Genomic DNA, 56445 nt, shown 5'->3' with positions numbered 1-56445 from the left:
TTACCGCCCCCGACACCGACCTTGCCGCCACCGCCGACGTGGCGCTCACCGTCGACATTCCGGAATTCCCCGATCCGCTGAAGCCCACCGCTTCGCGCTATGCATTCCTCGCCATTATCGACCTCGTTTCGAGCGCGGTCGGCACCAGGCTCGACCCCGATGCTCGGGAGACGCTGCGCCGGATCAAGTACACCGTGCTGAACCATCGCAAGGGCCGGGTGCTGGAGCCATTGGGCGACTGAGTTTTCTGCTGGTGTTTTTCTGGCGGCGGCCCGCCCGTCGCCCATGGTTGGGGTCTATTTCATGCACGATACTGCACCCGTGGCAGCGGCGACGGCCTGGCTCGCCATGTTCAGCGAAACACTGGCGGAGGGCGACGTCGCCGCGACGCTCGAGCTGTTCGCCGAGGATTGCTACTGGCGCGACATCGTGGCGTTCACCTGGAACGTCAAAACCATGGAGGGCAAACCCGCCATCGCGGCCATGCTCGAGGCGACACTCGGAGGCACCAGCCCATCGGCGTGGCAGGTCACCAGTGCCTCGGGCGGGCGGGCGGAGCCGCTCGAGGCGTGGTTCAGCTTCAAGACCAGCGTAGGGCAGGGGCAGGGCATCTTCACGCTCGAAGCCGGCAAATGCCGCACCATCCTCACCACGCTGCAAGCGCTCGACGGACATGAGGAGGCGATCGGCTTCACCCGCCCCATGGGCGTGCGCCATGGCGCCGACCGCAATCGGGAGACGTGGTCGGAAGCGCGGGCGCGTGAGGAAGCCGCGTTCGGCGCCGGCGCCGACCCTTATTGCCTGATCATCGGCGGTGGGCAGGGCGGGATCATGCTGGGGGCGCGGCTGAAGCAGCTCGGCGTTCCCACTGTCATCGTCGAAAAGAACATGAGAGCCGGCGACTCCTGGCGCAACCGCTACCGCTCGCTCGTCCTGCACGATCCGGTCTGGTACGACCACCTGCCCTATATTCCGTTCCCGGCGCACTGGCCCGTCTTCACCCCCAAGGACAAGATGGGCGACTGGCTCGAAATGTACGTCAAGGTGATGGAGCTCAGCTACTGGGGCGGCACCGAGTGTATCTCGGCGCGCTTCGACGCAGCCGAGCAACGCTGGACGGTCGAGCTCAAGCGCGACGGCAAGCCGATCACGCTCCGCCCCACGCAACTGGTATTCGCCACCGGCGCCTACGGGCCGCCGAAGTTCCTGAACCTCGCGGGTGCGGGCGAGTTCAAGGGCGAGATTCTCCACTCCAGCCAGTACGCGGACGGGGCGAAGTACAAGGGCAAGAAGGTGGTGGTGATCGGCGCCGCCAGCTCCGGGCACGATGTTTCAGTCGACCTCTGGGAGGCTGGCGCCGACGTCACCATGGTGCAGCGCTCGCCGACCACGGTGGTGCGCTCCGAGACGCTGATGGAGCTCGCCTTCGACACCTATTCCGAGGCGGCGGTGGCTGCCGGAATCGACGTCGACACGGCCGACATGCTGGGGGCCGCGACACCCTTTGCGCTGCAGCCGGCAAAGCAGAAGGCGCTTTACGACAAGATCCGGGTCCGCGACGCGGCATTCTACGACAAGCTCAGCGCCACCGGGTTCCTGCTCGATTTCGGTCCTGACGAAACCGGGCTGATGATGAAGGCCTACCGAACCGGCTCGGGCTACTATGTCGATGTCGGCGCGTCGCAGCTGATCATCGACGGTGAGATCAGGATCAAGGCAGGGGTGGAGATCGAGACGCTCACCCCCACAGGCATCCGCTTTGCCGATGGCACCGAGATCGCCGCCGACGTCATCATCCAGTCGACCGGCTTCCAGTCGATGCACGAGGTGGTGGCCAAGCTCGTGTCGCGCGAAGTGGCCGACGAGATCGGTACCTGCTGGGGGCTGGGCTCCGGTACGCGCAACGATCCGGGCCCGTGGCACGGGGAGTTGCGCAACATGTACAAGCCGGTGGCCCAGCAGAACCTGTGGTTCCAGGGCGGCAACCTGGCACTCAGCCGCTTCTTTTCGAAGTTCGTCGCCCTACAGATCAAGGCCCGGATGGAGGGTCTTGCTACCAAACAGTACGGCACTCCATTGTAATTGAGCTATTGCCGACTCCCGTCGGTCGCGAGATTGTTAACTGCGCCCGGTACTTAATCGGCTGCATCGACGTTGCCAGAGCATTTCGTGTAATGCTGTAAGTCTTAGATTGGTCGCGCTTTCGAACAGGAAGAGTCTGCACCTTTTTCCTGAAAGCGCTCTAGGTGGACGACATGGAGGTTGGAATGAAACGCCTTCTCCCCGTAGTGGCCGCGACTGTGACACTGCTCCTCGCCGGTCCCGCCCTCGCCCAGCCGCTCGAGATCATCGTGCGCGGCGGCACGCCGACTTACCTGCCGACGCCGCTGCCCGATGGCGGCGACTATGTCTACGGCAACCCCGGCAATCCGAACTTTCCGAACTTCGACCCGGCGGCCGCAGCGATCAACGCCGAGCTCGCCATCCATCCGCGTTCGCGGCTCCGGCCGAACAACCTGTGGCTGGTCAGTTCGCTGGGCAACCGCTCCGGCTCGTGGACCGAGCATATGGAAGCCTGTCAGGCGGCGTTCTCGAGTTACGACCCGGTCAGCGACACCATTATCGCGGGTGGCCTGCCGCGCCGCTGCCCGCTCTGAGCGAGCGCAGCTCGATCTTGCGCTGGGGGTTGGTCACTCGAGAGCACCGGGGTGGTTATGCACAGCCGCGTGCCGCACGGCCGCCACTATTATCTGCCCGATCGGCAGCCGCGGCCCCCGCGCCATCAATGACTTAGCCGCGGTGACATCGTACCGTCATCGAGGTGTCACGGCTCGTTCATCGGGCTGAAATCCAACCGTCAAGGTCTCCGACTAGGAGTGCGCCGCTCGAGAAATCGACCGACATTCCCTGTTCCTTGGAGACTCAACATGAAATCCAATTGGCTGCTCAGCGCAGCTCTGGCGGCGACCGCCCTGACTTTTGTGGCTTCGCCGGCTGCCGCTGCGACCAAGTTCGAGTTCTGGTACGGCCTTTCCGGCGACCTGAGCGAGCGCATCCAGGACATGTGCAAGACCTTCAACGAGTCGCAGAGCGACTACGAGATCGTCTGTGTCAGCCAGGATAATTACGACAACAACCTGCAGAACACGATCGCCGCGTTCCGCGCCAACAAGCAGCCGACCGTCACCCAGATCTTCGACGCCGGCACGCTCGACCTGATGCTGTCGGACGCCTTCGTCCCGGTGCGTCAGCTGATGGAAGAGAACGGCTACAAGATCGACTGGGCGAACTATTTCGCCGGCGTCGGCTCGTACTACTCGACCTCGACCGGCGAGCTGCTGTCGATGCCGTTCAACTCCTCGACCGCGCAGATCTATTACAACACCGACGCGCTGGCCAAGGTTGGCTTCGAAGGCATTCCGGAAACCTGGAGTCAGGTCGAAGACGTTGCCCGCAAGATGAAGGCCGCCGGCTATGATTGCCCGGTGGCGTTCGATCCGGCCGGCGCCTGGCAATGGTTCGAGCAGTTCGAAGCCATCCACAACCAGCCGATCGCGACGCTCGGCAACGGTTTCGGCGGCCTCAACGCCGAGATGGTGGTGTCCAAGGGCAAGTTCGTCGACCAGCTGACCTGGATCAAGAAGATGTATGACGAAGGTCTCTTCGTTCATAAGTCCAAGGATGCCGGCGAGACCGCCAACGACGCCTTCGTCAACGGCAAGTGCCAGATCACCTCGTCGTCGGTGGCCGACCACGGCACCTTCGGCAAGCAGGCCAAGGAAGGCGTGCACTGGACCAACGCCATGCTGCCGATGCTCGACGGCTTCGAGCGCCACAACTCGTTCGTGGGCGGCGCTTCGCTGTGGACACTGAAGGGCAAGTCGGCTGAAGAGTACAAGGGCGCCGCGGCGTTCTACAACTTTCTCGCCACGCCCGAGCAGACCCAGTGGTGGTCGACGGTCACCGGCTACATCCCGGTCACCAATTCCGGCTTCGAAGCCATGAAGGCCGCCGGCTTCTATGACGCCGCTCCCTACAAGGGTCGCGAGCTGGCCATCAAGTCGCTGACCATGCCGGCCGGCGAGAACACCCGCGGCATTCGCCTCGGCGGCTATGCCTCGATCCGCGCCGAGATGGTCAAGACCATCCAGTCGGTGCTGTTCAACAACGTTCCGGTGCCGCAGGCGCTGGCCGATTTCGACGCCAAGGGTAACGAAATCCTCCGCCGCTTCGAAGCGACCTACGCCGGCAAGAGCCTGCTCTAAGCTTTCGAAACTGATCGTGGCACGGACGGCGAGAAGCCGCCCGTGCTCACCTATTTCTGGGGCGGACCGAGATGGAACGACGCGCTTACTACAAGAACCCGGTGCTGCCGTGGCTGCTGATCGCGCCGCAGCTGTTACTGGTGGCAATCTTCTTTTACTGGCCGACCTCGCAGGCGCTCTACTGGGCGTTCACGCTCGAGCAGCCCTGGGGCGGCGGCAACAGCTGGGTCTGGTTCGACAACTTCCTCGCCATCTTCCGTGACCGCGACTACTGGAGCACGGTGCTGCGCTCGGGCGTCTACGCGCTGATCACCACGGGCCTGTCGATGAGCGTGGCGCTGACACTGGCCGCCTTCGTCGACCGTTCGCTCAAGGGCACCAAGCTCTTCCAGTCGATCTATGTGTGGCCCTATGCCATCGCGGCGCCCGCCGCCGGCGTCGCCTTCCGCTTCATCTTCGCACCGGAATCCGGCCTCGTCGGCTCGATCAACGACATCTGGCCGGGCATCTGGGACCCTTCGACCAATGGCGTCCAGGCGCTGGTCATGGTGATGATCTGCCATGCCTGGCTCGGCATCGGCTACAACTTCATCTTCTTCCTCGCCGCGCTGCAGATGATCCCGCGCTCGATCTCGGAAGCCGGGGCGATGGATGGGGCGCGGCCGTTCCGCCGCATGCTCGACCTGCAGCTGCCGCTGATCGCGCCGACCGCGTTCTTCCTGTTCATCATGAACATCATCTCGAGCTTCACCGACAGCTTCGGGCTCATCGACACCATGACCGAGGGCGGCCCGATCGGGCAGACCGAGGTGATGGTCTACAAGATCTATTTCGATGGCTTCAAAGGCCTCGACTATTCGGGCGCCGCCGCCCAGTCGATCGTTTTGATGCTGCTCGTCATCGGCCTCACGTTCATCCAGTTCAAATGGGTCGAACGTCGCGTCCACTACCACTGAGGCACGCCATGATCGAACGCTCACCGTTCTTCGATTTCTTCACCTATGTGGCGATGGCCATCGGGGCCGTTCTCGTCATCATTCCATTCTGGATCACCTTCGTTGCCGGCAGCCAGTCGCTGCAGGAAGTGAGCCAGGTGCCGATCAGCCTATTGCCCTCCAACCACCTGTGGGAGAACCTCCAGGCAGCCTGGGCGCGCGGCGATCTCGGCCCCAAGATGCTCAACAGCCTGATCGTCGCGGTCGGCGTCACTGTCGGCAAGATCACCCTGGCCTCGCTCTCAGCCTTCGCCATCGTGTTCTTCAACTTCCGCGGCCGGATGATCTGCTTCTGGCTGATCTTCATCACGCTGATGCTGCCGCTCGAGGTGCGCATCGTGCCGACCTACGCCATTGCGGCCAATGCGCTGCTGCCGTTCCAGGTCATCCTCGATACGCTCGGCATCAGCTGGCTGGTGCAAGCTGCCAGCGGCATCCAGGTGTCGCTGAACTGGAACCTGCTCAACTCCTATACCGGCCTGATCCTGCCGCTGGTCGCCACGGCGACCGGTACCTTCCTCTACCGGCAGTTCTTCATGACCATCCCGGACGAGCTGGTCGAGGCCAGCAAGATGGATGGGGCGCATCCGATCGAGTTCTTCTTCGATGTGCTGCTGCCGCTGAGCCGCACCAATATGCTGGCGCTCGCCACCATCATGTTCGTGGGCAGCTGGAACCAGTACCTGTGGCCGCTGCTGATCACCACCGACCGGGCCAATTTCGGCACCGTGGTGATGCAGTTGAAGGCCCTGATCCCCGCACAGAACGGCACGCCAGACTGGAACGTCACCATGGCCGGCGCGCTCATCATCATGCTTCCGCCACTGCTCATCGTTGCGTTCATGCAGCGCTGGTTCGTGCGTGGCCTCATTTCCCGCGACAAGTGACCGGAGATTAGTTCGATGTCCCAGATTTCCATCAAGGGCGTGAAGAAGGTCTACCAGAAGACCGAAGTGATCCACGGCGTCGACGTCGCCATCGAGGCGGGCGAGTTCGTCGTCATCCTCGGGCCGTCCGGCTGCGGCAAGTCCACGCTGCTGCGCATGATCGCCGGGCTCGAAGAGATTTCCGCCGGCGAGATTTCGATCGGCGGCAAGGTGGTCAACCAGCTCGAGCCGCGTGAGCGCGGCTGCGCCATGGTGTTCCAGAACTATGCGCTCTACCCGCATATGACGGTGCGTCAGAACATCGGCTACTCGCTGAAGGTGGCGAAGCTGCCGAAAGCCGAGCGCGATGCGCGGGTGATGAAGGTGGCTCAGTCGGTGTCGCTCGATCCCTATCTCGATCGCCGCCCAGGTGAGCTTTCCGGCGGCCAGCGGCAGCGCGTCGCCATGGCCCGCGCCATGGTACGCGAGCCCAAGGTGTTCCTGTTCGACGAACCCTTCTCCAACCTCGACGCCAAGCTCCGCGTTGCGATGCGCGCTGAAGTCCGCCGCCTGCACCGCGATCTCGGCGTCACCTCGGTATTCGTCACGCACGACCAGACCGAGGCGATGACGCTGGCCGACAAGCTGATCATCATGAATGCCGGCAACGTGGAGCAGATCGGCAAGCCGACCGAGGTCTACAACAACCCGGCCAGCCGGTTCGTCGCCGACTTCATCGGTTCGCCCGCCATGAACCTGTTCGAAGGTGAGTTCGATGCCGAGGGCCATTTCGTCCACGGCGCCGGCGGCAGGATGAATGTCAGCCAGCTCAACGGCGTGCGCGTCCCCGGCCGCAAGGTAGTGCTGGGGGTTCGTCCCGAGGGCGTGCGCCGTACCGGCGCCGATGCCTATGGCGCCATCCCCGCCGTCGTTGACTATGTCGAGGAGCTGGGCGCCTCGCGGCTGATCCACGCCGACGCCAATGGCAGCCGCATCGTCGCGCTGGACAACGACACCAGCGAGATCAAATCCGGCACGCCGGTGCATCTCAGCCTCGCCGACAGCGCGCTGCACCTGTTCTCGCTCGAAGACGGGCGCCGCATCTCGCACTGACGGCGGCAGCCAGGCGCATCTAGTTCCACCCCTGGAGACATTTCATGAGCAACATCATTGCGACCGGCTTCAATGTCGGCTCGGACAACGGCGAGTTCGCCACCCTGGAAGACGATATGCGCGCGCTCAGCGAGATGGGCGTCGACACCGTCGAGATCGGCGTCACCAGTCTCGACCTGGTCGCTGGCGGCCGGATCATCAAGGAGCGTCACGAGGCGCTGCTGGCGCTGACCCGCCAGTTCGATTTCCGCTACACCGTGCATGGCCTCGTTTCATCCAACTTCATGGATCCGGTGACGCAGCGCTACCAGATCGACGCCGCCAAGGCGCTGGTCGAGGTGTCCAACTCGATCGGTGCCGGTATCCTGGTGCAGCATGGCGGGAACCTTCGCGCGGAAGCGATCGCCGATTGGGCCGGCGCCGATGTGCGCGAGCGCGAAGCGCTCACCGAACTCGCCGATTTCGCCCGCCCGCATGGCGTGCGTATCGCGCTCGAGAACATCTTCACCACCGAACTCGGCCAGTATCGCCAGACCCCGACCGAGGTGGCCGAGACCGTCAAGGCGGTGAACCATCCAAACGTCGTGGCGCTGATCGACTTCAGCCACGCCTATATCGAATCCACCTTCAAGGGCCTCGATTTCCGGGCCGAGATCCGCGCCATGGCGCCGGTCGCGGGGCACCTGCACCTGCACGATTCTTTCGGCCGCCCGCAGGGCTTCTACAAGCCGTTCCATCCGGCGGAAAACACCGCGATGGGCATCGGCGACCTGCACATGCCGCTCGGCTGGGGCGATATCGCCTGGGACGACATCTTCGCCGAACTCAGCTTCCTGCCCGACACCGTCGCCATGATGGAAATCGGTCGCCGCTACCGCCGCGAGCAGCCCGAGAGCCTAGCGCGGGCCAAGTCGCTGGCTGGCCTTGCCGACGCTCCCGCGGCAGTCGCCGCGGAGTAACCCACGCAGCCGGCGTCCGACCCGGGCGCCGGCAACTTGCTTCGCTCCCGCTCGTTCGTGCACCATGACCGGCAACGAGAGGGAGCGACACGATGGGTTTCGGGATTTCGGGCGTTTACTGCGCCGCGGTGACGCCGCTCAATGTCGATCTCAGCCCGGATCTCAAACGGCTCGGCGCACACTGCCAAAGCCTGCTCGCCGAAGGCTGCCACGGCATCGCGCTGTTGGGCACCACGGGCGAAGCCAACTCGTTCTCAGTGGCTGAGCGCCAGGCCATCCTCGAGGGCGCGCTCAACGCCGGGATTACCCCGGAGCAGCTGGCGCCGGGCGTCGGCGTCGCCGCGATCCCCGATACGGTGGAACTCACCCGCCACGCGCTGAGCCTCGGTATCACCCGCGTGGTGATGCTGCCGCCGTTCTACTACAAGGGGGTGAGCGACGATGGCATCTTCGCCGCCTATGCACGGATCATCGAGTCGGTGGCCGATCCGCGGCTGAAGCTCATCCTATACCACATCCCGCAGACCTCGGCCGTGCCGCTCAGCCGGCCGCTGGTGACGCGGCTGATTGCGGCGTTTCCCGACACCGTCGTCGGGCTCAAGGATTCGTCGGGCGACTATGGCAACATGCAGGGCCTGGTGCAGGACAATCCCGGTTTTGCGGTGATGGTCGGCGCCGACCCGCTGTTGTTGCCGTTCCTCAAGATCGGCGGCGCCGGTTGCATCACCGCGACGTCGAACCTCGCGGCACGCGCGTTGCGCACCATCTACGACCACCATGCCGACCCCGATCGTGCGACCGAGGTCGATGCCGCGCAGGGGCGGATCGAGGCGGCGCGGGCGATGCTCAACAGCTATGGGCAGATCCCGACCATCAAGGCCGTGCTGGCGGAGCGTGATGGCGACGACGGCTGGAGCCGGGTGCGGCCGCCGCTCATGCCGTTCGCAGCCGAGAAGCTCGGTGAGCTGCGTGAGCGGGTGACGGCGCTGCCGGAGGCTCAAGGGCGGGGCTAGTTTCTCCGAACGCGCATCCAGCACGATTGTCATCCCTGCAAAAGCAGGGACCCATCTCACCCCTTGCGCCGCCTGATGGATGGGTCCCCAGCTTTTCGCTGGGATGACAGCCGGTGGGTGGGCGAGATCTGACCCAGCCACAATGCCGGTGCGACCCAATTACTGACGGTTCAAGTCATCTCGCGCGGCTGCTCGGCATCGCGCGGGGCCTGCTGGCGCAGTACCAGCACCAGCCCGACCAGCGCGACGGTGCCGCCGGCCGCCATGCGGAGGTCAAAACCTTCGCCAAGCAGCAGGATGCCCATCAGCACGGTCATCAGCGGGGTCATCAAGCCGAGCGGCGCGACGATCGAAGCCGGATAGCGCTGCAGGATGCCGAGATAGAGGGTGGTGGCCAGCAAGGTAACCGCCAGCACCGAGAAGCCGAGACCCGCGAGGAACGGCCAGCCGGCGCCAAAACTTGCCGTCACCGGGGTGGTCTCGGCGAGGAGCGAGTAGGCGAGCATCGGCGGGGCTGAGACGAAGGCGGTCCAGGCCTGCATGGTCAGCGGTTTTATGGCGCCATAGCGCTTCAGCAGCACCTGGCCGAGCGAGATGGCGATGGCCGAGACGAAGGCGAAGATCAGCCCCAGGCTGACGCTGGCGCCATCGCCGTCCCACATCACCAGGATCACTCCGCCCAGCGCCAGAGCGATGCCCACTCCGCGCGCCAGCCCGACCCGCTCGCCGAGCAGCAGCACCGAGAGCAGGGCAGTGATCGGGATCGCCGTCTGCAGGACGATCGAGACGCTCGACGAGGTGGCGAGCGAAAGGCCGATGAACATCAGGCCGAAATGGCAGGCGCCCATCAGGAAGCCGATGCAAAGGATCGGCAGCAGCGGCCGGGGCAACGGCCTGAGCAGCGGCGACAGGATGGCGGCGACGATCAGGAAGCGCGCCGCCGCGTAAAAGATCGGAGCGACCCCGAATTCGGAAAACAGCACTCGGCTGACGATCAGGTTCAAAGCCCAGATCAGGCAGACGGCAGCATAGAGCAGGAGGTCGAGGGGGCGCATGGAAGCTCGGAGGGATGACGCGGACGCGCCGGAATCGGGCATGGCACACAGGCACCGATCTGCCAATGGGCCTTTCGTTTGCCGGTCGAACTGGTAGGCCGGTGTGCTTGACGCCCTCACCCTAACCCTCTCCCCAAAGGGGCGAGGGGACGCGAGTTGAACCGGCGGTGCCACACCGCCCCGTCGCCCCTCCTAGGGGAGCGCAACAGCGCCCCCGAGGGGAGAAAGCCGGGGTGAGGGGCAGCCAAGCGCAAATCTCGTTCCCACGAGCCGCCGTTGCGCGAGCAGCGCACTCGCCCTACCTCTGGGGCGATAACAGGATTGCTGCCGATGGATGCTGAAACCTTCGCCCCGCCCAGTGCACCTCCCGCCGGCGTGGCGATCAAGACCGAGATCGTGGTCATCGGCGCCGGACAGGCGGGGCTGTCCTCGGCCTATCACCTCAGGCAGCGCGGGCTCGAGGCGGGGCGCGGCTTCGTCGTGCTCGACCAGTCGCCGAAGGCGGGTGGGGCCTGGCAGTTCCGCTGGCCGTCGCTGACGCTCAGCACGGTCAACCGAGTGCACGACCTGCCGGGGATGGCGTTCTCCGAGGCGGTCGATACCAGCAACGACGCAGTCGAGGCGGCGGTCGCCGTGCCGCGCTACTTCGCGGCCTACGAGGAGAAGTTCGGGCTCAACGTCTACCGGCCGGTCAAGGTGAAGGTGGTCTGCCAGCGCGGCGAACGGTTCCGGGTCGAGACCGATCGCCAGACGTTTTCGGCTCGCGGCATCATCAGCGCCACCGGCACCTGGGAAACCCCATACATCCCTGAATATCCTGGGCGGGATCTGTTCCGGGGGCGGCAGCTCCACACCCGCGACTATCGCACGGCGGCCGAATTCGCCGGCCAGCATGTGGTGATCGTCGGCGGCGGCATCTCGGCGATCCAGCTGCTCAACGAGATATCCGAGGTGACCAGCACCACCTGGGTGACGCGACGACCGCTGCAGTTCCGCGAAGGGCCGTTCGACCAGGAAGCGGGGCGGGCCGCGGTGAAGCTGGTCGAGGACCGCGTCCGTCAAGGCCTGCCGCCGAACTCGGTGGTTTCCGTTACCGGCTTGCCCCGCTCGCCGCTGATCGAGGCGATGGAGGCGCGCGGCGTGCTGAAGCGGCTGCCGATGTTCACCGAGATCACCGAGACCGGGGTGCGCTGGGAGGATGGCACGACGCAGCGCGCCGACGTGATCCTCTGGTGCACCGGGTTCCGCTCATCGCTCGACCATCTGGCGCCACTGCTGCTGCGCGAGCCATCGGGCGGCATCCTGATGGGCGGCCGGCTGGCGACAGAGGTGGTGAAGGACCCCCGTATTCACCTCGTCGGCTACGGCCCGTCGGCCTCGACCATTGGCGCCAACCGGGCCGGCGCGGTGGCGGCGAGCGAGGTTATGGCGACGTTGGGGATTAGTTGACGCGCCGGACATCCAATGATCGCCCTAACGCAAACGAAAGGGCGCGCCGAAGCGCGCCCCAGTTGGTCCGCCGACTTTTTCGGCTCCGGCCTTACTTGGCGCAGATACCGGGGTCCTCGAGGGTGCAGAGGTCGAGGCCGGTGAACTTCGGATCCTCGACGGTTTCGCCCTTGATCAGGCTGATCAGGATATCGGGCGCCTCGTTGCCCATCTGGTACGGCCGCTGGCCGATCTGGAAGTGGCTGCGGCCCTCACGGAACGCCTGGGTCTGCGGCGGCAGCGTATCGCCGGCGATGATCACCAGATCCTTGGACTTCAGCCGATCCATGACCTGGTCGGTGTTCTGGGCGTAAGCCTGCGGGCCGAACTGGGCCCAGCCGCCGACGAGAACGAAGGCATCGAGGTCAGGCTGCGCGGTGAAGACGTCGGCCATCTGCTGGTTGGCAGTGGGGATGTCGTCATTGGTATAGGTCGGGCAGCCATCGGCTTCGGTCCAGCCGTTGGTGTTGTTGAGCTTTTCGGTGCCCTTGGCGCCGGCAATGGTGTCGCGGAAACCCGCGGCGCGCTCATTGATGTTGGCCGCGGCGACGTTGCCGAGCTGCAGGCAGACGGTGCCGCCTTCCGGCTTGAGCTTCTTCAGCTCGGTCGCCATGCCGACACCCATGTCGTAGTTATTGGTGCCGAAATAGGTCTTGCGCAGCGCCTTGTCCTCGGGGAGCAGGTCTGCGTCGACGGTGATGATCGGCATGGTCGGCGCGGCGGCCTTCAGCATGTTGGCCATGGCCGGGGCATTGGACGGCGAAATGGCGATGCCGGCGACGCCCTTGCTGATCAGATCCTGCACGATCTGCACTTCGCCGGCTTCGTCCGAGCTCAATGCCGGGCCGGTGTAAAGGCAGGTATATTCGCTGTCGGCGTGTGCCGTGTTCCAGTCGGCACAGCCCTGGCCCATCACCGTGAAGAACGGATTGTCGAGGCCTTTGACGACGACGGCGAGGATTTTCTTGTCCTGCGCCATGGCGCTGCCCGCGAGCGCGACGGCAATGGCCGCGCCGGCAAGCACAAACGTAGTCTTACGCATAGTCTTCCTCCCTCGGGTTCAGTCTCGGCCTGCTTGGCGCAGGCCCTCGGTCGATCCCGACTAACGTACCTCAACGGCGAGAGGTCCCTAGCCGCCCGCTGATACGTTTGCCGTCTCGATGAGCTCCTCAATCGTTGCGCGAGCCTTCTCACAAGCCGTTGCCGGCCGCGGTGCTCCGCGTGTCGTTGCGGATACTGAGACGGCTCGTGACAATAGTCAATCGGGCTGATGCACGTGCACATTCAAGCGCATCAAGTTGTCAGATACGTAGACAAAGACGTTGGAAAGACTGGATAAACAGCAACCTTCCTGACGTTTTTTGCGAGTGCGCGATGGATGCTCGAAGTCGATTGACGCTTGACGCGGCATCCCGCATAGATTTGCCCGCGACATCTAGCGGAGGGCGAAGCCTTCCAGCCTTGGGAGGGGCAACGATGGCGGTTCTCGAGCTGGCGAACATCGCCAAGCACTACGGTGCTATCACCGCGCTGACCGATATTTCATTGACACTGAATGCAGGTGAAGTGGTCGGTCTGGTGGGCGACAACGGCGCCGGCAAGACGACGCTGGTGAAGATCATTGCTGGCAACTTCCACCCGTCCGAAGGCAGCATCAGCCTCGACGGACACGTGGTGCAGTTGCATGGCCCCAAGGACGCGCGTTCCAAGGGGATCGAGATCGTCTACCAGGACCTGGCGCTGGCCGATAACCTCACGGCGGCTGCCAACATCTTCCTTGGCCGCGAGCTCACCACCATTGCGCGCACCCCGCAGGAAGCCGAGTTGCCGTTCAGCAAGCGGCGCCGTGGCTGGCGGTTGTTCATGCCCGAAATCCTCGATTACGGCGCGATGTACAAGAAGGCAGGCGAGCTGTTCGCCGAGCTCAAGTCCGAGACGCGGCCGCGCGACCTGGTGCGGCGCATGTCGGGCGGCCAGCGCCAGGCGGTGGCGATTGCGCGGACGCGGCTGTCCAACCCCAAGATCGTGCTGATGGACGAGCCGACCGCGGCGATCAGCGTGCGGCAGGTGGCCGAGGTGCTGAACCTGATCCGCCGGCTCAAGGAGCAGGGCATCGCGGTGGTGCTGATCAGCCACCGTATCCCTGATGTGTTCGCCGTGTGCGACCGGCTGGTGGTGCTGCGGCGTGGCCGCAAGGTCGCCGACAAGCGGGTCGCCGATTCCTCGCCCGAGGAAGTGACCGGGCTGATCACCGGCGCGTTGCAGAGCGCTTGAGGAGCTTGCCGAAATGACCACCGACACCTCGCTCAAGGACGCCATCGACCAGCAGACGCATCGCGGCTTCCTGGCGTGGCTGATCAGCCGGCAGATCTTCTGGATCCTGTTGGCCGTGATCATCGCCATCGTCGCGATGATGCTCTTGACCAAGACCTTCGCGACGCCGCAGAACCTGTTCAACGTCACCCGCAACTTCGCCTTCGTCGGCATTGTCGGGCTGGGGATGACGGCGGTGATCATCACCGGCGGCATCGACCTGTCGGTCGGCGCCACGGTGCTGATCTCGGCGATGACCACCACCATCATAATGCATGCGGGCCTGCCGATCACGCTGGCGATTCCGGCCTCGATCGCCGCGTCGCTGCTGGTCGGCCTGATCAATGGCGTGTTGATCGCCATTGTCGGCATGCCGGCGTTCGTCGTGACACTCGGCATGATGTCGATCGCCCGCTCGATCGGCATGGTGATGTCGAACAACGCGCTGATCTACGAGTTCGGGCCGGACCAGGCGATCCTGTTCAGCATCGGCGGCGGCTCGGTGGTGGTCGGGGGCCTGCCGATCCCCAACCCACTGATCGTCATGGTGGTGCTGGCGCTGATCACCGGCTTTGCGCTGCGCTGGACCCGCTGGGGCCGGCATCTCTACGCCATTGGCGGCAATGAGAAGGCGGCGATCCTGACCGGTGTGCCGGTGAAGGCAGTGAAGATCTCTGTCTATATGTTCGTAGCGTTCTGCGCCGGCCTTACCGGGTTCCTGCAGACCGGCTGGCTCGGCTCGGTCACCACCGGGTTCGGCACCGGGCTCGAACTCACGGTTATCGCCGCGACCGTCATCGGCGGGGCCAGCCTCGCCGGCGGCACCGGTACGGCGCTGGGCGCCGTGGTCGGCGCGGCGCTCATCGAGATCATCCGCAACAGCCTGACGCTGCTCGGCATCAGTACGTTCTGGCAGGGTACGTTCGTCGGCTCGTTCATTATTCTGGCCGTGGCGTCCAACCTGCTGCGCAACAAGGAAACCGGGGAGTAACCCCGACGACGAATTCCCGCCGGCGGACGCGCCGGCGGGATGGCACCTTTTCTCTCTTGGTGCCGGGTTGAGATACGTACCTCAGCTTCGACGGAAGCAGACGCGACCCCGGAGCGCTTTCAGGAAGAGTTGTGAGACTTTTCCGGTTCGGAAGCCAGACGAAGTCAAAGACTCTGGGGACGGGATGACGGGGTACGGGACGAAACCAACAGCGCCGCCATGTGGCGGCCAGGGAGGAATGATGAAGAGCCTAGTCAGTATCGCGGTTCTCGTGACCGCCGGTGTCATGCTCGTCGGCGGCGCCGTCGCGCAGGAGAAAAAGCAGCTCGCCTTCGTGGTGAATGCCTCGTCCGACTTCTGGAAGCTGGCGGAAGCCGGGGTGAAGAAGGCGCAGGCCGAGCTGCCCAATTATGAACTGCAGTTCCGCTACCCCGCGCAGGGCACCGCCGCGCTGCAGAATGCGCTGATGGACGACCTCGTCGCCGCCGGCACCGATGCGATCATGATCTCGTCGGCCGACCCGAAGAACTCGATCGACGCGTTCAACCGCATCGCGGCGCAGGTGCCGCTGTTCACCACCGACTCCGACGCCCCGGCGTCGAACCGTCTCGCCTATCTCGGCTCGTCCAACACGCTGGCCGGCGTGCAGGCGGGCGAGGAGATGGTCAAGGCCATGGCCGGCAAGGAAGGCAAGTGCATGGGCTTTGTCGGCTTCCTCGGCGCCGACAACGCTGTCGAACGCATCGCCGGCTTCCGCCAGGCGATCGAAGGCAAGGGGATCGAGCTGGTCGACGTGCGCGGCGACGATGTGGACTTCACCAAAGCCCGCACCAATGTCGACGACGTGCTGGTGGCCAACCCCGAGATCAACTGCATGGTCGGGTTCTATTCGTATAACCCGCCAAAGATCTACGAGGCGCTGCAGGCCGCCGGCAAGCTCGGCGCCATCACCGTGGTGGCGTTCGACGAAGATCCGGTGACGCTGGGTGCGGTGAAGGAAGGCTCGTTCGCTGCCACCATCGTGCAGCAGCCGTTCGAGTGGGGTTATCAGGGCATGAAGCTGATGGCCGCCTATCTCGAAGGCGACAAGTCGGGCATCCCCGAGGACAAGCTGATCATCGTGCCGACCGCTGTGATCAACAAGGACAATGTCGACGCCTTCTCGGCCGACCTCAAGGCCAAGATCAACGGCGGCTGACATCAAGAGGCGGCAGACGGCCAGTGGCCGTCTCCGCGGGCGCGGCGCGGACGGCAGGGGGCTGTCGTCTGCGCTGCGTAGTGCTAGCGTTCGGACGGGAACGCGCGGGGAGGTGGAATGCTCGACAGCCGCGATCAAGAAGCGCCCGTGCGGCCCTTCCTGAAGCTCACCAGCGTTCGCAAAACCTATCCGGGCGTGGTGGCGCTCGCCGGCTTCGACATGCTGGTGCGGCCAGGCGAGGTGATCGGCCTCGTCGGCGAGAACGGCGCCGGCAAATCGACATTGATGAAGATCCTCGGCGGGGTCACGGCGCCCGACAGCGGCACGATCGAGATAGATGGCGCGCCTTATGCGGGGCTCAGCGTCGGCGGTTCGATGAAGGCCGGCATTGCCTTCGTCCACCAGGAACTCAACCTGTTCGACAATCTCGATGTGGCGGCCAACGTCTATATCGGGCGCGAGCCGCGGCGCGGCGGGGTGCTGAACCTCGTCGACGAAAAGCAGATGCGCGCCGATGTGCTGCCCTACCTGAAGCGGCTCGGCGCCAACTTCGCGCCCAATACGCCGGTGGCGAAACTGTCGCTGGCGCAGCAGCAGATGGTGGAGATCGCCAAGGCGTTGTCGGTGAATGCGCGCCTCGTCATCCTCGATGAGCCGACCTCGTCGCTGCCACTGGCCGAGACCGACAAGCTGCTCGAGGTAATCGCCGGGCTGAAGGCCGAGGGCATCGCGGTAATCTTCATTTCGCACCGGCTGCACGAAATCGAGCGCGCATGCGACCGGGTTCTGGTGCTGCGCGACGGGGTGCTGGTGGGGGAACTGCCCAAGGCGGAGATCGACCACGACCGCATGGTCAAGCTGATGATCGGCCGCGACCTCAAAGTGGCCTATGCGGCGCCCAAGCTCGGCAAAGGTGAGGTGGTGCTCGCCGCGAGCGGCATCCGTACCGCCGCTTACCCGACCCGCGATGTCGGGCTCGAGCTGCATGCGGGCGAGATCCTGGGGCTGGCGGGGCTGGTCGGCTCCGGCCGCACCGAACTGGCGCGAGTGCTGTTCGGGGTCGACCCGCTCTATGCGGGGCGGGTTACGCTCAACGGCGAGCCGGTGACGCTGCGCAATGCCTCGGACGCGGTGGCGCGGGGGATCTTCCTCGTGCCGGAGGATCGGAAGGGGGAGGGCATCCTGCTCGACCTGCCGATCTCGGAGAATATCAGCCTGCCCGATCTCGACGCCTATGCGCGCAGCGGGCTGGTATCACCGGCGCTGGAGCGGGTGCAGGCGGAGCGCAGCCGGGCCGAACTTGGCATCAAGGCGCCGACAGTGACGACCCGGACGGGGAGCCTGTCGGGGGGTAACCAGCAGAAGGTGGTGCTGGCCAAGTGGCTGGCGATGCAGCCCAAGGTGCTGATCTTCGACGAGCCGACGCGCGGCATCGATGTCGGGGCCAAGGCGGAAATCTACCGGCTGATGCGCGGGCTCGCCGATGCGGGCGTCGCCGTGCTGATGATCTCGTCGGACATGGAAGAAGTGATCGGGGTGTCGGATCGTATCGCGGTGATGCACGAGGGTCGGATCTCCGGGCAGCTCGGGCGCGCCGAGTTCAGCGAAGAAAACGTACTGCGGCTGGCGGTGGGCAAGAAGCTGGCGAAGGCCGGGTGAGGGGAAACGAATGAACAAGAAGGATCTGGGCCTGCTCGCCCTCATCGTCGTCGTCGGGTTCGTGGTGTATCTCCGCAACCCCGCCTTTCTCGGCCCGCAGAACCTTGCCAATACCGCCAACCTGATCGGCCTGTTCGGGCTGTTCGCCATCGGGCAGGGCTTTGTCATCATCACCGGCGGCATCGAGCTCAGCGCCGGCTCGATGATCGCGCTGCTCGGCGTGCTGTTCGTCGACCTCGTCGGCGCCAAGGGCGTGCCGTGGCCGATCGCTTTCGCCATCGTCATGGTGCTCGGGCTGGCGCTGGGGCTGGCGCATGGCCTGCTGATCACCAAGCTGAAGATGCAACCGTTCGTCGTGACGCTCTGCGGCCTTTTGATCTATCGCGGCGTGGCGCGCGGCTACACCGCCGACGCGACCGCCGGCTTCCCGTTCGGCAGCGAGTATCCGGGCCTCGATTTCTTCGTCGCCCGCATCGGCGGCATTCCGGTGTCGGTCTATGTGCTGGCAGTGGTGGCGGTGATCGCCTGGTTCACGCTGCACCGCTCGGTGTTCGGCCGCTACCTCTTCGCCATCGGCAAGAACGAGGAGGCGGCGCGCTTTTCGGGCATCCGCACCGATGTGGTGGTCACCTCGGCCTATGTGATCTGTGCCGGGCTGACGGCGCTGGCGGCGATCTTTTTCGCCATGTACACGCGGTCGGTGCAGCCCTCGTCGCAGGGCAATTTCTACGAGCTCTATGCCATCGCGGCGGCGGTGCTCGGCGGCTTCTCGCTGCGCGGCGGCGAGGGGTCGATCGTCGGGGTGATCCTCGGCACCATCCTGTTGCAGGAGCTGCAGAACCTGGTGAACCTCCTCGGCATTCCCTCCTCGCTCAACTTCGCGGTGATGGGTGGGGTGATCCTCGTGGGCGTGCTGGTCGACCAGCAATGGGGGCTGTTTCGGGCGCGCCGGCGCATCGCCGAGGCAGCGCGCAGCAGCGAGGAATTTTCGCCGAAGCCGGGGGAGTGAGGCGCGTTCGACCTCCACGTGGGAGGCGCAGTCGGGATTCCCTATCCCGTTTACGGGGGAGGGGGGACCACCCGAAAGCGTGGTGGGAGGGGGTGCCCCACGCTCTGAACTTAGGTGACCCACGCACCGGCGGTGGGTGGACGGGGCACGCACTGAGTATGTGGCACCCCCCTCCCACCAGCCTTTCGGCTGGTCCCCCTCCCCCGCAAGCGGGAGAGGGACGCCGACTGCACCGGTCGGGTTCGCCGCAGCTACCCCTGAACCCGCTCCATCAACCCTTCCTGCCGAATATCTACATACTGCCCGGCGAGGTCGTCGGCGACGCCGCTGGCCAGCCAGGCGATGACCCGGGCCGGGCGCTCGGGCGGCTGCAGGTTCTCGCGCGGCACGTCGGAAATCTGGTTGATCTTGGCCGCGCGGATTGCAGCCTGCATGTCGGTATCGACGAGGCCGGGCGCGAAGGCGAAGCCTCGGAGGCCGATCTCGGCGCCCTCGAGTTCGATTGAGCGGGTCAGCATCATGAGCGCCGCCTTGCCGGCGCAATAAGCCGACCAGCCCGACATGGCGTGGTTGGCGGCGCCGCTCACCACGTTGACGACCCGGCCCGCCTTAAGGTTGGGCCACAGAGCCGCGACCAGCGCGGCGGGGCCGCTGACATTGACGGTCAGCGAGCGGTCGAAGGCCAGCGGGTCGAGCGCGCTGAGCTTGGCCATCGGGGCAATGGTCGCGGCATTGTTGACGAGGATGTCGATACGGCCATGGAGCGCCAGCGCCGCGGCGGCGCGCTCCGGAATGGCAGCGAGGTCGCCGACATCGAGGACGAACTCGCTGGCCTTGCCGCCCTTCGCGATAACCGCCGCGACGATCTCGGCACAGTCGCCGGCCTTGCGGCCGGAGGCGATGACCGTGGCGCCGAGCTCGGCCAGCGCCAGCACAATGGCGGCGCCGAGGCCGGCACGCGCGCCGGTGACCAGCGCGACTTTTCCGTCGAGGGATGCGCTCATTTCGTCGGGCCTCGCTCGGCTGCGGCGCGGACCGAGTCCGCACTGGGCGTCGAGGCATAGGCCTGGAAGCCGCCGGTGATGTTGATCAGCTCGCCGGTGACGAAACTGGTGTCGGGGCCCATCAGCCAGCTGACGCCGCCGGCGACGTCCTCGGGGGTGCACCAGCGATGCAGCGGGATAGTCGCCACCACGTCGGCTTCGAAATCGTCCCAGCTCTTGCCGAGCTTTTCCGCCTTGGCGCGGAAGGTCTTCTCCATGCCGGTGCCGGGGCCGACATGGCCCGGGGCGATGGCGTTCACCCGCACGCCGCTCGAGGCCATTTCGATCGCGAGGCACTGGGTCAGGCCCCAGATGGCGTTCTTGGACGAGAGGTAGGCCGACGAGAACGGGTTGCCGAAGCCGAGCTTGGTGATGATGTTGACGATCTGGCCGCTCCGCTGCGCTGCCATGATGCGGGCCGCCTCGCGCGACATCAGGAAGGTGCCGCGGGTGTTCACCGAAAAGATCCGGTCCCAATCCTCGACGGCGGTTTCGACCACCAGCGCCTGCATGTGGATGCCGGCATTGTTGACCACGCCGAACAGCCCGCCATGGCGCGCCGCCACGGCTTTGACCCCTGAGATCACCGAGGCCTCGTCGCCGATGTCGATCAGCTCGAACTCGCAGCCGATGGCGGCGGCGGCGCTTTCGGCGACGGCGCGGTCGCGGTCGGCGATCACCACCTGGTGGCCGTCGGCATGAAGGCGCCCGGCAATGGCGCGGCCGATACCGCCGCCTCCGCCGGTGACGATGATAGCTCCAGAACTCACGGGGCACTCCAGGCGCGGAACAGGTCGCGCAGTTTCACGGTCTCGGTCAGCACGTCATCGTGCAGCGTATCGAAATATCCCTGGTGGACGATCTCGGCAGCTAGCCATCCGTCGTAGCCGGCATCGCGCAGCGTAGCGAACAGCGCGGGGAAGTTGAGCGTCCCCTGGTCGAGCTTGGCCTGCAGGGCGCCCGGCCGGGCCTGGCGCAGGTGCACGTGACCAGCCCAGCGGGCCAGCACGTCGATCTCATCCTGGCGATAGCCGGAAACGGCGAAATGCGCGTAGTCGAGCGCCAGCTTCACCCCGGGGGCGCGCTCACAGAGCTCGGCGGTGATGGCGGGGCTCTCGAGGTAGGAATGGATGTGCGGTTCGACGCAGACGGTGACGCCGGTGTTGGCCGCGAGATCGAGCAGCGGCTTCAGCGACTCGACGGTTTCGGTGAGCGCCTGGGCGCGGCTCTGCGCGCCGTTGATCACCCCGGGGAGGATGAACACTGTTGGCGAGCCGGCGGCAGCGCAGAATTTCAGCACAGCGGTGAAATCGGCGGTATTGGCGGCGCGGTTGGCGGGGTCGGCGAGGTTGCGGTCGGCGACGGAGTTGCCGAACAGGTGGTAGAGGTTGGCGACCGGCAGCGGCAGGCGCTTTCGCACCTCGTCGGCATAGACTTCGGGTGCTGCCAGCAGCCGCGTGCGATCGAGGGCGGAGCGGTAGAAATAACCGACATCCAGCCCTTCCATGCCGAGCACCTTGGCCAGGCCGCCGACCTCGCCGAGCGTCAGTTCGGGGAAGGACCAACTGGTGACGCTGAGCTTCACAGCACGTCCTCCAAGCGCCCCGATCTCGCCGAGCGGTACATGGCGTCGAGCAGTACGCTCGAGCGCATGCCGACCACGCCATCGGCGGGGTTCGGCACCTGCTTACCGCGCGCCAGGTCGACCAGCAGGGTAATCGGCGCCACCTGCTCATAGGCGCCGGCATCCGGGCCGAGATCGGCGATGTGGGTCTTGCCGTCGTGGCGGATCACCTCGACCCGGGCCCGTTCGATGTCGAACAGCATCATGCCCTCGGTGCCGAAGATGCGGATATCGATCTGGTAGCCGCGCGACTTGGGCACGGTGGCCGAGCCGGAGAGCGCCATGGTGGCACCATTGGCGAATTCGACCACGGCGGCATCGTAGAAATCGACGCCGGCGGGCGAGAGGCCGGTCTTCGCGAACACTTTTGTCGGGTCGAGATCGACGATGCGGAACAGCGCACCGAGCCCGTGGGTCAGCTGGCCCCAGCCATAGCCGCCGGATTTCTTCGGGTCGGCCCAGGTGGAGACCGGTGGACGGAACAGGTGGTCCTTGGTCTCGACCATCGGCTCGCCGCCGAACAGGTCGGCCAGCGCCGAGGCCATCTGCGCCACGACGTGGCGGACTTCGCCGACCCAGCCATCCTTCACCAGCTGATGCGCGGTCTCGACGATCGGCCGGAAGTTCCAGCCATAGGGCAGGATGATCTGGGTCTGATTGGCGTTAGCCGTGGCGAGCAGGGCCCGGGCATCGGCGGCCCTGGTCGCCATCGGCTTTTCGATCAGCGTCGGCAGACCGCGCGACAGGGCCAGTTGCGCATGCTCGGCGTGGAGGATGTGCGGCGAGGCGACGACCACGCCATGCAGGTTTTCCTTCGCCAGCATTTCCGCCGCATCGAAATACGGCTTCACACCGGGAAAGCTCGCGACGACCTTCTCCATGCCATCGGCATCGGGGCGGTTTACCGCGACGATCTCGACATTGGGGTTGGAGCGCAACGCCGGGATGTGGCTGAGGGTCGCCCACCAGCCGGCGCCGATGACGCCGATATTGACCTTATCGCTCAAACTGTCCTCCCGAGGCCCGACGCTTAGGCGTTCTTGGCCAGGTAATCATGGATGATCTCGCCGGTGACGAGGGTGAAATCGGCGCGCCAGTAGAAGGCTTCGAGCGGCTCGACCACCGGCAGGCGAAACACCGGCGCCTGGGCGTTGGGGCGCAATTCGACCGTCGCGGGCCCACACCAGCATTCGTGCACCTTCACATCGGTGAGTTTGCGCGAGGTGATCTGGCGGATCGCCGGGGTGCCGTCGATGTGGTTGACGGCCTTCAAATTGAGATTGGTGCCGTAGTCGAAATGCGCCTTCATCAGCGCCGGGTCGACCGGCTGTTGCTTGTAGGGCGTGGTGACCGTGATGACGTCGATGCCGTTGCGCTCGACCCCGCCGACCATCAGGTCGCCACGGAATTCGAGGAACGGGTTGGCGAGCTTCTTGGGCTGGCCATGCACCTCGCGGCCATGCGCCACGCCGCCATCCGAGGCAAGGAACAGGTAGGGCGAATAGGCGCCGGAGCGGCCATTGGGCAGCTTGGCGCCGAACATCACGTTGGCCTCGTGATAGGGGCCGATCCAGCTGGTGTCGTTCATCTTGTAGATGTGGACGCAGACCACGTCGCCGGTGGCTTCGACCGGCGGCGGTGCGAGGAACTGCATCGCCTTGGGGTCGGTGCGCCAGAACACCGTCAGCACTTCGGCATTGCGGAAGGTGAAGGGGAAGGGCGGGATGAACGGCGCATCCCACGGGGTGGAGAAGCCGCCGGCGAGGATGTCGGCTTCGGTGACCTTGTCGAGGCCCCAGCGTCTTTCGGTCATTCGTCTTTCGCCTTCATCGCAGCCTCGGTGGATTGCAGCACATGGTCCATGTGGGTGATCATCGCCTGCCGTGCCGCCGCAGCATCGCGCCGCCGGATCGCTTCGACAATGATGCGATGGTCGGCAATCGAGGTCGAAATGACGTTGGGGGTTTCCGACGCGGTCTTCCGGAATTCCTGGCCGAGCACGTTGAGGCTCTGGGCGGCGCGCGACAGGAACTCGTTGCCGGCGAGCTCGCCGAGCCGACGGTGGAAGGCAGTATCGACGTCGCGATAGCGCGCCGGTTCGAGCTTGGCCGCTTCCTGCGCCGCGATCAGCGTGTCGAGTTCGTCGAAGGCTGTTTCGTCGCCGCGCGTGGCGGCGAGCGCTGCGATCTCGCCCTCGATCAGCCGGCGGGCTTCGTAGAGCTTTTCGACTTCGGCAGCGCGCAGGGTGAGGAAGAAGGCCAGCGGCGCCAGCAGATCCGAGGCTTCGAGCTGCGAGACGAAGACGCCGCCGCCATGCCGCACCTCGATGACCCCCAGCACGGCAAGAGCGCGCAAAGCTTCGCGCAGGGTGGGGCGGGAAACGTCGAAGGTTTCGGCGAGCTTCCGCTCGGGCGGCAACTGGTCGCCGGGCTTCAGGTTGCCTGTGGTGACGAGGCCGAGCAGGCGCGCCACCAGCATCTCGGTCAGGCCGGAACGGCGCAACGGCATTTCGCCGCTGAGATCACTGATCGGCACTGTCTACGCTCCCCGATGCGTTTGCGGCTTCGGCAGTCGTCTTGTCGCAAGTGGCCAAGTGGTCTGACCACTTCTTGACCTAGCAGCGCCCTCGGTGCTAGTCAACGCCAGGCAAGGCCGGACAATAGGCCGCAGGTTTGATTTGTCGCGCTTTCGAACCGGAAAAGTCTGCAACTTTTCCTGAAAGCGCTCAGGGGAGATGCCGCATGCGCGTGGGCCAGATTACCAGCCACGTGGTCCGCTATGCCGACACCAACGACCACGGCAACCTGCGCCAGACGGTGCTGGTGAAGGTCGAGACGGTGGACGGCGTGGTCGGCTGGGGCGAGGGCATCGCCATGTGGCCGGAGGCCTGCTGGGCGACCAAGACCTTGATCGATAGCGGCTTCGGGCCGCTGCTCACCGCTGCGGGTGAGATCAGCATCGCGGAGGCCTGGGAGAAGATGCGGGCGCATGCCTGGTGGTACGGCGAAGGCGGCATTGCCTGCTTCGCCTATTCGGCGCTCGACATGGCGCTGTGGGATATCGAGGGCAAGCTCCAGGGCAAGCCGCTCTATGAGCTCTTGGGCGGCAAGGCGCATGAGAGCCTGCCGGCCTATTCCTCCAGCCACGTCAACAAGGCGACGCGGGCGCTGTGCGTCGAGGAGATCGTCGGCTACCAGGCCGAGGGCTACCGCGGCGCCAAGCTCGGCTTCGGCAAGCGCGGCCTCTCCAATATCGGGCAGGACCCGGACAATGACGTCGCCTTCGTGCGCGAGTTGCGGGAGGCGCTGGGGCCGGATTTCGAGATCATCGTCGATATCGGCAACGGGGTGAAATGGGACCGCGACACCGGCATCGCGACGACGCGGCGGATGGCCGAGTACGAGATCGGCTGGATCGAGGAGCCGTTCTATCCGACCCGCATCGATGACTATCGGGCGCTGAAGGCGGCGCTGCCCAACATGCCCGTTGGTACCGGCGAGCGCGAGTTCACGGTGACCGGCTACCAGCGGCTGATCGAAACCGGCACGGTCGACGTGCTCGGGGTCGATCCGTCGCGGGCCGAGGGGGTGACGGGGTTCTCGAAGATCGACGCGCTGTGTGGTGCGGCCGGGATCACCATCAACGCCCATGCCTGGAGCACGGCGATCCTCAGCGCGGCCAGCCTCCACCTGTCGCTCGCCTCCCCCAATGCGCGGCTGTTCGAGTTCAAGCCGATCCCGGTGGTGGTGCAGACCGACCTGGTCGACGAACCGATCCGCCAGCGCGGTGGACGGGCTTACGCTCCGACGCGTCCGGGGCTCGGGATCGAGGTGGATGAGGCGGTGGTGAAGGCGTTGAGCCTTGGGTAGGGCGGGCGACTACTCGACCGTTCCGGATCGCTCGGTGCGGGAAACGCACCCCCACCCCTGTCCCCTCCCCGCAAGGGGGAGGGAGACCAAAACACCGGCGTCAGCGTTGGCGTCACCTCCCCCCTTGCGGGGGAGGGACAGGGTGGGGGGTATCTTCCCGCGCCGGCCCGTCTGCGGCATGGATCCTGCCAAGGGAAGGGAGCTAAATCTCCAAAATCCGCCGAACCTCTCCCGCCAGCGCCAAACCGAGCGTCTCATGCGCGCCGGCATCGAGGTGGATGCCGTCGTCGTCGCTGGAGCCGATGACGCTGCCGGCGTCGAAAAAGTGCACGCCGTAGGCCGTGGCGACGCGGGCGTATTCGGCGGCGAATTTCTGCGATTTGGCGCTGCCGCCTTCGAACATTTCGGTGAGCCAGGTGAGCCTGGCCAGCGGAGCGGGCGACACCAGCAGCACTTCGGGGGCGAGGCCCTCGGGACCGGCAGTGGAGCGGCGCACCAGGTCGGCGAGCTTGCCGGCGCCATCGGCGATATCGCCGGCAGTCATCGACAGCCGGGCCTTCAGGTCGTTGGTGCCCAGCATGATGATCACCAGGTCGAGCGGCATATGGGTGATCAGCGACACCGGCAGGTAGCGCTCGCCATTGCGGATCTCGCCTTCGATCGGATCGTCGACGCAGGTGGTGCGGCCGTTGAGCCCCTCTTCGAAGACGGTTACGCCGGCGCCAAGCGCCGCCTGCATGACGCGGGGCCAGCGCTGAGTGACGCCGAAGCGGCCGCCGGCGCCACGATACGGCTGAGGCACGGCGCCCCAGGTGTTCGAGTCTCCATAAGCCAGCACCGACAGCGGTGCGGACGCCTGATCTGCCATTCGATCCTCCCGTTTTCGAGAGCGTTACGGTCCGAACAGGGGATCGGTCAACGAATAATTGGTCTGACCAAATAGCCGGAACTGGCTTGCGCCCGGAAAACGGACGCGATATGAGCTTGGATAATTGGACTGACCAATTGTCCAATACAAGGGAGAGAGAACATGCGACTGAAGAGTCTGCGCCTGGCTGCGATCGCCGGGCTGACGGCGGCCCTTATGTCGGGCGCCGCCTTCGCCGAGGATTTCCACGGCTTCGATCCGACCAGTTTCGACGGCAACATGGTGAGCGCCGAGCAGCTCGCCGCGATGGTGGTCGACGCGATCGCCGCCAATGCGCCGCGCAACGGCCAGAAGCTGACCATCGGCTTTGCCAACCTGCAGCGCGATATCTCGTTCTGCCTCAAGGTGGAGCAGGGCATCGTCGCCAATGCAGAGGCCGCGGGCATCGACCTGCAGATCGTCGACAACCGGCTCGACGGCGCCACCGCGCTGGCCAATGCCGAGAGCTTCCTGCAGCGCAATGTCGACTTCGTCATCGAATTCCAGACCGATGCGAATTTCGGCGCGACCATCATGCAGAAGATGAACGAGGCCAACACCAAGGTCATCGCCATCGACATCCCGATGCCGGGGGCGACCTTCTTTGGCGCCAACAACCCGAAGTCGGGCTTCATGGGCGGCGCCTATCTCGGCCAGGCGGCGATCCAGAAGTTCGGCGCCGACAAGGTGAAGACCGGCTACCTGGTGGTCGGCGAGCTGCCGCAGTCGGGCGCCGTGCCGGCAATGCGCACCAACGGCCAGGTGGCCGGCTTCAAGGGTGCGGTCGGCGAGTTCGCCGATGCGCAGGTGATCAAGATCGACACCAAGAACACGCTCGAAGAGAGCTTCACCCAGATGAACAACGTCATCGGGCGGATTCCCGAGGGCGTGCCGATCATGGTGACGGCGATCAACGACCAGGCGGCGACCGGCATGCTGCGCGCCGTCAAGCAGGCGGGCCGCGAGGCTGACCTGATCGTCGTCGGCATGGGCGCCGACGAAATCCAGACGCTGCTCGATGAGCCGGCTTTCGTCGCCTCGGTGGGCTACTTCCCCGAGCGCTACGGCAACTTCCTCGTGCCGCTGGCCCTGATGGAGCTGGCCGGCAAGGAAGTCCCGGATACCGTGCTGATGACCCACTACATGGTCACCGACGGCAATGTCTGCGAGTACTACAAGGATTTCGCCTGCTCGGCGACGCCGGACGCGATCACCTTCGAGCTGCCCGAGGCCGCCTACAAGGCGCACCTCGAGGAGATCCGCAAGCTCCCCGAGCTGCAGGACTCGCTCAACCTGATCCCGACCAACTGAAGCTGATCCCGGGACGGTGGCAGCCGCCATCGTCCCGGACTTTCCTTAGGGTAGCAGGCATGTCCAGCACTCCCCGGCTTTCGATGCGCGGCATCGGCAAGTCCTTCGGCGGCGTCCCCGTGCTCAGCGATGTCGAACTCAGGCTCGAGGCCGGCGAGGTCGTGGCGCTGCTCGGCTCCAACGGCGCCGGCAAGTCGACACTGGTGAAGATTCTCACCGGACTCTACAGCCGCGATGCGGGGGTGGTCGAAGTCGATGGCGAGGCCGTGCTGTTCGGCAAGCCCGCCGATGCGATCGCCGCCGGCGTGAAGTTGCTGCCGCAGGAAATCTCGGTCATGCCCGACCTCAGCGTCGGCGAGAACATCCTGTTGGGCGACCTGCCGATGAAGCCGGGCTTCGGCTTCAAGCAGGTCGACTACAAGACCATCCATGTCCGCGCCACGGAGCTGCTCGCCCAACTGGGCTTCGAGGCGCTCGATACGCACCAGGACGTCAAGCGCCTGTCGGTGGCGGAACAGCGCATCGTCGAGATCGCCCGCGCCATTGCCGGGCAGGCGCGCATCCTGATTATGGACGAGCCGACCGCCGCGCTGACCGAGCAGGAAGCGGAGCTCTTATTCGCCATCATCCGCCGGCTGAAGCAGCAGCGGGTCTCGGTGGTCTATATCTCGCACTACATGAGCGAGGTGTTCGAGATTTCCGATCGCATCGTGGTGCTGCGCGACGGCCGCAATGCCGGCGATTTCGTCACGGCCGAGACCAACAAGGCCGAAGTGCTGGCCGCCATGCTGGGCGCCACTGCCGGCGATCTCTATCCGACCGAGGTGCCCCCGCCACCCGGTACCGACGTGCTGAAGGTCGAAGGTTTTGGGGTGCGCGGCAAGATCGCCGATGTGAGCTTTGCGGTGCGCTCGGGCGAGATCCTCGGGATTTTCGGGCTGGTCGGCTCGGGCGTCGAGGTGCTGGGCCGGGCGCTGTATGGCGCGGTGCACAGCGAGCGCAGCGGCCAGGTGACGCTCGACGGGCGGCCCTATCGGCCATCGACGCCGCAGCACGGCAAGGAGGCCGGTATCGGCTTCGTCGCCGCCGAGCGGAAGAAAGAAGGCATCATCGCCGACCTGACGGTGCGCGAGAATATCGCGCTGCCGTTCCAGAACCGCTTCACCCGCGGGCTGTTCGTTTCGACCGAAGCCGAGACCGGCCACGCGCAGAACTGGATCCGCGACCTCGGCATCCGCACCCGCGGGCCGGAACAAAAGCTCAGGACGTTGTCGGGTGGCAACCAGCAGAAGGTGTGCCTCGCCCGCTGGCTGGTCGACGGGGTGAAGCTCTTGATCCTCGAGGAGCCGACGCGCGGCGTCGATATCGGGGCGCGGCGCGAGATCTACGGCAAGCTGCGCGAGCTGACCGCCAAGGGCTACGCGGTGATCATCCTCTCCTCCGATGTCGAGGAAGTCGCCGGCATTTCCGACCGCTCGCTGGTGCTCGACCGCGGGCGCGTCGTCGAACAATTCCCGCGCGGGGTCACTCCCGCTGCGCTGATGGCCGCCACGGCCGAAACCCAAACTGCCTGAAGGATCGCCATGGCTACCACCACCCAGACCGCCGCCGCCGCCCCGTCGCTGAAGCGCCGGTTCATGGAACTGCTCGCCAAGCCCTGGTCGGGCGTCGCCATGCTGCTGGTGTTCTACCTGATCCTGATCGCGGTGTTCTCGATCCTCTCGCCGTTCTTCTTCAACACCCGCAACATGCTGCAGATCGGGCTCAACGTCGCCTATATCGGGCTGATGGCGGCGGCGGGGACGCCGCTGATCATCGCCGGCGGGCTTGACCTGTCGGTGGCGGCGATCGCCGGGCTGACCGGCGTGATGATCTCGCTGCTGGTCGGGCTCGGGGTGCCGGTCTGGGTGGCGGTTGGGCTGGCGCTGGCGCTCGCCGCGGCGATCGGCGTCGCCAACGGGCTGTTCACCACGCGGCTGAAGCTCAACCCGCTGATCACTACGCTGGGCATGATGAGCATCGTTTCGGGCATCGCGCTGGTGCTGACCGGTGGCCTTACCCGGCCGCTGATGATCCCCGGCTTCAACTGGATCGGCAACGAGCGGCTATTCTCGATCCCGATTCCGCTGATCATCATGGTGGTCACTTTCTTCGCGCTCTGGCTGGTGATGACCAAGACCAAGTTCGGCCGCTTCATCTATGCGGCGGGCGGCAATGCCGAGGCATCGCGGCTGATCGGCATTCCGGTCGAGCGCACGGTGATCGTGCTCTACGTCATCTCGGCGCTGGCCGGCGCCGTCGCCGGCACCATCCTTGGCGCCATGCTGGGGGCAGCCGGCCCGAACGCCGCAGGCTCGCAACTGCTCACCGTCATCGCTGCCATCATCCTGGGTGGCACCAGCCTCAATGGCGGGCGCGGCTCGGTGTGGGGCACGCTGCTGGCGGTACTGATTTTGGGTACGCTCAACAATGGCTTGACCCTGCTCAACGTATCGAGCTTCTGGCAGGATGTGACGCGCGGCGTCGTTCTGATGCTCGCGGTGAGTCTGGATCAGTTGCGCAATCGCGCCCTGGGTGAGTGATGATCGCGGTTGAGTCCTATGCGCCGATCGAACGCAGCAGCTCCGTCGCCGAGCAGGTGGCAAAGCGCCTGCTGGAGATGGTGCGGACCAAGGCACTGAAACCGGGCGACCAGCTGCCGCCGGAACGGGAACTCGCCACCTATATGCAGGTCAGCCGACCGAGCCTGCGCGAAGCGCTGCGCGGGCTGCAGATTCTCGGCGTCCTGAAGATGCGGCAAGGCGGCGGCATCTACGTCACCGGGCTCGAGGCCTCGGACCTGCTCGGGCCGCTGCAGTTCCTCATCACGCTGGACAGCAAGAATCTCGGCTCGCTGTACGAGAGCCGACACATGATCGACGGCTCGATCGCCCGGATGGCCACCGGGCTGATCACTGATGCGCAATTGGCGAAGCTGCATAAGCTGGTCGAGGCGCAGGTGCACCTCACCAACGACTCGCTCGGCTTCCGGCTCGCCGATACCGAGTTCCACGAGACCATCGCGGCGGCGACCGGCAACACCTTCCTCGTCACCATCTCGCACTCGCTCTATGTGCTCGGCATGGAGTACCGGCGGATCGCCGCCGAGACCCCCAATGTGCTGGAGCGCTCGCTGGCCGAACACCGGGTGATCGTCGCGGCGCTCGAGGCGCGCGATGCGGCGGCGGCGGAAGCGGCGATGCAGGCGCACCTGCTGAGCGTCCACCGTTCGACGCTCGAAGTGATGCAGGCCAAGGGCGAGGACTAAGAGCCCGCCTCTACCCCACAGGAGACAACCATGTCCGAGCGCATCGCCTTTCGCATGAAGGTGCATCCCGGCAAGATCGCCGAATACAAGAAACGCCATGACGAGATCTGGCCCGAGCTGAGCCAGGCGCTGCGCGACGCCGGCGTTTCCGACTACTCGATCTGGCACGATCCGGAGACCGACGAGCTGTTCGCGACACTGGTGCGCACCGCCGACCACACGATGGCCGATCTCCCCAAGACCGAGATCAACAAGCGCTGGTGGAAGTTCATGGACGACATCATGGACTATAATGACGACGGCACGCCGCATGTCGTCGAGCTCCGGCAGGTCTTCCACCTCGTCTGATTTCGCTTCCCGACCTCTTGCCGAAACGGCCTCTTTCCATGTCCGACTTCACCATCAAGACCGTGCGCGTCTCGCTCGTTGAGAGCGAGGGGGATGGCGGCGACTATTTCCAGCAGGGGCGCGGCCACTGGCTGATCGATACGCTGATCGCCAACCCGATGTCGGGTTACGAGCAGTACAAGGCGTCGCGCCAATCCTGGGGCATCGGGGTGATGGGCTCGATCGTGGTCGAGATCGAAAGCGAGAGCGGCGTCACCGGCGTCGCCACCGGCTTCGGCGGCCCGCCGGCGGCGTGGCTGGTGGTCAACCACTTCACCCGCTTCCTTGTCGGCGAAGATGCGCGCAACACCTCGAAGATCTGGGACCAGATGTTTCGCGCTTCGATGCCCTACGGTCGCAAGGGCATGCCCATTGCCACCATCTCGGTAGTCGACCTGGCGCTGTGGGACCTCGTCGGCAAGCTCCGCGGCGAGCCGGTCTACAACCTGATCGGCGGCAAGTGCCATGACGAGATCAGCTTTTACTGCACCGGCCCAGCGCCGGATGCGGTGAAGGAACTCGGCTTCTGGGGCGCCAAGGTGCCGCTGCCGCATAGCCATTTCGATGGCGAAGGCGGGCTTTTGAAGAACATCGAATTCCTCACTGCGCAGCGCGAGTTGGTGGGGCCGGATTTCCCGCTGATGGTCGATTGCTACATGGCGCTGACCGTGCCCTACGCGATCCGCCTCGCCGAGAAGACCAGACACCTCAACATCTACTGGTGGGAAGAGGTGCTGCACCCCGACGATATCGAGGGGTTCCGGCTCTTGAAGCAGGCGCATCCGACCCTCAAGTGGACGACGGGCGAGCACGAATATACCCGCTACGGTTTCCGGCGGCTGATCGAGGAGCGCACCATCGACGTGCTGCAGCCCGACGTGATGTGGGTGGGTGGGCTGACAGCGCTCCTGCAGATCGCGGCGCAGGCGGCGGCTTACGATATCCCTGTCATTCCGCATGGCTCGGGGCCGTACTCGTACCAGTTCATCGCCAGCCAGCCGGCGCAGTCGCTGTGCGAGTATGTGGCGGCCAGCCCTGACGGGCGTTCGATCCGTCCGATCTTCGGTAAGCTGTTCACCGGCGAAGACCTGCCGCAGAACGGTCGACTAAAGGTCAGTAGCGCGCCGGGCTTCGGTATGGAAATAGCTGATCGCGGTCTGTTAAAGCCGTTCGCCTGAACGGACGTATCATTGTCGCGCGATCGAATAAGAGAGTTTCATGAACCAGATTGATCTCAACGGCCAGGTGGCCGTCATCACCGGCGGTGCGCAGGGCATCGGCTTCGCCATTGCCAAGCGGCTGGTCGCCTCCGGCGCCAAGGTCAGCCTGTGGGACATGAATGCCGACCTGTTGGCGAGCGCCAAGGCCGAGCTCGGCGCTGCCGCCTCGACCGTTGCGGTCAACATCACCAATTACGACGCCGTCGCTGCCGCGGTAGCGGAAGTTGAAGGCAAGCTCGGCAAGCTCGACATCCTCGTCCACTCCGCCGGCATCGCCGGCAAGAACGCCCCGCTCGACGAATACGAGCTCGACGAATGGCGCCGGGTGATCGACATCGATCTCAACGGCGCGTTCTACGTCAACCGCGCCGTGCTGCCGGGCATGAAGGCCCGCAATTTCGGCCGCATCGTCAACATCGCCTCGATCGCCGGCAAGGAAGGCAACCCGAATGCTTCGGCCTATGCCGCGGCCAAGGCCGGCGTCATTGGCATGACCAAGGCGGTGGGCAAGGAAGTGGCGAAGTACGACATCGCCATCAACGTCATCACCCCTGCGACCGCCAAGACCCGTATTCTCGACGAACTGAAGCCCGAGTTCATCGACTACATGCTGAGCCGCATTCCCCGTGGCCGTTTCCTCGAAGTCGAGGAAGCCGCGAACATGGTGGCCTGGCTGGTGTCGAAGGAAAACAGTTTTACGACCGCTTCGGTGTTCGACCTTTCGGGTGGCCGCGCCACCTACTGATCGTCTGCTCGCATCACCGACTGATTGGGGGAAGGCCGCTCAACCGGGCGGCCTTCTGCTTTCTGGTGTGCCCAATTCGGTGCATCAAACAGCCGGTGGGTGGGGTGGTGCGGTGATCATCGATGGACCCCCGCCCCACCCCTCCCTCAAGGGGGAGGGGAGCCAACGCGCTTGACTAAGTAACCAGACGGTGAATTATTTCGGGGCGACCCGCTGGAGGATCCCGGGTGGCGTAACACCCGACGAGGACACCCCCAGTGAAGTACGCGATAGTCGGCGTCGGCGGGCGCCATGCCATGTTCCGCAAGGCGATCACCCAGACGCATGCGGAAGGCAACGACCTGGTCGCCCTGTGCGACGTGAACGAGACCCGGCTGGCGCTTTCGGCCGGCAAGATCCCGAGGAAGGGCAACGGCATCGCCACTTACGAGGCGGCTGACTTCGAGCGGATGATCGCCGAGCAGCAGCCCGATACGGTGATCGTCACCACCCCGGATTACCTGCATCACGAATATATCGTCGCGGCGCTGAAGGCCGGGCGCAACGTGATGACCGAGAAACCGATGACGGTGGATTTGGCAAAGCTGCGCGCCGTGCTGGAAGCGCAGCAGCAGAGCGGCAAGCAGCTCACCGTCACCTTCAACTATCGCTACACGCCGGCCCGCACGCAGCTCAAGGACCTGCTGATGAGTGGCGTCATCGGCGACATCACCGCAGTGGATTTCCGCTGGTATCTCGACCGGGTGCACGGCGCGGACTATTTCCGCCGCTGGCACCGCTACAAGGAGAAATCCGGTGGCCTCCTGGTGCACAAATCCACCCATCATTTCGACCTGATGAACTGGTGGGTTGCCTCGACCCCCAAGACCGTCAGCGCCAATGGCAAGCGGGTGTTCTACACGCCTCAGATGGCGGAGGAGCTCGGGCTCGGAGCGCATGGCGAGCGCTGCCATGACTGTCCGGTGTTCGACCAATGCGAGTACCGGCTCGACCTTGCCGGCGATCCGGCGCTGCGCGAGCTCTACCTCGATGCCGAGGATGATGATGGGTACCTGCGCGACAAGTGCGTGTTCGCCGACGACATCACCATCGAAGACACCATGCAGGTGCAGGTGAAATACGCCAACGACGTGTTCCTCAACTATACGCTGTGCGCCTACAGCCCGTGGGAAGGGCTGGAGATCAAGTTCCACGGCACCAAGGGTGAACTGACCCACCGGCATGTCGAAGTGCATGGGGTGTTCGGCGGGGTGCGCGACAAGGCGCAGGAAGACGCGATGACGACGACGCTGCATCTCGCCGGCGGGCTGCCGGAGGCGATCGACGTCTGGGCCGGCCACGGCGACCATGGCGGCGCCGACCCGGTGATGCTGGGCTATCTGTTCGAGCCTGAGAGCATGGAGCCGGATCGCTATGCCCGGGCCTCGACGCATAAGGAAGGGGCGTGGTCGATCCTCACCGGGATTGCGGCGAACGCTTCGATTGCATCCGGGCAGACGGTGGACGTGGATCGGATGCTCAAGGAGGCGGGGATCAGTTTGGCGAGGTAGTGCTTGGGGCCCACCCCTCATCCGCCCTTCGGGCACCTTCTCCCACAAGGGGAGAAGGGTCCTCCACTGGCATCTCAGTCGGGCCTTCTCCCTTGATGGGAGAAGGTGGGCGAAGCCCGGATGAGGGTGGGGCACCGAACGCCAGCCCCCCTAAACCACCAGCTCCATCCGATCCGCCGGAAAGCGCGTCAGCATGGCGTGGATCGGCACCCCCTCGGCATCGAGGTCCACGGCGTCCGACACCAGCACCACCGCACCGGGAGCGAGCTTCAGCGCCCGTGCTTCTTCGGTGGTGGCGTGGCGGGCGGAGATGCGGGTGGTGCCGCGCGAGTAGTCCTCGATGCCGTAGCGCTTGAGCGCCGCGGTGACGGAGCCCGCTTCGACATAGGCGGCATCGAACCCGGCGAAGCGGGCCTCGGGCAGCCAGCCGCTGGCGCGGGCCAGCGGGCGGTCGTCGGCGAAGGAGACCGTCTCCTGCCGGATCAAGCGCGTTCCGACTTTCACCGCCAGTGCCTCGGCGAGGCGCGCCGAGGCGCGCTCGATCTTCGATGACAGTAGCTGGCTGCTGCGCTGGCGCACCTGTCCGGCGAGGCCTTCGGAGAAGCGGGTGCGGCGGCCGATCGGGTAGCTGAGGCGGCGGGCTTCGGCGACGAAGGTGCCGCGGCCGTGCTCGGCGCGGAGCACGCCTTCCTCTTCCAGCACGGCAAGGGCACGGCGGACAGTGTGGCGGTTGACGCCGAAACGCTCGGCGAGGCTCAACTCGCCTTCCAGCTTGTCGCCGCTTTCGAGCTTGCCGCCGATAATGTCGAGGCGGATGGCGTCGGCGATCTGGCGCCACAGGGCGACGCCTCCGGCCGGGGCGATTTCGGTACGGCTCAAGATTGTCATTGCATCTTCACACGGTCGGCCTATAGCGGGGCGAAACGACATCACTTGTCTATTTTACTATACAAGTTGGAGCAAGAGCCAATGTTTGAGGCGCCCCAGAGTAACCCCCGGCAGGAGGCGATGGCGGTGTTGAGCCACGCCACGCCGAAGCGGCTCGGCGAACTCTGGGCCGCCTGGTCCGACAAGCCGGCCTTCCACAAGGTGCGCGGCCCGGAGACCGGGCTGGTGATGGTGCGAGGCCGCGCCGGCGGCGGTGGCAACGCCTTCAACCTGGGCGAAGCGACGGTCACCCGCGCCACGGTGCGGCTCGAAACCGGCGAGGTCGGGCACGCCTATTGCCTCGGTCGCGACGGCGACAAGGCAGTGCAGTCGGCACTGTTCGACGCGCTGCTGCAGCGCGATGCCGAAGCGGTGGAGACGCTGGTGCTGCAGCCGCTGCGCGCCGAGCAGGCGGCAGCGGATGCAAAACTCCGCGACGAGACAGCGGCCACCAAGGTCGACTTCTTCACCATGGTTCGGGGAGACGATTGATGGACACGACAATCGAAGGCGGCTTCGCCGACCTGGTGCTGGGCGCGCAGAGCGTGTTCCGCGCCGTGATGGAGGCGCTGGCCCGTCCGGGCTCGGTGCAGTCCATCGCGTCCGATGCCGCGCCACCGGCGCCGTTGACGCCGGAGCTCGGCGCCGTGGCGCTGACGCTCGTCGACCACGACACACTGGTGTGGCTCGACCCGGTGCTCGCGGCCGATGAGGCAGTGGTGGCCTGGCTGGCGTTCCACTGCGGCGCGCCGCTGACCGCCGATAGCGGCGCGGCGGCGTTCGCGCTGGTCAGCGACGCGGCGCTGCTGCCGGCGCTCGACGGCTTTGGGCAGGGCACAGACGAGTATCCGGACCGCTCGACCACTGTGGTGCTGGCGGCCGGCTCCGTCGTCCGGCCCGTGACCCTCAGGGGTCCCGGTATCAAGGACCAGTTCAGCGCCGAGCTGCCGCTGCCGGGTGTCGATTTCATCGAGCAGTGGGCCGAGAACCGCGCCCGGTTCCCCAGGGGCGTCGACCTGCTGCTGGTTCGTGACGGCACGGTTGTCGGCCTGCCGCGCACCACTCGTATCTCGGAGGCTTGAGCCATGTATGTTGCCGTCAAAGGCGGCGAGGCCGCCATTGCCAATGCCCACCGGCTGCTCGCCGATCGCCGTCGCGGCGATCGCTCGGTGCCGGCGCTGCGCCTCGACCAGATCATCGAACAGCTCGGCCTCGCGGTCGATCGCGCCATGGGCGAGGGTTCGCTCTATGACCGCGAGCTGGCGGCGCTCGCCATCGTCCAGTCGCGTGGCGACCTGATCGAGGCGATCTTCCTGGTCCGCGCCTATCGCACCACATTGCCGCGCTTCGGCTATTCGAAGCCGATCGACACTGCTGCGATGAAGATCGAGCGCCGCGTCTCGGCGACGTTCAAGGATCTGCCGGGTGGCCAGTTGCTCGGCCCAACGTTCGACTACACGCACCGCCTGCTCGACCCCAGCATTGCCGAGGGCGCAGCGGTGGACCAAGCCATGGCGCGCGTCAGCGAAGACGAGCCGGCGCCGCGCGTCACTGACCTGCTCGATCACCAGGGGCTGATCGAGCCCGACGTGTCCGAGGTGCAGGAGGAGATTGGCGATCTCACCCGTGAACCCCTCGAGTTCCCGCTCAACCGCGATCGGCGCCTGCAGGCTCTGGCCCGCGGCGACGAGGGTTTTCTCCTGGCGCTCGGCTACTCGACGCAGCGCGGCTATGGCCGCTCGCACCCGTTCGTCGGTGAGATCCGCATTGGCGAGGTCGAGGTGGAGCTCGATATCCCGGAGCTCGGCTTCGCCGTGAACCTGGGGCGTATCCGGGTCACCGAGTGCCAGATGGTCAACAAGTTCAAGGGCAATGCCAAGGTGCCGCCGCAGTTCACCCGCGGCTACGGGCTGGTGTTCGGTCACGCCGAGCGCAAGGCCATGGCGATGTCGCTGGTCGATCGCTCGCTGCGCGCCGCCGAGCTCGGGGAGGACGTGAACCATCCGGCGCAGGACGAGGAATTCGTCATCTCGCACTCCGACAATGTGCAGTCGACCGGCTTCGTCGAGCACCTGAAGCTGCCGCACTATGTCGACTTCCAGGGCGAGCTCGGGCTGCTGCGCGAGATGCGGGCCGAGCACGATATCGCGCCGCTTGCTGAGGACGACACCCTCCCCCTCGCGGGGAGGGTTGGGGAGGGGGGCGCCCCAGGCTCTGAGGGTGCGGCTCCCCCCCTCCCCGCCTCCCCAGCAAGGGGGGAGGTGCCCGGAAACATCGAAGACAGGTCACCTGCGGAGGCGGCAGAATGACGACCGCCACGAACGCAGACACACGTTCAACCCACCGGGTCATTCCCGCGAAAGCGGTAGCCTCTGTTTTCTTGCCTCCCGCTCCGCAAACGGAGGTTCCCGCTTGCGCGGGGATGACCCGGTGGTCGGCCGCAGGATCGGTGCGTCGGGGACAATTCAAATGAACATCGCCAAATACAACTTCGCCTATCTCGACGAGCAGACCAAGCGGATGATCCGCCGGGCTATTCTCAAAGCCATTGCGGTGCCGGGCTACCAGGTGCCGTTCGCCAGTCGCGAGATGCCGATGCCCTATGGCTGGGGCACCGGCGGAGTGCAGGTTACCGCCTCGATCATCGGTCCATCAGATGTGCTGAAGGTCATCGACCAGGGCGCCGACGACACCACCAACGCGGTGTCGATCCGCGCCTTCTTCGCCAAGGTCGCCAAGGTGGCGGTGACCACCCATACCGAGGAAGCGACGATCATCCAGACTCGCCACCGCATCCCCGAGGCGAAGCTCACCGAGGGGCAGGTGCTGGTCTACCAGGTGCCGATTCCCGAGCCGCTGCGCTTCCTCGAGCCGCGCGAAACCGAGACGCGGAAAATGCATGCGCTCGAGGAATATGGGCTGATGCATGTGAAGCTCTACGAGGATATCGCCAAGCATGGCCGCATCGCCACGACCTACGCCTATCCGGTGAAGGTCGAGGGACGCTACGTGATGGATCCGTCGCCGACGCCGAAATTCGACAACCCCAAGATGCACATGTCGGAAGCGCTGCAGCTGTTCGGCGCCGGGCGTGAGAAGCGCATCTATGCGGTACCGCCCTATACCGAAGTGGTTAGCCTCGATTTCGAGGACCATCCATTCGAGATCCAGCATTTCGAGGAGCCGTGCGCGCTGTGCGGCGCCACCGGCGTCTATCTCGACGAGGTGATCCTCGATGACAAGGGTGGGCACATGTTCGTCTGCTCCGACACCGACAATTGCGAGGACCGCCGCGAGCACGGCCACCGCGGTCAGCTCGCCGGCCACGCCTTGGAGGCAGCAGAATGATGCTGTTGGCCCCAAGCTGTCTCACATCCACCGGGTCATCCCCGCGAAAGCGGGGATCCTTGTTTGCGGCGCGCACCGAAACAGAGGTTCCCGCTTTCGCGGGAATGACCCTGTGGGTGGGGCAGTCGTTTAGCCCAGGACCCAAATCGTGACCGAACCTCTCCTCCGCGTTCGCGACCTCAGCAAGTTCTACGGCAGCCGAATGGGCTGTGCCGATGTGTCGTTCGAGCTGTGGCCGGGCGAAGTGCTGGCCATTGTCGGGGAATCCGGCTCGGGCAAGACGACGTTGCTAAACTGTCTCTCGACCCGGTTGGAGCCGACGTCCGGCCTTGCCGAATACCGGATGCGCGATGAGGTGTGGCGCAATCTCTACGACCTCAGCGAAGCCGAGCGGCGCTTCCTGATGCGCACCGACTGGGGTTTCGTGCACCAGAACCCGGCGGATGGGCTGCGCATGACGGTCTCGGCCGGCGCCAATGTCGGCGAGCGGATGATGGCGGTCGGCGACCGGCATTATGGACGGATCCGCTCGACCGCCATCGAGTGGCTCGGTCGCGTCGAGATAGCCGAGGACCGGGTCGATGACGAACCGCGTGCCTTTTCCGGCGGCATGCGGCAGCGGCTGCAGATCGCGCGCAACCTCGTGACCCATCCCCGTCTCGTCTTCATGGATGAGCCGACCGGCGGGCTCGACGTTTCGGTGCAGGCGCGCCTGCTCGACCTGATCCGCGGTCTCGTCGCCGATCTGGGGCTCTCGGCCATCGTCGTCACGCACGACCTGGCGGTGGCGCGGCTGTTGTCGCACCGCATGATGGTGATGAAGGACGGCCACGTGATCGAGCAGGGCCTCACCGACCGGGTGCTCGACGATCCGCGCGAGCCGTATACACAGCTGCTCGTCAGTTCGATTTTGCAGGTGTGACCCGTGAACGTCGCGCTCTTGGCCACCCCCCTCCCAACCTCCCCCACAAGGGGGGAGGTGCCGTTCCGTGCATCTGGCACGATCCCGCCACAGCCGCTCTTCACCTCCCCCTTGATGGGGGAGGCTGGGAGGGGGTGGGGCAGTCTCACTCGAGGTTCGAAATGACCGCCCTGCTTTCGGTCGCCGACGTGGCGAAGAGTTTCACTATGCACCTGCGCGATGGCATCGTGCTGCCCGTGGTTTCGGGTGTCGGGTTTACCGTCAATGCCGGCGAGTGCGTGGTGCTCGGCGGGCCCTCGGGGGCGGGCAAGTCCAGCCTGCTCAAGATGGTCTATGGCAATTACGGCGTCGATGCCGGGTCGATCGCGCTGCTGCATCACGGCCAGGCGGTGGACCTCGCAACCGCCAGCCCGCGGACCGTGCTCGACCTCAGGCGTGACACTATCGGCTATGTCAGCCAGTTCCTCCGCACCGTGCCGCGCGTCACCACGGTCGATGTGGTGGCGGAACCGCTGGTCAGCCGCGGCGTCTCCCGGGATGAGGCCACTGCGAGGGCGCGCGACCTGCTGGCCCGGCTCAACCTGCCGGAGCGACTGTGGTCGCTGCCGCCGGCGACCTTCTCGGGCGGCGAGCAGCAGCGGGTGAACATCGCCCGCGGTTTCATCACCCCGCATCCGGTGCTGCTTCTGGACGAGCCGACGGCGTCGCTCGATGCCACTAACCGCGCCGTGGTGGTGGAGATGATTGCCGAAAAGAAGCAGGCGGGCGTGGCGCTGCTCGGCATCTTCCATGACGAGGAGGTCCGCGCCCAGGTTGCCGACCGCATCGTCGACGTCACCCTGTTTGCCGTGAGGAAAGCCGCATGAAACTCTCGGAAACCCCGGTGGTGCACCCGACGGCCGAGGTGCACGACTCGACGCTTGGCAGATACACCGAGGTCGGCGCCAACTGCCACGTCAACCGCTCGACCCTGGGGGATTATTCCTACCTGGTCGACGGCACCCAGGTGGCCTATGCCCAGATCGGCAAGTTCGCCAACATCGCGGCCAATGTGCGCATTTATGCCAGCAAGCACCCGATGCAGCGCGCCTCGCTGCATCACTTCACCTACCGCTCGAGCTGGTATTTCGAGGGCGAGGCGGACGACGCGGCGTTCTTCGAATGGCGGGCCGAGAACGGCATCGAGATCGGCCACGACACCTGGATCGGCCACGGCGCGGTGATCATGCCCGGCGTCAGGGTCGGGCATGGGGCCATCATCGGCTCCAACGCGGTGGTGACCAAGGACGTCGCCGATTTCGCCATTGCCGTGGGTGTGCCCGCCAAGCCGCTCCGTCAGCGCTTCCCGGGCCCGATCGCCGATCGGCTGCTGGCGCTCGGCTGGTGGGACTGGAGCCACGAGAAGCTCCACCGGGCGCTGCCGGATTTCCGCGCGCTCGAGATCGAGGCCTTCCTCGAAAAGTACGAGTAAACTGTTCGCACCCCACGCACGGTGTCATTCCCGCGAAAGCCGGAATCTCTGTTCTGGTGCGTGACGGGAAGCTCCGCAAACGGAAGTTCCCACTTTCGCGGGAATGACCGGGCGATGGAAAGGCGTGATCGCAGAGCGGGTTGGCCTCCTGCGACCGGCGCTTTTCCACTGTCATCAAGACGTCACCCAACCTTCACGCACGCTTCGTGTAGCCGCCTTACGAGTTGGCCCCGTCGCTTGGACGGGGTTTGTGCGCATGCTGAAGATTTCCAAGGTTACACGTCGCTTCGGCGCCAAGGTGGCGGTCGACAACGTCAACCTCGAAATCCCCGCCGGTCAGATGGTCGGCGTCATCGGCCGTTCCGGGGCCGGCAAGTCCACCCTGCTCAGGATGATCAACCGGCTGATCGATGTCAGCGAAGGCAGCGTCGAGTTCGGTGGCCTCGAAGTTTCGTCGCTGCGCGGGCAGTCATTGCGCGATTGGCAGCGCGACTGCGCCATGATCTTCCAGCAGTTCAACCTGGTGCCGCGCCTCGACGTCATCACCAACGTGATGCTCGGCCGGCTCAACCGCCGCAACACCATCATGAGCCTTCTGCAGATCTTCTCCGAGGAAGAGCAGTTGCTGGCGCTCAAGGCGCTGGAGCGGCTCGATATCGCGCAGACCGCCAGCCAGTGGGCACAGACGTTGTCGGGTGGCCAGCAGCAGCGCGTCGCCATCGCCCGGGCGCTGATGCAGGAGCCCAAGGTGATCCTCGCCGACGAACCGATCGCCTCGCTCGATCCGCGCAACGCCAAGATCGTCATGGACTCGCTGCAGGCGATCAATGAGGAGCAGGGGATCACCGTCATCACGAACCTCCACACCCTCGATACGGCGCGCGCCTATTGCGAGCGGATCATCGGCATGTCGGCCGGCCGCGTGGTGTTCGACGGCACGCCTGAGCAGCTGACCACCGAGGTGGCGCGTGAGCTCTACGGCGCCGACGGCCTCGAAGAAGCCTTTTCGGAGGAAATGACCTCGACCAGCCTCGAGGCCATCGTCCCCAAGAGGAAAAAGAAGAAGCACGCCGAGCTGCCGGCGGGCGCTCTCGAGGCCCCGCTCGCTTCGGCCGGCCTGCCGAACTGAGATTTCCGAGTTTCCGCTCCTGCCGGTCAGCCGCCTGCTCGCGCGGCGCGACAGGTGGCGGAAAGCCAATCGCGTCACCAAAGGAGACTTCCATGTCCGCGATCCGTAACGTCCTGATGGCGACTCTCGCCCTCACCATGACCAGCACTGCGTTCGCGCAGGATGTCTCGGTCCTCCGTATCGGCCTCGACGGTTCCGAGAACGAAGCCGACCAGGTCCGCAAGACCGAATGCGTCGCCGAAGGCCTGAAGGCGGCGACCGGCGTGCCGGAAGTGCAGATCTTCCCGTCGCCCGACTATAACGGCGTGATCCAGGGCCTGCTCGGCGGCACCATCGACATCGCCCAGATGGGCGCTTCGTCCTACGCCGCCATCGTGCTGCAGGACCCGGCGGCCGTCGATCCGATCCTGACCACCGCCGGCGCCGACGGCTCGACCGGCTACTACTCGCTGCTGGTCGCCCGCAAGGACAAGGGCTTCACCAAGCTCGCCGATCTCAAGGGCAAGAAGCTCGGCTTCGCCGACCCGGATTCGACCTCGGGCTACCTCGTGCCGAACGTCTCGCTGCCGGCCGATATCGGCGTTCCGGTGGCTGAGTTCTTCGGCGAGACCGGCTTCGGCGGCGGCCATGAGAACCTGGTTCTCGGCGTGCTCGACGGCACCTGGGATGCCGGCACCACCTTCGGTTCGGGCGTCGGCGACTGGGCCGAGGGCTACACCACGGGTAACCTGCACACCATGGTCGAGAAGGGCATTCTCGACACCGACGATATCGTCGAGCTGTGGCGTTCGCCGCAGATCCCGAATGGCCCGCTGATGGTCTCCAACAAGCTGCCGGAAGATCTGAAGGCCAAGGTCCAGGCGTTCTTCCTCGAGCTGCCGACCAAGGACCTCGCCTGCTTCCAGGGCTTCACCGGTGGCGAAAACACCGCCTATGTCGAAGTCGAGCCGGCCTTCTACGACACCATCGTGGCCGCCCGTAAGTCCGTGATCGGCGACTGATCCAACACCCAATGAATGGAAACGGCGGTACCCCAGAGGTGCCGCCGTTTCGACATCAGGAGCAGGGCATGGCGCATATCGCGCACGATTCAGCCGGCGGCATCAGCGACGCGACCCGGACCGTTTACGGTCACTATCGCCAGCAGATCCGCACCCGGCGCGTCTATTCCATCATCGCGCTGGTGGTGTTCGCCATCGTACTGGCCCTGTCGCTCAACTTCGCCAACGCGGCGAATTCGGGCAAGTTCTTCGAGCGGCTGCCCTACCTGTTCGATTTTCTCCGTAGCTTTGTGCCGAACGATCCGCTGGAGATTTTCCGGGCGATGTTCGACCAGCCGTCGCCCTATGCCGACGGCTCGATGAAGTACGATTTCACCTCGCAGCGGATGTATTTCACCGACACGCTGTATGTGCCGCATTTCATCTACGAACTGATCATTACGGTGAATATCGCGATCGTCTCGACCATCATCGGCGGCGGCCTCGCGTTCTGCCTGTGCTTCTTTGCCGCCACCAACCTGGTCGGCGCTGGCGCCGTCCGCTTCGTGGTGCGCCGCATCATGGAAATTCTCCGCGCCTTTCCGGAGATCGTCATTGCCGGGCTCCTCACCGCGATCCTCTCGATCGGGCCGATTGCGGCGATCTTCGCGGTGTCGCTCCACACCATCGGAGCGCTCGGCAAGCTGTTCTTCGAGGTGGTCGAGAATGCCGACATGAAGCCCGACGAAGGGCTCAGGGCGGTCGGCGCCACCTGGCTCGAGCGCGTGCGCTTCGGCATGCTGCCGCAGGTCCTGCCCAATTTCGTCTCCTACACATTGCTGCGCACCGAGATCAACGTGCGTGCCTCGACCATTATCGGCGCGGTGGGTGGCGGCGGCATCGGCGAGGCGTTCCGCCTGTCGATCGGCAACAACCACGCGGCCAAGACCTACGCCATCATCATTCTGCTGCTGGTGACCATCATTGCCGTCGACCAGTTCTCGGGCTGGCTGCGGCGCCGGCTGGTCGGCAACCAGGCCTTCGAATTCGGACGGGGAGCGGCGTGATGTCGAACGGGCTCACAATGGATGCGGCCGATCGCGCAAGGCTGAAAGCTGAACATGCCGCGGTGCTCCACAAGCCGTGGTGGCAGCGCTGGGCGCTGCTGATCGGGCTCGTCGTCACGGTGCTCTATCTCGGCTTCTGCTACGCCTTCTTCAATGTCGGCCCGGCCTTCGAGAACGGCAAATGGGACCGCGCGGCGCTCTACCTGCAGGATTGGTACTCGTGGCGGGCGCAACCGCGGCTCAAATTCGCCGACGGCAAGGTCGCTGCCACCTGGTCGAGCCGCGGGCAGTATCCGAGGGATGCCCGAATCGACTGGCTGACGCCGCACGAGGACGGCTCGATGACGGTGACCTTTGGCGGCGCGGGCGACCGGCTGGAAGTGACGCCGAACCAGGTGGTCGCCTATGTCGGCGGCACGCCGCATGAGATTACCATCGGGGCCGACGGCGTGACGGCGCCGGCTGATGCACCGCGCGCCGTACAGCAGGACGGCACCAAAGTGATCGTCGACTACGGTTTTGCCGGACAGGCGGAGGTGCGCACCAACCAGGTCTATGTGCAGCGCCGCTTTCTCGGCTGGGCCAATTTCTGGTTCGATACCCACTCGGCCTATTGGGGGCGCAACCCGCTCGAGGTGATCCAGCTGATGTTCAGTTCCGAGCGGATCGATCCGGCGCGCTCGAACTTCGATACGGCGGTGAAGGATTTTCTCGGCAACGGCGTCTGGCAGCATGGCGATATCCTGTCCAAGCTCCTGCAGACGCTGGTGATGGCGTTTGTCGGCACGTTGCTGGCGACGCTGTTCGCTTTTCCGCTGGCCTTCATCGCGGCGCGCAACATCACGCGGTCACCGCCGGTGAACTGGGTGATGAAGCGGGGTTTCGATTTCCTGCGCTCGATCGACATGCTGATCTGGGCGCTATTTTTCACCCGCGGTTTCGGGCCTGGGCCGATCCCGGGGATTGCGGCGATCTTCTTCACCGACGCCGGGGCGCTGGGCAAGGTCTATGCCGAGGCGCTGGAGAACGTGGATGACCGGCAGCGCGAGGGCGTCAAGTCGGTCGGGGCATCGCCGACGGTGGTCAACCGCTTCGGCGTGGTGCCGCAGGTGCTGCCGGTGTTCATCTCGCAGTCGCTGTATTTCTGGGAGAGCAACACCCGCTCGGCCACCGTGATCGGCGCAGTCGGGGCGGGCGGCATCGGGCTGAAGCTGCTCGAGGCGATGGGCACCAATTCCGACTGGGACAAGGTGGCCTATATGGTGCTGCTGATCCTGATGGTGGTGTTCGTGTTCGACAACCTCTCCAATGCACTGCGCTCGCGGCTAATCGGGCCACGGGGGCATTAGCGTCGGCTATTACGGGCGCAATCTTGCCAGAACCACCGGCCTGACACCTCCCCCTTGATGGGGGAGGCTGGGAGGGGGTGGGGCAACACGTTCGATGTCAGAAGAATTGCGGCGCTTTCCCCGATGCCGGTGCTTGTGGCCCACCCCCCTCCCAACCTCCCCCACAAGGAGGGAGGTGCCGTTCAGCGCTTTTGGCATGATCGAGCCGGGGCTTCGGGTGCGGCCAGCCACCGCACAAACGAAGAAGGCCGCCGTAGTTTCCCACGGCGGCCTTCGTGCATTCAGCAGCGCGCTCAGTTGACGCGCTTGCCGTCCTTGTCGAACAGGTGGACGACGCTCAGGTCCGGCGCCACCTTGATCTTGGAACCCGGCTGCGCGGTGATGCGCTCGCGGAAGATGCCGTTGATCGACTGGGTGCCGAGGCGGCCGATGACCTGGGTCTCGGAACCGGTCGGCTCCAGCACCACGACCTCGATCTCGATGCCGTTCGGATCGATATGCAGGTGCTCGGGGCGGATGCCATAGACCGCGGCGTTGGCCGGGGCATTGACGGCCGGCAGCAGGATGCCGTCGGTGGTGCGGAAACCGCCGTCGGCGGCCGAACCGTTGATGAAGTTCATCGAGGGCGAGCCGATGAAGCCAGCCACGAAAGTGTTGAGCGGACGATCGTAGAGATCGAGCGGGGTGCCCATCTGCTCGATGACGCCATCGCGCATCACCACGATCTTGTCGGCCATGGTCATGGCTTCGACCTGGTCGTGGGTCACGTAGATGGTGGTGGTCTTCAGGCGCTGGTGCAGTTCCTTGATTTCGGAACGCATCTGCACGCGGAGCTTGGCGTCGAGGTTGGACAGCGGCTCGTCGAACAGGAAGACCTGCGGATCACGCACGATGGCGCGGCCCATGGCGACGCGCTGGCGCTGACCGCCGGAGAGTTGGCGCGGCTGGCGGTCGAGCAGCTTTTCGAGGCCGAGGATCTGCGCGGCGCGATCGACCTTGGCCTTGATCTCGGTCTTCGGCACGCCCTTGAGCTTCAGCGAGAAGCCCATGTTCTGCGCCACCGTCATGTGCGGGTAGAGCGCGTAGTTCTGGAACACCATCGCGATGTCGCGTTCCTTGGGCGGCAGGTCGTTGACCACGCGATTGCCGATGCCGATCTCGCCCGAGGTGATTTCCTCGAGGCCGGCGATCATGCGCAGCAGGGTGGACTTGCCGCAGCCCGAGGGGCCAACGAGCACGACGAACTCGCCATCGGAAATGTCGACCGACACGCCCTTCAGCGCTTCGAAGCCGCCATAGTGCTTGCCGGCCTTGTTGATGGTTACTGGTGCCATGAAGGTTCCTCGTCCCTGTCGCGGGGAAACCCCGCTTGTCGGCGGCACCTTCGGCGGGGGTGTCGCCAGCGTCAAGGCAGGATCGGCGAATATTAGACCAAAGTATGAGAAAAGCGTAATACTAAAGTCGTATGTCGGGTGGGGATGTGCGATCGGCCCCGCCAACACCGGCCGTCATCCCGGCGAACGCCGGGACCAAGTGCTCCGACCTGACCGCCGCGCGATCTGGCCGACCTTGCCGTGGTAGACCGGTTGGATACGTGCCGACCCAATCTCCGAGCAGTGGCTCCCGACTTTCGTCGGGATGACGGCCGGTGGTTGGGGCGGTTGCAGGGAGTACCCGATAGTCACCCCCACACCCGCCTCGCCCAGGCCCCCATCACGCCGATCAGCTCCCGCGCCGCCGGGGTGATCCCGGCCATGATCATGAAACCGTGGGTGGTGCCGGGCCATTCGTGAAAGCTGACGGCGTTGCCGGCTGCGGTGAGGCGGGCGGCGTAGGCGCGGCCTTCGTCGCGGAGCGGGTCGTGGTCGGCGGTGACCTGCAGGGTGGGGCAGAGTCCGGTGAGGTCGGGGGCGAGCAGCGGAGACGCCTCCGGGTGGGTCGGGTCGGCGCCCGAAAGGTAGTTGGCGATGTACCAGCGCAGCGTCGCGCGGGAGAGAAAGAAGCCCTGGGCGAACTCCGCAGTGCTGGCCGTTTCGTGGGCGAGATCGGTCGCGGGATAGATCAGCATCTGGCCACCCAGCGTGATGCCAGCATCGCGGGCGCGCAGCGCCAGGGCGGCGGCGATATTGGCGCCGGCGCTGTCGCCGGCGACGATGATGCGGTCACCGCTGAGGCCAAGGCCGGCGCCTTCGGCGATCACCCAGCGAAGCGCGATTTCGGCATCGTCGAGGCCGGCCGGAAACGGCTGTTCCGGCGCCTTGCGGTACTCGACCGAGAGCAGGGCGCAAGAGGCAGCCCTCGCGAGGGCGCGGGCGGCGCCGTCATGGGTATCGAGGCTGCCGACCACCCAGCCGCCGCCGTGGAGAAACAGGATAGTGCCCGGCTCGCAGCCACCGCGATAGAAGCGACAGCGAATGGCGGGATCGCCGAGGGTGAAGCTGAGCGGCGGGGCGAGTTCGTCGTTCGTATCCCAGTGGCCGGCGAGGCTGAGCTCGGAGGCGGCGCGGGCCCTCGCGACGCCGAGCTGGTCGTTGCTCGGGGTGCCGGCGTGCTCGGCCGCCTCGAGCATCTCGCGCAGCTCGGGTCGCAGGCGCGACCAGTCGGGGCGCCCGCCGTCAGAATGGTCCACGCACCCCCTCCCTGAGTCACGTCGAAGACGGGCGCCATAACAGCAGAGGTGCGACAAAAGTCAACGAAAAGAATATTGCATGCGATATGCGTTAGTGTTACGCCTTGGCCAGCGTGTATGCTGCCCGGGGAGGATCGGGAGGCATCCACCGACAAAGGGAGAAGATCATGCAGGTTACCCGTATGCGCGGCGCGCTCGCCGTGGGTCTGGCCTTGGGCGTGGCGCTGTCGCCGCTCGCCGCTATGGCGTCGGACAACAAGATTGCCCTGGTCCCGGGTGGTCCGCACCCGTATTTCGCGCCCTGGGAGCAGGCGGCGGCGGATGCGCAGAAGGATTTCGGCATTGCCTCGGTCGAGTACAAAGTGCCGGCCGAATGGAAGCTGGAGCTGCAGACCGAACTGTTCGAGAGCCTCGCGGCGCAGGGCTATGCCGGCTTCGGCTACTTCCCCGGCGACGCGGTGGGCGTCAACTCGACGATCGCCGAACTCAAGGCCAATGACATTCCGGCCGTGGCGCTGGGCGGCTGCGCGCAGGACCCGACCGATACGGCGTTCTGCATGGCGACCGACGTTTATGCCTCGGCCTATCTCGGCACCAAGGCGCTGATCGAGGCGATGGGTGGAACGGGTGCGGTGGTGCATCTCGCCGGGCTCCTCGTCGACCCCAACACTACGCTGCGCGTCCAGGCGGTGGAGAAGGCCGTGGCCGAGACCAACGGTGCGGTGACGCTGCTGCAGACGCTGGGCGACACCGACAACCAGGAGCAGGGCGACCAGAAGATCAACGCACTGCTCGCCGCGCAGAAGGACCAGATCGGCGGCATGATTGCTACCGGCTACATTTCCTCGGTTGTTGCGGCCACGGCGCTCAAGAACCTCGGCGACAAGAGGATCAAGCTGATCGGCATCGACGACGACAAGATCGTGCTCGATGGCATCAAGGACGGCTTCGTCTCCGGCACCATGGCGCAGAACCCCTACGGCCAGGGCTATATCGGCGCCTATGCGGTGGACCTGTTGGCCGAAGGCTGCACGGTGAAGGCGGATGCGCCGTTCATCACCACCCCACAGACGGCGAAGTTCATCGACTCCGGCACGCTGCTGATCAGCTCGGCCAACCTCGATAGCTACAAGGACGACCTCAAGAAGCTGACCGGCGAGTTGCAGGCGAGCTTCAAGGACAAGTTCCTCAGCTGCCCGTGATTGGAACCTGACTGAGGGGGTGGAGTGTCCTGCTCCACCTCCATACCCACCGGACGTCATCCCAGCGAAAGCTGGGACCCAACTCGCAGCTGGCGCGGGCGGCGAAATGGGTCCCTGCTTTCGCAGGGATGACACCGAGCAGGAGGAGCGGCTGGTGCTCCTAGCTGACCCTCGCTTCCCCGAGTACCCGCAATGACCTCTGCGCTTGACGCCGACCCTCGTCCGAGTTCAGCCTCGGCCATGGACCCGGCCCCCCGCCGTACGCTCACCTCGTTCCTGCTCCGCGGCTCGACGCAGGTCGGGTTGTTCCTGATCCTCGTGGTGCTGTGGGCCGTGTTCGCCAACCTGGCGCCGGGGTTCCTGTCGAAGTTCAACCTCAACTCGCTGCTGCGTTCGGTGGCGGTCGATATCGTCGTCGGCTTCGCCCAGATGGTGGTGCTGGCGACCGGCGGGATGAACCTCTCGGTCGGGGCGATCGGGGTCTGCGCGGTGATGTTCTCGGGCTACCTGATGCAGGTGCTGGGGCTGCCGATCCCGGTGGCGATTGCCGGTACGCTGGCGCTCGGGGCGCTGCTCGGCTGGCTCAACGGCTTTGCCATCGTCAAGACCGGGGTGAACAGTTTCGTGGTGACGCTGGCGAGTGCGAGCCTGTTCTCAGGTGGCATGCTGATCCTCACCAAGGCGGTGCCGCTCAACGGCCTGCCGCCGGAGTTCGGCGCCTTCGGCAAGAGCGCCGTGGGGCCGGCGATCGGCAGCATTCCGGCGATCCCCAGCCTCGCCGCGGTGGCGCTGGTGATCGGGCTCGGGCTCTACCTGCTGTTCAAGCATTCGACGCTGGGCCGGCAGATCCTCGCGGTGGGCGCCAATGCGCGGGCCGCCGAGATGAGCGGTATTCCTGTTGATCGGACCATCGTCTTCGTCCATGCGCTGTCCGGCGCCCTGGCGGCGGCGGCGGCGCTGATGCTCACCTCGCGGCTGGCGGCGGCGATGCCGGCGGTGGCGGGCGACGACTGGCTGCTGCCGAGCTTCCTTGCGCCGGTGATTGGCGGCACGGCGCTGTCGGGCGGCATCGTCTCGGTGGTGGGCACCATCCTCGGGGCGCTGCTGGTGTCGACCATCCGCTCGGGACTGCTGGTGCTGGAGATCGGCAATTTCTGGCTGCCGCTGTTCCTCGGGGCGTTCCTCCTCGCGGCGATCCTGATCGAGCGCGGACGCGCCGCCTATGTGGCGCGGGAACAGGCGAGGCGGGCGCTATGAGATCGTTTTTCCGCCTGCAATGGTCGGGCATCCTCGTCGGTATTATCGCCGGCGGCATCGCGCTGGCGCTGAGTGCGCCGGCCTTCCTCAGCGAGTTCAATCTGTTCGTGCTGCTGCGCTCGATCTGCGTGTCGCTGCTGGTCGCCTATTCGCAGATGGTGATGTTGGGCGTCGGGCAGATGAACCTGTCGGTCGGGGCGCTGGGCGGGCTGGTGGCGGTGGTCACTGGCGGGCTGATGGATGCATTGGGGGTGCCGACGCTGCCGGCGATCATGATCGGGGTGGCGGCGGGCGGCGCGGCCGGCTTCGTCAATGGCTGGCTGACGGTGAAAACCGGGATCAACGGCTTCATCGTGACGCTGGCGACAGCCTCGGCCTTTGCCGGCATCAACCTGGGGATCACCAAGGCGGTGCCGTTCTACAACCTGCCGGCGGATTTCGTGGCGTTCGGCAATGGGCGGCTCGGACTGTTCCCGCTGCTGCTGATCGTGCCGCTGCTGGTTACGGTGCTGCTGGCGCTGTTCTTCTCGCGAGCAGTGCCGGGGCGGCATATGCTGGCAGTGGGCGGCAACGCTCCGGCGGCGCAATTGAGCGGCGTGTCGGTGCCCAGGGCGATCATTTCGGCGCATGTGCTCTCGGGGCTCTTGGCAGCAGTGGCCGGCATCCTGGCGGTGGCGCAGCTCGGCTCGGCGCAGCCCACCATCGGCTCGGACTGGCTGGTGATCTCGTTCGCCGCGCCGATCATCGGCGGGGCGAGCCTGGCGGGTGGCTCCATCTCGATCGTCGGCACGCTCTTGGCGGTGGTGCTGATCGGGCTGATCCAGAACGCCATGGTGCTGGTGAAGGTCGACCCCTACTGGGTGCAGTTCCTGCTCGGGGCGCTGATCCTCGCCGCGGTGTGGTTCAACCGCTATCGCGCCGTGCGGGTGGGAGAGAGCTGATGGCGCTGACGGTCGACAAGGCCAGCAAGTCGTTCCCCGGCGTCCGGGCGCTGAAGGATGCGTCGCTGGAGCTGAAACCGGGCGAAGTGCATGCGCTGATGGGCGAGAACGGCGCCGGCAAATCGACGCTGATCAAGATCATCACCGGAGTCCACCGGCCGGATGGCGGACGGCTGCTGCTCGACGGAACCGAGATTTCGCTCGGTAGCCCGCGTGACGCGATCCGGCTCGGGATCTCGGCGGTGCACCAGGAGCGCAACCTGATCCCCCGCTTCTCGGTGGCCGAGAATATCCTGCTCGAGAATCTGCCGCGGCGCGCCGGGCTGGTGGACTACGCCAAGGCCAATGCCGAGGCGAAGAAGTATCTGGAAATGATCGGGCTCGTGGTCGATACGCGGACCGAAGTGCGGCACCTGAGCGTCGCGCAGATGCAGATGGTGGAGATCGCCAAGGCGCTGAGCCATGAGGCGAAGGTCTTGCTGCTCGACGAGCCGACCGCCTCGCTGACCGGCGAGGAAGCCGAGGCGCTGTTCGCGCTGATCAAGCGGCTCAGGGCGCAAGGCGTGGCGATCCTGTTCGTGTCGCACAAGCTCGAGGAAGTGCTGGCGATCTCGGATCGGGTGACGGTGCTGCGCGACGGCGAGACGACGCTGATCGGCGAGCCGATGGCCAACATGACGCGCGGCCGGCTGATCGAGGCGATGATCGGGCGGGCCGAACGCATCGCGGTAGTGCGGCCGCCCAAGCCGGCGACCGGGGCGATCAAGCTCGAGGCCAAGGGGGTCGCCACCGCCGCGGGACATCGCGATATCTCGTTCACGCTGCGGCGCGGGGAGATCCTCGGGCTCTACGGCTTGGTCGGGGCGGGGCGGACCGAGCTGGCGCGGGCGCTGGTGGGGAAAGACAAGGTGACTGGCGGCAGCCTGTCGTTCGACGGCAAGCCGGCTGTGATCCGCTCGGTCGAGGAGGCGCTGAAGCGGCACCGCATCGGCTATCTCAGCGAGGACCGGAAATACGAGGGCGTGGTGCTGCTGCACCCGATCCGCTTCAACGTGGCGATGACCATCTGGGACCGGCTGGCGAGGTTCCTCGGCTTCCAGACGGCGGCCGGGGAGCGCAAGGCCGCCGAGCCGTTCGCGCGGCAGCTGGAGATTCGCACGCCCAGCCTCGAACAGGCGGTGGGGAACCTGTCGGGTGGCAACCAGCAGAAGGTGTCGCTGGCCAAGTGGCTGGCGGCGAAGGTCGACCTCCTGGTCATCGACGAGCCGACAGTCGGTATCGATATCAAGACCAAGGCCTATATCCACGAGTTGATCGGCAAGCTGGCGGATGATGGGCTGGCGATCCTCCTGATCTCGTCGGAGCTGCCGGAGATGGTGGCTTTGGCCGACCGCATCCTGGTGATGCACGAGTTCCGCCTTGTCGACGGCTTCGACAATGACCGCAGCTACGAGGCGATGAGCCGCAAGGTGATGGGCGCCATCCACCGGCATGCGGACGAGGCGGTGGCGGCGGAGTAGCAATAGCGCTCCTGCTCTCATCCCCCCGGCGTCATTCCCGCGAAGGCGGGAACCTAGTGCGATCCATCAAAGCTCACCGGTGTCTGAAGTATCCCACTGGGTCCCCGCCTTCGCGGGGATGACGCCGGTGGTTTGCCCGAATTGACCAGTGTTTCGGGCCGGCCTGATACCCGCTATTGAAGTCCCCATGACCGACATCACCGCCCTCGACGCCGCTGACCCGTTTGCCCGTACGCGGGCCCTGTTCGACCTGCCTGATGGCATCATCTATCTCGACGGCAATTCGCTGGGGGCGCTGCCGCGCGCGGTGAAGGGGCGGATGGCGGACGTGGTGGCGACGCAGTGGGGCGAGGGGCTGATCCGGAGCTGGAACACGCATGACTGGATCGACCTGCCGGGGCGGGTGGGCGACCGGATCGCCCGGCTGATCGGGGCAGCGCCGCAGACGGTGATGGTGGCCGACTCTACCTCGGTGAACCTGTTCAAGGTGCTGGTGACGGCGCTGCGGCTACGACCGGGACGCAAGGCGATCGTTTCGGAGCGGGGGAATTTCCCGACCGACGCCTATATCGCGGCGGGTGTTGCCGAGCTGCTGGGACAGGGGCATGAGCTGCGGCTGGTCGACGCCGGCGAAATCCAGACGGCGCTCGGCGAAGACGTGGCGGTGCTGCTGCTGACCGAGGTGAACTACCGGACGGGGGCACGGCTCGACATGGTCGGGCTGACGGCAGCGGCGCAGCGGGCGGGCGTGCTGACGATCTGGGATCTCTGCCATTCGGCTGGGGCCTTCCCGGTCGATCTCGGCGGTGCGGATGCCGATTTCGCCGTGGGGTGCGGCTACAAATATCTCAATGGCGGGCCGGGCGCGCCGGCCTTCGTCTATGCCGCGCCGCGGCACCTCGAGGGGCTGCGGCAGCCGCTGACCGGCTGGCTGGGGCATGCCGCGCCGTTCAGCTTTGCCGAGGCCTATCGGCCGGCCGAAGGCATCGGCGCGATGCGGGTGGGGACGCCGCCGGTGCTGTCGATGTCGGCGCTCGATGCGGCGCTCGATGTGTTCGACGGGGTCGATCTGGGTGCGTTGCGCGCCAAAGCCGATGCGCTGTTCGAACTGTTCACCGGCGAGGTGCGGCGGCAGGCGCCGGAGCTTGAACTGGCGACCCCGGCCGATGCGGCGCAACGCGGCACGCAGGTGTCGATCAAGCACCCCGAGGCCTATGCGGTGATGCAGGCGCTGATCGAGCGCGGGGTGATCGGGGATTTCCGCGAGCCCGACATCCTGCGTTTCGGGCTGACGCCGCTCTACCTCAGCTTCGCCGAGGTGAAGCGGGCCGCCGGAATTCTGGGCGAGGTGATGCGGACCGGAGCCTGGGACAAGCCGCGCTACAAGGTGCGCGCCAAGGTCGTTTGAGGTCGGGTGTTGCCTAGCTCAGGGGCACCCAAAGTCTCCCATCCACGGTGTCACCCCGGCGAAGGCCGGGGCCCATCCTGAGGGTTTTCGGTGGACCACGGATGGCGGCCTAGCGCCATCGGCAAGCGGGCGGGTCAGGCTCTGAGCTAACACGCAGCATCTCAGGATGGGCCCCGGCCTTCGCCGGGGTGACACCGCGCGGGGGGAAGGTTGGTGCCCAAAAAGAGCTCTAGCGCGAGAAGGATCTAGAACAGCTCGGCTTCGCCGTGGACGCCAAAACTGGCGCTGCCGGAGAGGGCGGGGACGCGCAGTTCGTCGAGCACCAGGCTCGACCAGATCTCGTCGTAGACCGATTGCGGGGCGTCCGGGGGCAGGAGGGCGAACTGGCGGACGGCGAGCGCCATATTCTGGCAACGCTGCTCGATACGGTCCTGGCCCTGCAGGGCGTTGATGATGATCCGGGCGGCCTCGCGGCGCGCCTCGTCGGCCGAGATTGACTTGTCGGCGAGCAATTCGAGGGCCTGTGTCACGCCTTCCACCATGCCGGCAGTCTGGCGCGCGGTTTCGTCGAGCTCGCGGGCGAGCCTTTGCAGAGACATGTAGAGAAAACCCCCGTAGTGCCAGCGGACCCTAGCGCGGATTTCTGAATGGCTCCTTGCGAATGCACAGGCGTCAGGGTGGACCCGAGGCATTTGGTTAGCGCTTCACTAACGAATTGACGGTAACGATGACATCCCAATCTATCGGGTCCAACGTTACTATGGTCATGTCGAGTTCACTGCCTCCCGAGTTCGATCGTGGTGTGGTGACGACCGTACATCAGGGTGATTGCCTGGTGTCGAACGAGGTGGACCTGACCTTCTCGACAGTGCTTGGCAGCTGCATCTCGGCCTGCGTCCGCGACCGGGTCGCCAATGTCGGCGGCATGAACCATTTCCTGCTGGCCGAGCAGTCGGCCTCGGCAGCGGATCGCTATGGCGCCTCGGCGCGCTACGGCGCGTTCGCCATGGAACAGCTGATCAACAAGGTGCTGACGCGCGGCACCGGCCGCAAGGCCAACCTTGAGATCAAGGTGTTCGGCGGCGGCAAAATCAATGGCGCGCTCGACGATATCGGGCTCAAGAACATCGAGTTCGTGCGCGAGTTCCTTGCCAACGAAGGCTATGAGATGGCCAAGGAAGATCTCGGCGGCACCTATGCGCGCCGGGTGATGTTCAAACCCTATTCCGGCCGTGCCTTCATCAAGCGGCTCGACAATACCGCCAACGCCTCGATCGCCAGGGAAGAGCTGGCGGTGGCGGCGAGCCGCCGCAGCGTCATCACCAAGCCGGTGGTCGACGACATCGAGCTGTTCTGAAAGCTCCCCTCCCCCTTGAGGGCAGGGCTATCGCATATGGAGCACCGACAG

General features: G+C 65.5%; 54 protein-coding genes (1 of these 54 running past the window's edge). 41 read left to right on the top strand and 13 right to left on the bottom strand.

What is annotated here, in order from left to right:
* From AC1ROK_RS20790 to AC1ROK_RS20750, 9 genes are all read left to right on the top strand, one after another.
* On the top strand, positions 1 to 242 hold the final stretch of the coding sequence (locus tag AC1ROK_RS20790; RefSeq protein ID WP_492850443.1) for a MurR/RpiR family transcriptional regulator. The gene continues 682 nt to the left of window position 1, outside the view; only the last 242 of its 924 coding nucleotides appear in the window; its start codon lies beyond the left edge, outside the window; its stop codon occupies positions 240 to 242.
* Positions 243 to 303: 61 nt separating this feature from the next.
* Positions 304 to 2082, top strand: a complete 1779-nt coding sequence (locus AC1ROK_RS20785; protein ID WP_492850441.1) for an NAD(P)-binding domain-containing protein — start codon at positions 304 to 306, stop codon at positions 2080 to 2082.
* 185 nt (positions 2083 to 2267) lie between these two features.
* On the top strand, positions 2268 to 2657 hold the full coding sequence (locus tag AC1ROK_RS20780; RefSeq protein WP_492850440.1) for a hypothetical protein: 390 nt from the start codon (positions 2268 to 2270) through the stop codon (positions 2655 to 2657).
* A gap of 270 nt (positions 2658 to 2927) precedes the next feature.
* Positions 2928 to 4265, top strand: coding sequence for an extracellular solute-binding protein (locus AC1ROK_RS20775; RefSeq protein ID WP_492850438.1), 1338 nt, complete (start codon positions 2928 to 2930; stop codon positions 4263 to 4265).
* A gap of 71 nt (positions 4266 to 4336) precedes the next feature.
* Complete coding sequence (locus AC1ROK_RS20770; protein ID WP_492850436.1) at positions 4337 to 5221, top strand: ABC transporter permease subunit; 885 nt, start codon at positions 4337 to 4339, stop codon at positions 5219 to 5221.
* Positions 5222 to 5229: 8 nt separating this feature from the next.
* Positions 5230 to 6147 carry an ABC transporter permease subunit gene (locus AC1ROK_RS20765; RefSeq protein WP_492850434.1) on the top strand — a complete coding sequence of 306 codons (918 nt, stop codon included), beginning with the start codon at positions 5230 to 5232 and terminating at the stop codon, positions 6145 to 6147.
* Between the two features lie 15 nt (positions 6148 to 6162).
* Positions 6163 to 7239 (top strand): ABC transporter ATP-binding protein, encoded by a 1077-nt coding sequence (locus AC1ROK_RS20760; RefSeq protein WP_492850432.1) that lies wholly within the window; start codon positions 6163 to 6165, stop codon positions 7237 to 7239.
* A gap of 44 nt (positions 7240 to 7283) precedes the next feature.
* Positions 7284 to 8198: a TIM barrel protein gene (locus AC1ROK_RS20755; protein ID WP_492850430.1), complete on the top strand. Its 915-nt coding sequence runs from the start codon at positions 7284 to 7286 to the stop codon at positions 8196 to 8198.
* A gap of 92 nt (positions 8199 to 8290) precedes the next feature.
* Positions 8291 to 9211 carry a dihydrodipicolinate synthase family protein gene (locus AC1ROK_RS20750; RefSeq protein WP_492850428.1) on the top strand — a complete coding sequence of 307 codons (921 nt, stop codon included), beginning with the start codon at positions 8291 to 8293 and terminating at the stop codon, positions 9209 to 9211.
* A gap of 170 nt (positions 9212 to 9381) precedes the next feature.
* Here AC1ROK_RS20750 and AC1ROK_RS20745 read toward each other — a convergent pair whose 3' ends face one another.
* A complete protein-coding gene (locus tag AC1ROK_RS20745) occupies positions 9382 to 10266 on the bottom strand; it encodes a DMT family transporter (protein WP_492850426.1) in 885 nt (294 codons plus the stop codon).
* 330 nt (positions 10267 to 10596) lie between these two features.
* Between AC1ROK_RS20745 and AC1ROK_RS20740 the strand changes: the two genes are divergently transcribed.
* Positions 10597 to 11715 (top strand): NAD(P)-binding domain-containing protein, encoded by a 1119-nt coding sequence (locus AC1ROK_RS20740; protein WP_492850424.1) that lies wholly within the window; start codon positions 10597 to 10599, stop codon positions 11713 to 11715.
* A 91-nt stretch (positions 11716 to 11806) separates the two neighbouring features.
* On the opposite strand, the gene AC1ROK_RS20735 is transcribed toward AC1ROK_RS20740, so the two are convergent.
* A complete protein-coding gene (locus AC1ROK_RS20735; RefSeq protein WP_492850422.1) occupies positions 11807 to 12796 on the bottom strand; it encodes a substrate-binding domain-containing protein in 990 nt (329 codons plus the stop codon).
* A 434-nt stretch (positions 12797 to 13230) separates the two neighbouring features.
* Between AC1ROK_RS20735 and AC1ROK_RS20730 the strand changes: the two genes are divergently transcribed.
* The 5 genes from AC1ROK_RS20730 (at position 13231) to AC1ROK_RS20710 (ending at position 18924) form a co-directional block, all read left to right on the top strand.
* Positions 13231 to 14028: an ATP-binding cassette domain-containing protein gene (locus AC1ROK_RS20730; RefSeq protein WP_492850420.1), complete on the top strand. Its 798-nt coding sequence runs from the start codon at positions 13231 to 13233 to the stop codon at positions 14026 to 14028.
* A 13-nt stretch (positions 14029 to 14041) separates the two neighbouring features.
* Positions 14042 to 15058 (top strand): ABC transporter permease, encoded by a 1017-nt coding sequence (locus tag AC1ROK_RS20725; protein ID WP_492850418.1) that lies wholly within the window; start codon positions 14042 to 14044, stop codon positions 15056 to 15058.
* 241 nt (positions 15059 to 15299) lie between these two features.
* The gene (locus tag AC1ROK_RS20720) at positions 15300 to 16256 is read left to right on the top strand and encodes a sugar-binding protein (protein ID WP_492850416.1); all 957 of its coding nucleotides are present in this window, start codon (positions 15300 to 15302) and stop codon (positions 16254 to 16256) included.
* Between the two features lie 117 nt (positions 16257 to 16373).
* Entirely contained in the window at positions 16374 to 17915 is a 1542-nt protein-coding gene (locus AC1ROK_RS20715; protein WP_492850415.1) for a sugar ABC transporter ATP-binding protein, read from the top strand.
* Between the two features lie 10 nt (positions 17916 to 17925).
* Entirely contained in the window at positions 17926 to 18924 is a 999-nt protein-coding gene (locus AC1ROK_RS20710) for an ABC transporter permease (protein WP_492850413.1), read from the top strand.
* A 251-nt stretch (positions 18925 to 19175) separates the two neighbouring features.
* On the opposite strand, the gene AC1ROK_RS20705 is transcribed toward AC1ROK_RS20710, so the two are convergent.
* From AC1ROK_RS20705 to AC1ROK_RS20680, 6 genes are read right to left on the bottom strand one after another with little or no spacing between them, the layout of a single operon-like run.
* A complete protein-coding gene (locus AC1ROK_RS20705; protein ID WP_492850411.1) occupies positions 19176 to 19928 on the bottom strand; it encodes an SDR family NAD(P)-dependent oxidoreductase in 753 nt (250 codons plus the stop codon).
* Positions 19925 to 20737: an SDR family NAD(P)-dependent oxidoreductase gene (locus tag AC1ROK_RS20700; protein ID WP_492850409.1), complete on the bottom strand. Its 813-nt coding sequence runs from the start codon at positions 20735 to 20737 to the stop codon at positions 19925 to 19927. Before AC1ROK_RS20700 ends, AC1ROK_RS20705 begins: the two co-directional genes overlap by 4 nt.
* The gene (locus AC1ROK_RS20695) at positions 20734 to 21552 is read right to left on the bottom strand and encodes a sugar phosphate isomerase/epimerase family protein (protein WP_492850407.1); all 819 of its coding nucleotides are present in this window, start codon (positions 21550 to 21552) and stop codon (positions 20734 to 20736) included. The genes AC1ROK_RS20700 and AC1ROK_RS20695 overlap by 4 nt, the downstream gene beginning before the upstream one ends.
* Positions 21549 to 22598 carry a Gfo/Idh/MocA family protein gene (locus tag AC1ROK_RS20690; protein ID WP_492850405.1) on the bottom strand — a complete coding sequence of 350 codons (1050 nt, stop codon included), beginning with the start codon at positions 22596 to 22598 and terminating at the stop codon, positions 21549 to 21551. Before AC1ROK_RS20690 ends, AC1ROK_RS20695 begins: the two co-directional genes overlap by 4 nt.
* A gap of 23 nt (positions 22599 to 22621) precedes the next feature.
* Positions 22622 to 23404, bottom strand: coding sequence for an acetoacetate decarboxylase family protein (locus AC1ROK_RS20685; RefSeq protein WP_492850403.1), 783 nt, complete (start codon positions 23402 to 23404; stop codon positions 22622 to 22624).
* Positions 23401 to 24126 (bottom strand): FadR/GntR family transcriptional regulator, encoded by a 726-nt coding sequence (locus AC1ROK_RS20680; protein WP_492850401.1) that lies wholly within the window; start codon positions 24124 to 24126, stop codon positions 23401 to 23403. Before AC1ROK_RS20680 ends, AC1ROK_RS20685 begins: the two co-directional genes overlap by 4 nt.
* A 206-nt stretch (positions 24127 to 24332) precedes the next feature.
* Here AC1ROK_RS20680 and AC1ROK_RS20675 point away from each other — a divergent pair, with 206 nt between their 5' ends.
* On the top strand, positions 24333 to 25460 hold the full coding sequence (locus AC1ROK_RS20675; protein WP_492850399.1) for a mandelate racemase/muconate lactonizing enzyme family protein: 1128 nt from the start codon (positions 24333 to 24335) through the stop codon (positions 25458 to 25460).
* A 202-nt stretch (positions 25461 to 25662) separates the two neighbouring features.
* Here AC1ROK_RS20675 and AC1ROK_RS20670 read toward each other — a convergent pair whose 3' ends face one another.
* Entirely contained in the window at positions 25663 to 26328 is a 666-nt protein-coding gene (locus tag AC1ROK_RS20670) for an SGNH/GDSL hydrolase family protein (protein ID WP_492850397.1), read from the bottom strand.
* Positions 26329 to 26490: 162 nt separating this feature from the next.
* Between AC1ROK_RS20670 and AC1ROK_RS20665 the strand changes: the two genes are divergently transcribed.
* The 8 genes from AC1ROK_RS20665 (at position 26491) to AC1ROK_RS20630 (ending at position 34887) form a co-directional block, all read left to right on the top strand.
* Positions 26491 to 27678, top strand: a complete 1188-nt coding sequence (locus tag AC1ROK_RS20665) for a sugar ABC transporter substrate-binding protein (protein ID WP_492850395.1) — start codon at positions 26491 to 26493, stop codon at positions 27676 to 27678.
* 59 nt (positions 27679 to 27737) lie between these two features.
* On the top strand, positions 27738 to 29252 hold the full coding sequence (locus tag AC1ROK_RS20660) for a sugar ABC transporter ATP-binding protein (RefSeq protein WP_492850392.1): 1515 nt from the start codon (positions 27738 to 27740) through the stop codon (positions 29250 to 29252).
* 9 nt (positions 29253 to 29261) lie between these two features.
* Positions 29262 to 30260: an ABC transporter permease gene (locus AC1ROK_RS20655; protein WP_492850390.1), complete on the top strand. Its 999-nt coding sequence runs from the start codon at positions 29262 to 29264 to the stop codon at positions 30258 to 30260.
* Entirely contained in the window at positions 30260 to 30985 is a 726-nt protein-coding gene (locus AC1ROK_RS20650) for a FadR/GntR family transcriptional regulator (protein ID WP_492850388.1), read from the top strand. Before AC1ROK_RS20655 ends, AC1ROK_RS20650 begins: the two co-directional genes overlap by 1 nt.
* Before the next feature lie 30 nt (positions 30986 to 31015).
* Positions 31016 to 31333 carry an L-rhamnose mutarotase gene (gene rhaM / locus AC1ROK_RS20645; RefSeq protein ID WP_492850386.1) on the top strand — a complete coding sequence of 106 codons (318 nt, stop codon included), beginning with the start codon at positions 31016 to 31018 and terminating at the stop codon, positions 31331 to 31333.
* A 38-nt stretch (positions 31334 to 31371) separates the two neighbouring features.
* Positions 31372 to 32550, top strand: a complete 1179-nt coding sequence (gene rhmD, locus AC1ROK_RS20640) for an L-rhamnonate dehydratase (protein ID WP_492850384.1) — start codon at positions 31372 to 31374, stop codon at positions 32548 to 32550.
* 40 nt (positions 32551 to 32590) lie between these two features.
* Positions 32591 to 33337 (top strand): SDR family NAD(P)-dependent oxidoreductase, encoded by a 747-nt coding sequence (locus AC1ROK_RS20635; protein WP_069912519.1) that lies wholly within the window; start codon positions 32591 to 32593, stop codon positions 33335 to 33337.
* Positions 33338 to 33594: 257 nt separating this feature from the next.
* Positions 33595 to 34887 (top strand): Gfo/Idh/MocA family protein, encoded by a 1293-nt coding sequence (locus AC1ROK_RS20630; RefSeq protein WP_492850381.1) that lies wholly within the window; start codon positions 33595 to 33597, stop codon positions 34885 to 34887.
* A gap of 150 nt (positions 34888 to 35037) precedes the next feature.
* On the opposite strand, the gene phnF is transcribed toward AC1ROK_RS20630, so the two are convergent.
* Complete coding sequence (gene phnF, locus AC1ROK_RS20625) at positions 35038 to 35775, bottom strand: phosphonate metabolism transcriptional regulator PhnF (protein ID WP_492850379.1); 738 nt, start codon at positions 35773 to 35775, stop codon at positions 35038 to 35040.
* A gap of 81 nt (positions 35776 to 35856) precedes the next feature.
* Here phnF and phnG point away from each other — a divergent pair, with 81 nt between their 5' ends.
* From phnG to phnE (AC1ROK_RS20570), 11 genes are all read left to right on the top strand, one after another.
* Positions 35857 to 36306: a phosphonate C-P lyase system protein PhnG gene (gene phnG / locus AC1ROK_RS20620; protein ID WP_492850377.1), complete on the top strand. Its 450-nt coding sequence runs from the start codon at positions 35857 to 35859 to the stop codon at positions 36304 to 36306.
* Positions 36306 to 36896: a phosphonate C-P lyase system protein PhnH gene (phnH, locus tag AC1ROK_RS20615; protein ID WP_492850375.1), complete on the top strand. Its 591-nt coding sequence runs from the start codon at positions 36306 to 36308 to the stop codon at positions 36894 to 36896. Before phnG ends, phnH begins: the two co-directional genes overlap by 1 nt.
* Positions 36897 to 36899: 3 nt before the next feature.
* Positions 36900 to 38123, top strand: coding sequence for a carbon-phosphorus lyase complex subunit (locus AC1ROK_RS20610; RefSeq protein WP_492850373.1), 1224 nt, complete (start codon positions 36900 to 36902; stop codon positions 38121 to 38123).
* A 160-nt stretch (positions 38124 to 38283) separates the two neighbouring features.
* The gene (locus AC1ROK_RS20605; protein ID WP_492850371.1) at positions 38284 to 39162 is read left to right on the top strand and encodes an alpha-D-ribose 1-methylphosphonate 5-phosphate C-P-lyase PhnJ; all 879 of its coding nucleotides are present in this window, start codon (positions 38284 to 38286) and stop codon (positions 39160 to 39162) included.
* 145 nt (positions 39163 to 39307) lie between these two features.
* Complete coding sequence (gene phnK / locus AC1ROK_RS20600; protein WP_492850681.1) at positions 39308 to 40084, top strand: phosphonate C-P lyase system protein PhnK; 777 nt, start codon at positions 39308 to 39310, stop codon at positions 40082 to 40084.
* Between the two features lie 161 nt (positions 40085 to 40245).
* Positions 40246 to 40950, top strand: a complete 705-nt coding sequence (phnL, locus tag AC1ROK_RS20595; RefSeq protein WP_492850369.1) for a phosphonate C-P lyase system protein PhnL — start codon at positions 40246 to 40248, stop codon at positions 40948 to 40950.
* Positions 40947 to 41555 (top strand): LbetaH domain-containing protein, encoded by a 609-nt coding sequence (locus AC1ROK_RS20590; protein WP_492850367.1) that lies wholly within the window; start codon positions 40947 to 40949, stop codon positions 41553 to 41555. Before phnL ends, AC1ROK_RS20590 begins: the two co-directional genes overlap by 4 nt.
* A gap of 256 nt (positions 41556 to 41811) precedes the next feature.
* The gene (phnC, locus tag AC1ROK_RS20585; RefSeq protein ID WP_056003569.1) at positions 41812 to 42684 is read left to right on the top strand and encodes a phosphonate ABC transporter ATP-binding protein; all 873 of its coding nucleotides are present in this window, start codon (positions 41812 to 41814) and stop codon (positions 42682 to 42684) included.
* Between the two features lie 92 nt (positions 42685 to 42776).
* Entirely contained in the window at positions 42777 to 43685 is a 909-nt protein-coding gene (phnD, locus tag AC1ROK_RS20580; RefSeq protein ID WP_492850364.1) for a phosphonate ABC transporter substrate-binding protein, read from the top strand.
* Positions 43686 to 43753: 68 nt separating this feature from the next.
* Positions 43754 to 44731, top strand: coding sequence for a phosphonate ABC transporter, permease protein PhnE (gene phnE, locus AC1ROK_RS20575; protein WP_492850362.1), 978 nt, complete (start codon positions 43754 to 43756; stop codon positions 44729 to 44731).
* On the top strand, positions 44731 to 46080 hold the full coding sequence (gene phnE / locus AC1ROK_RS20570) for a phosphonate ABC transporter, permease protein PhnE (RefSeq protein ID WP_492850360.1): 1350 nt from the start codon (positions 44731 to 44733) through the stop codon (positions 46078 to 46080). Before phnE (AC1ROK_RS20575) ends, phnE (AC1ROK_RS20570) begins: the two co-directional genes overlap by 1 nt.
* 293 nt (positions 46081 to 46373) lie before the next feature.
* Here phnE (AC1ROK_RS20570) and AC1ROK_RS20565 read toward each other — a convergent pair whose 3' ends face one another.
* Both AC1ROK_RS20565 and AC1ROK_RS20560 read right to left on the bottom strand, forming a co-directional pair.
* Positions 46374 to 47414 carry an ABC transporter ATP-binding protein gene (locus AC1ROK_RS20565; protein WP_492850358.1) on the bottom strand — a complete coding sequence of 347 codons (1041 nt, stop codon included), beginning with the start codon at positions 47412 to 47414 and terminating at the stop codon, positions 46374 to 46376.
* 347 nt (positions 47415 to 47761) lie between these two features.
* Positions 47762 to 48709 carry an alpha/beta hydrolase gene (locus AC1ROK_RS20560; RefSeq protein WP_492850356.1) on the bottom strand — a complete coding sequence of 316 codons (948 nt, stop codon included), beginning with the start codon at positions 48707 to 48709 and terminating at the stop codon, positions 47762 to 47764.
* A gap of 167 nt (positions 48710 to 48876) precedes the next feature.
* Between AC1ROK_RS20560 and AC1ROK_RS20555 the strand changes: the two genes are divergently transcribed.
* The 5 genes from AC1ROK_RS20555 to kynU all read left to right on the top strand — a co-directional run bounded on the left by AC1ROK_RS20555 (position 48877) and on the right by kynU (position 55037).
* Positions 48877 to 49911 (top strand): sugar ABC transporter substrate-binding protein, encoded by a 1035-nt coding sequence (locus tag AC1ROK_RS20555; RefSeq protein WP_492850354.1) that lies wholly within the window; start codon positions 48877 to 48879, stop codon positions 49909 to 49911.
* Positions 49912 to 50103: 192 nt separating this feature from the next.
* A complete protein-coding gene (locus AC1ROK_RS20550) occupies positions 50104 to 51168 on the top strand; it encodes an ABC transporter permease (RefSeq protein WP_492850352.1) in 1065 nt (354 codons plus the stop codon).
* Positions 51165 to 52109 carry an ABC transporter permease gene (locus AC1ROK_RS20545; RefSeq protein WP_492850350.1) on the top strand — a complete coding sequence of 315 codons (945 nt, stop codon included), beginning with the start codon at positions 51165 to 51167 and terminating at the stop codon, positions 52107 to 52109. Before AC1ROK_RS20550 ends, AC1ROK_RS20545 begins: the two co-directional genes overlap by 4 nt.
* The gene (locus AC1ROK_RS20540; protein WP_492850348.1) at positions 52109 to 53629 is read left to right on the top strand and encodes a sugar ABC transporter ATP-binding protein; all 1521 of its coding nucleotides are present in this window, start codon (positions 52109 to 52111) and stop codon (positions 53627 to 53629) included. The genes AC1ROK_RS20545 and AC1ROK_RS20540 overlap by 1 nt, the downstream gene beginning before the upstream one ends.
* Positions 53630 to 53816: 187 nt before the next feature.
* Positions 53817 to 55037, top strand: a complete 1221-nt coding sequence (kynU, locus tag AC1ROK_RS20535) for a kynureninase (protein WP_492850346.1) — start codon at positions 53817 to 53819, stop codon at positions 55035 to 55037.
* A 245-nt stretch (positions 55038 to 55282) separates the two neighbouring features.
* Here kynU and AC1ROK_RS20530 read toward each other — a convergent pair whose 3' ends face one another.
* A complete protein-coding gene (locus AC1ROK_RS20530; protein WP_055886871.1) occupies positions 55283 to 55636 on the bottom strand; it encodes a hypothetical protein in 354 nt (117 codons plus the stop codon).
* A 236-nt stretch (positions 55637 to 55872) separates the two neighbouring features.
* On the opposite strand from AC1ROK_RS20530, the gene AC1ROK_RS20525 reads away from it, so the two are divergent.
* A complete protein-coding gene (locus AC1ROK_RS20525; protein WP_492850343.1) occupies positions 55873 to 56394 on the top strand; it encodes a chemotaxis protein CheD in 522 nt (173 codons plus the stop codon).
* Positions 56395 to 56445: the final 51 nt, after the last annotated feature.

It is taken from the genome of Devosia sp. GW821-FHT12F11 (assembly GCF_058806655.1).
This window is presented reverse-complemented; position numbering and strand designations above follow the sequence as displayed.

Bases quoted from the DNA above. Each gene is read 5' to 3' on its own strand.
- AC1ROK_RS20605 (WP_492850371.1), top strand. From the start codon at position 38,284: ATGAACATCGCCAAATACAACTTCGCCTATCTCGACGAGCAGACCAAG.
- AC1ROK_RS20550 (WP_492850352.1), top strand. From the start codon at position 50,104: ATGACCTCTGCGCTTGACGCCGACCCTCGTCCGAGTTCAGCCTCGGCC.
- AC1ROK_RS20715 (WP_492850415.1), top strand. From the start codon at position 16,374: ATGCTCGACAGCCGCGATCAAGAAGCGCCCGTGCGGCCCTTCCTGAAG.
- rhaM (WP_492850386.1), top strand. From the start codon at position 31,016: ATGTCCGAGCGCATCGCCTTTCGCATGAAGGTGCATCCCGGCAAGATC.
- AC1ROK_RS20670 (WP_492850397.1), bottom strand. From the start codon at position 26,328: ATGGCAGATCAGGCGTCCGCACCGCTGTCGGTGCTGGCTTATGGAGAC.
- AC1ROK_RS20675 (WP_492850399.1), top strand. From the start codon at position 24,333: ATGCGCGTGGGCCAGATTACCAGCCACGTGGTCCGCTATGCCGACACC.
- phnF (WP_492850379.1), bottom strand. From the start codon at position 35,775: ATGACAATCTTGAGCCGTACCGAAATCGCCCCGGCCGGAGGCGTCGCC.
- phnL (WP_492850369.1), top strand. From the start codon at position 40,246: ATGACCGCCCTGCTTTCGGTCGCCGACGTGGCGAAGAGTTTCACTATG.
- phnE (WP_492850360.1), top strand. From the start codon at position 44,731: ATGTCGAACGGGCTCACAATGGATGCGGCCGATCGCGCAAGGCTGAAA.
- AC1ROK_RS20760 (WP_492850432.1), top strand. From the start codon at position 6,163: ATGTCCCAGATTTCCATCAAGGGCGTGAAGAAGGTCTACCAGAAGACC.
- AC1ROK_RS20775 (WP_492850438.1), top strand. From the start codon at position 2,928: ATGAAATCCAATTGGCTGCTCAGCGCAGCTCTGGCGGCGACCGCCCTG.
- AC1ROK_RS20745 (WP_492850426.1), bottom strand. From the start codon at position 10,266: ATGCGCCCCCTCGACCTCCTGCTCTATGCTGCCGTCTGCCTGATCTGG.
- AC1ROK_RS20650 (WP_492850388.1), top strand. From the start codon at position 30,260: ATGATCGCGGTTGAGTCCTATGCGCCGATCGAACGCAGCAGCTCCGTC.
- phnE (WP_492850362.1), top strand. From the start codon at position 43,754: ATGGCGCATATCGCGCACGATTCAGCCGGCGGCATCAGCGACGCGACC.
- AC1ROK_RS20660 (WP_492850392.1), top strand. From the start codon at position 27,738: ATGTCCAGCACTCCCCGGCTTTCGATGCGCGGCATCGGCAAGTCCTTC.
- AC1ROK_RS20555 (WP_492850354.1), top strand. From the start codon at position 48,877: ATGCAGGTTACCCGTATGCGCGGCGCGCTCGCCGTGGGTCTGGCCTTG.
- AC1ROK_RS20780 (WP_492850440.1), top strand. From the start codon at position 2,268: ATGAAACGCCTTCTCCCCGTAGTGGCCGCGACTGTGACACTGCTCCTC.
- AC1ROK_RS20735 (WP_492850422.1), bottom strand. From the start codon at position 12,796: ATGCGTAAGACTACGTTTGTGCTTGCCGGCGCGGCCATTGCCGTCGCG.
- rhmD (WP_492850384.1), top strand. From the start codon at position 31,372: ATGTCCGACTTCACCATCAAGACCGTGCGCGTCTCGCTCGTTGAGAGC.
- AC1ROK_RS20755 (WP_492850430.1), top strand. From the start codon at position 7,284: ATGAGCAACATCATTGCGACCGGCTTCAATGTCGGCTCGGACAACGGC.
- phnD (WP_492850364.1), top strand. From the start codon at position 42,777: ATGTCCGCGATCCGTAACGTCCTGATGGCGACTCTCGCCCTCACCATG.
- kynU (WP_492850346.1), top strand. From the start codon at position 53,817: ATGACCGACATCACCGCCCTCGACGCCGCTGACCCGTTTGCCCGTACG.
- AC1ROK_RS20565 (WP_492850358.1), bottom strand. From the start codon at position 47,414: ATGGCACCAGTAACCATCAACAAGGCCGGCAAGCACTATGGCGGCTTC.
- AC1ROK_RS20750 (WP_492850428.1), top strand. From the start codon at position 8,291: ATGGGTTTCGGGATTTCGGGCGTTTACTGCGCCGCGGTGACGCCGCTC.
- AC1ROK_RS20540 (WP_492850348.1), top strand. From the start codon at position 52,109: ATGGCGCTGACGGTCGACAAGGCCAGCAAGTCGTTCCCCGGCGTCCGG.
- AC1ROK_RS20720 (WP_492850416.1), top strand. From the start codon at position 15,300: ATGAAGAGCCTAGTCAGTATCGCGGTTCTCGTGACCGCCGGTGTCATG.
- phnG (WP_492850377.1), top strand. From the start codon at position 35,857: ATGTTTGAGGCGCCCCAGAGTAACCCCCGGCAGGAGGCGATGGCGGTG.
- AC1ROK_RS20665 (WP_492850395.1), top strand. From the start codon at position 26,491: ATGCGACTGAAGAGTCTGCGCCTGGCTGCGATCGCCGGGCTGACGGCG.
- AC1ROK_RS20740 (WP_492850424.1), top strand. From the start codon at position 10,597: ATGGATGCTGAAACCTTCGCCCCGCCCAGTGCACCTCCCGCCGGCGTG.
- AC1ROK_RS20785 (WP_492850441.1), top strand. From the start codon at position 304: ATGCACGATACTGCACCCGTGGCAGCGGCGACGGCCTGGCTCGCCATG.
- AC1ROK_RS20610 (WP_492850373.1), top strand. From the start codon at position 36,900: ATGTATGTTGCCGTCAAAGGCGGCGAGGCCGCCATTGCCAATGCCCAC.
- AC1ROK_RS20765 (WP_492850434.1), top strand. From the start codon at position 5,230: ATGATCGAACGCTCACCGTTCTTCGATTTCTTCACCTATGTGGCGATG.
- phnC (WP_056003569.1), top strand. From the start codon at position 41,812: ATGCTGAAGATTTCCAAGGTTACACGTCGCTTCGGCGCCAAGGTGGCG.
- AC1ROK_RS20710 (WP_492850413.1), top strand. From the start codon at position 17,926: ATGAACAAGAAGGATCTGGGCCTGCTCGCCCTCATCGTCGTCGTCGGG.
- AC1ROK_RS20770 (WP_492850436.1), top strand. From the start codon at position 4,337: ATGGAACGACGCGCTTACTACAAGAACCCGGTGCTGCCGTGGCTGCTG.
- AC1ROK_RS20655 (WP_492850390.1), top strand. From the start codon at position 29,262: ATGGCTACCACCACCCAGACCGCCGCCGCCGCCCCGTCGCTGAAGCGC.
- AC1ROK_RS20530 (WP_055886871.1), bottom strand. From the start codon at position 55,636: ATGTCTCTGCAAAGGCTCGCCCGCGAGCTCGACGAAACCGCGCGCCAG.
- AC1ROK_RS20705 (WP_492850411.1), bottom strand. From the start codon at position 19,928: ATGAGCGCATCCCTCGACGGAAAAGTCGCGCTGGTCACCGGCGCGCGT.
- AC1ROK_RS20730 (WP_492850420.1), top strand. From the start codon at position 13,231: ATGGCGGTTCTCGAGCTGGCGAACATCGCCAAGCACTACGGTGCTATC.
- phnH (WP_492850375.1), top strand. From the start codon at position 36,306: ATGGACACGACAATCGAAGGCGGCTTCGCCGACCTGGTGCTGGGCGCG.
- AC1ROK_RS20545 (WP_492850350.1), top strand. From the start codon at position 51,165: ATGAGATCGTTTTTCCGCCTGCAATGGTCGGGCATCCTCGTCGGTATT.
- AC1ROK_RS20725 (WP_492850418.1), top strand. From the start codon at position 14,042: ATGACCACCGACACCTCGCTCAAGGACGCCATCGACCAGCAGACGCAT.
- AC1ROK_RS20685 (WP_492850403.1), bottom strand. From the start codon at position 23,404: ATGACCGAAAGACGCTGGGGCCTCGACAAGGTCACCGAAGCCGACATC.
- AC1ROK_RS20635 (WP_069912519.1), top strand. From the start codon at position 32,591: ATGAACCAGATTGATCTCAACGGCCAGGTGGCCGTCATCACCGGCGGT.
- AC1ROK_RS20590 (WP_492850367.1), top strand. From the start codon at position 40,947: ATGAAACTCTCGGAAACCCCGGTGGTGCACCCGACGGCCGAGGTGCAC.